Genomic DNA, 55764 nt, shown 5'->3' with positions numbered 1-55764 from the left:
CTCGGGGCTGTCGCCGGTCAGCCCGGGCACGGTCGGCACGCTGTACGGCTGGCTGTCGTTCGTTGTGATCTCGATGTGGATCGAGCCGTCCACGTGGCTCTGGATCATCGCCGGCGGTTTCCTCGTCGGCATCTGGGCGTGCCGGCGTACCGCGCGCGATATGGGCGTGTATGACCATGGCAGTATGGTCTGGGACGAGATCGTGGCGTTCTGGCTGGTGCTGCTGTTCGTCACCCCCACCGGCTTCTGGGGCCAGTTCGCGGCGTTCCTGTGGTTCCGCCTGTTCGACATCGCCAAACCCGCACCCATCGCCTACTACGACCGCACGCTCAAGGGCCCCGGCCTGCTCGGCGCGTTTGGCGTGATGTTCGACGACATCTTCGCGGCCTTCTACACCCTGCTCGTGTTCGCGCTCTGGCGCTCGTTCTGAGCGGGCATCGCATCGTCAAATAAGGATTCGTCGATATGTCCGTCAGTCGCCTGCTTGACCAGCTTGCCATCCAGGCCGGATCCGTCCTTGCGGAACATTCGCTGATGCTTGCCACGGCGGAATCGTGCACCGGCGGCCTCGTCGCCGCCGCGATCACCGATGTGGCCGGGTCGTCGGGCTGGTTCGAGCGCGGCTTCGTCACGTATTCGAACGAAGCCAAGTCCACGATGCTGGGGGTGCCGGCGAAGCTGATCCGCGATCATGGCGCGGTCAGCGAGGAAGTGGCCCATGCCATGGCCGAGGGCGCGCTGCTGAACAGCCGCGCGCAGGTGTCGCTGGCGATTACCGGCGTGGCCGGCCCGGGCGGCGGCACGCCGGAAAAGCCCGTCGGCATGGTCTGTTTCGGCTGGAGCAACCGCGTTACCACGCTGACGCAGACGCAGCGGTTCAAGGGCGATCGCGCCCAGATCCGCCGCCAGGCCGCGGAGCATGCCATGCGCGGCCTCTTCGAATTGATCCGAAACGAGCAGTAAGCTGCCCGCTCCGGCGGCTATCACGCTGATCGTCGCTTAACCGTGACGATAGCGGTTGATGGTCTCGCGCGTCTGCAACGCCACATTCCGGGCGGCCGTGGCGAAATCCTTGTCACGGCTCGCGTACAGGATGGCGCGCGAGGAATTGATCATCATGCCGGTGCCGTCGGCGGTGCGGCCGGCCTTCACCGTGGCTTCGATGTCCCCGCCCTGCGCGCCGATGCCCGGAATCAGCAGCGGCATGTCACCCACGATCTGGCGCACCTTGGCGATTTCATTCGGGAACGTGGCGCCGACCACCAGTCCCATCTGCCCGTTAGTATTCCAGCGCTCGCGCGCGGCCTCGGCCACCACCTGGTAGAGCGGCTTGCCGTCGACCTGCAGGAACTGCACGTCCGAGCCGCCCGGGTTGGAGGTCCGGCACAGCACGATCACCCCCCGCCCCGGATGCGCCAGGTACGGCGACATCGAATCGAACCCCATGTACGGGCTGACCGTGACCGCATCGGCGCGGTAGCGCTCGAACGCCTCCACGGCGTAGTGCTCGGCCGTGGAGCCGATGTCACCGCGCTTGGCATCCAGGATCACCGGAATCCCCGGGTGGGCATCGTGGATGTACTCGATCAGTTGCTCGAGCTGGTCCTCGGCGCGCTGCGAATGGAAATAGGCGATCTGCGGCTTGAAGGCGCAGACCAGGTCGGCCGTGGCGTCGACGATCTCCCGGCAGAACGAGAAAATCGCGCCGCCCGTGCTGGTCAGGGACAGCGGCAGCTTGGCCGGGTCCGGATCGAGGCCGACGCACAGCAGGGAATCGTTACGCTGCCATGCGGCGGACAGCTGCTCGGTGAAAGTCATGGGATGCTCGATGTTGGGTAAGGCCCGGGGGCCGGACGTTATCCAAGGATAACGCGGCGGCGCGCCGGCCGGTTGTCGCGGGGCGCCGGCAGCGCGGTGCGGCGCACGATATATGGCGTTGGCGCAATTTTACCCGTTGCGTGCTATCGTTTTCGGGTTTTGCGCTCCCGCTTAATAAGAGCGACCTCGCTACGTCGCCAAATCCCGTCTCGCCTCCCATGACCCTCGATCGCCGCGGCATCGTCCTGCTCGTCATCCTCACGCTCGCCTGGGGCATCAACTGGCCCATCATGAAGGTGGGCGTCGCCCATTTCCCGGCCATGGGCTTCCGGCTGCTCTGCATGGCCGGCGGGCTGGTGGCGCTGGGACTGGCGCTGAAGCTGCGCGGGGAATCCCTCCACGTACCGCGCGCCAGCTGGCCGATGGTGATCAAGCTAGCCATCCCGAACATGGTGATCTGGCACCTGTTCGCGATCTGCGCGGTCAAGATGCTGTCCTCGGGCCGCGCGGCCATCCTCGGCTACACCATGCCGATCTGGGCCGTGGTCTGGGGGCTGGTGCTGTTCCGGGACCGCATCGCCCTGTCCGCCTGGATCGGCATTGCCTGCGCGCTGGCCGGCACGGTGCTGCTGCTCTCGGGAGAGATCGCCGCGCTCACCGGCAGCCCGGCCGGCACCTTGCTGATGCTGGTGGCGGCGGCCGGCTGGGGCCTCGGCACCCAGTTGATGAAGCGGACCCAGGTGGATATTCCCATCGGCGCGCTCACGTTCTGGATGCTGGCCATCACCCTGCCCTTCCTGGGCCTCGGCACGCTGCTGCTGGAGTCGGGCTGGCGCATGCCCACGGCCGTGGAATGGGGCGCCATCGCCTATAACGCCGTGGTGGTCTTCGCCTACTGCCACCTGGTCTGGTTCGCGCTGGCGCGCAGCCTGCCGCCGGTGGTGTCCAGCCTGTCGATCATGTTCATCCCCGTGGTGGGGGTCTTCTCGGGCATGTGGCTGCTCGGCGAGACGCCGCACTGGCAGGACTACGCGGCCATCGTGCTGATGTTCGCTGCGCTGTCTTCGGTGATGCTGGCCCCGCTGCTGCGCCGCCGCCTGTAAGCCAAACGTAGGGCGGCGTTCGCGGCGCGCAACGGGTGGCGCGCGGGATGAGATTTCGCTTAACAAGCCCCCCTGCGTTGGATTACACTCGCGGCCATCAGAATCCCGGAGAAAGTACGTGGGCAGTAGCATCGGGTGTTCGAGTTGCCGCGGTCGTACCGCGACATCGTCGGATGCCATGTCACTGCGGGCTGCGTAACGACGATCCGCGGGGCCCTGCCCTTGCTTATCGACGTCCTTGCCCGCAGACACCTGCGGGTGAGTGTCTTTCCGTTTCCCCCTGCGGCCGTCGCCCTGACTGCCGTGTCGCGCTTCGGATCTTCCCTCTCCCGGCCAGCCAGCCAAACCCAGGCAAACGCCATCGCCTTGCCCGCGCGCCGCTTTGTTGCGGCCGTCCGCAGCGCGATCACGCTTGCCCGTGGCCGCGCCATGGTCACCCGGCTGGCTTGCCTTGCCTGCGCCTGTCTTCGATGCATCGACAACCGCGCCATCAGTAACAAGGAACCCAGGGATGATCAACCTGTTCGTCCTGCAGAAAGGCCGGCTTGCCCAGGAGCAGGTCGACGAGCGCAATGAGCTGCTGCAGCACAAGCCCATCTGGATCGACGTCGTCAGCCCCGACGACGAGGAGCTGGCATGGATCAAGGAAGCCTATAACGTCGTCCTGCCGGAACTCGAGGACCTCGGTGACCTGGAAGCGTCCGCCCGGTATTTCGAGGGCGAGGACGAGAACATCCACATCCGCACCGATTTCCTGCTGGCCGAGGACGAGGCGTCGCGCAACGTGCGCGTGGCCTTCGTGCTCACGCGCGACGTGCTGTTCTCCATCCACGACGAGGATCTGCCGGTGTTCCGGCTGGTGCGCCTGCGCGCGCGCATGCGGCCGGGTTCGGTGCGCAATGCCAAGGACGTGCTGATGGACCTGTACGCCACCGACGCCGAGTACTCCGCCGACTCCATCGAGGAGATCTACGAGCGGCTGGAGGAAGCCAGCCGCCGGGTGCTGGCCGAGAACGTGACCGATGCCGCCGCCGCCGACGTGCTGGAAACCATCGCCCGCGAGGAAGACTTGAACGGCCGCATTCGCCGCAACGTCATGGATACGCGCCGCGCGGTGTCGTTCCTGATGCGCAGCCAGCTGCTGTCCGCCGAGCAGCAGGACGAGGCCCGCCAGATCCTGCGCGACATCGACTCCATCGAAAACCACACCGCGTTCCTGTTCGACAAGATCAACTTCCTGATGGATGCGACGGTCGGTTTCATCAACATCAACCAGAACAAGATCATCAAGCTGTTCTCGGTGGTGTCGGTAGCGCTGATGCCGCCGACGTTGATCGCGAGCATCTACGGGATGAACTTCAAGCTGATGCCGGAACTGGACTGGGCCGCGGGCTACCCGTGGGCCATCGCGCTGATGGCCGTGTCGGCGGCGATTCCGCTGATCTACTTCCGCCGCAAGGGCTGGCTGAGCTGAAGTCAGTGCCAGCGCCAGCGCCCGTTGCCGGAAGCGCTAGTCCGGCAGCGTGGCCGCGCCCATGCGGCGCGCGATGATCGACGCCTTGACGCGGAAGTTGACGTGCACGTTGGCGCAATATGTCTTCTTGTCGAAGCATTTCGGCGCCGGCAGCGCCGCCGCGAGCCGCGCGGCCTGCCCGACGCCTAGCTTGGCGGCCGAGGTGTGGAAGTAGTGCTGGGCGGCGGCCTCGGCACCGAAGACGCCCTCGCCCCACTCCACCGAATTCAGGTAAATCTCAAAGATCCGCTGCTTGTCGAGCCAGAACTCGAGCATCCACGTGATGGCCAGCTCCTGGCCCTTGCGCAGGTAGTGCTGCTCGGGCGCCAGGAACAGGTTCTTGGCGAGCTGCTGCGTGATGGTCGACCCGCCGCGCACGATGCGCCCGCGCTGCTTGTTGCGCTCCCAGGCGGTCAGCATCGCGTCGAGGTCGTAGCCGGGATGATTGACGAAATCCGCGTCCTCGCTGGCGATGACCGCGCGCTTCAGGTGCCGCGAGATGTCGTCGTAGCGCACCCACTCGCGCTCGACCCCGCAACTCCAGACATTGGCGCCGCAGAGCCGCCAGCGCTCGGCGCGCATGAAGGTCGTGGACGATGGGTTCACGACCTGCCACGCAGCAATCTGGAGGAAGAAGTAGAGCTGCATCGCCAGCACGCCCGCCACCAGGCAGCCGGCGAGATAGCCGAGCCAGCGCAGCGGATTGGCCGCGCTGCCGGCACGCGCCGGCGATCGGGAGGAAGTCCGCTGGCGCGCCAAGCCGGGTGGCCTCAGCGGGCGGCTTCGGCCTGGAGCCCGGCTCGCAATTCCGCGAGAACGGGGACAGTGTTGGGCCGCACGCCGCGCCAGTTGTAGAACGCCTCGGCGGCCTGCTCCACGAGCATGCCCAGGCCGTCGCTGGTGCGCGCGCCCCATTGGGCGGCGTAGGCCAGGAACACGGTCGGACGGGCGCCGTACATCATGTCGTAGGCCAGCACGCCCTCGCCCAGCAGGTAGTCAGGCACGGGCGGCACTTCGCCCTGGAGGCTGCTCGACGAGGCGTTGATCACCACGTCGCAGCGCTCTTCCTCGCTCAGGGCGGACAGCGCGTCCAGCCCACCGCCCCACAGTTCCACGTTGTACTGGTCGGCCGCTTCGACGAATTCCTCGAGCATATCGCTCGCCTTGGAAGCGGTGCGATTGGCCACCACGATCCGCGCCGGACGGCACTCGATCAGCGGCAGCATCGCTCCCATGGCCGCGCCACCGGCGCCGAGCAGCAGGATGCGCTTGTCTTCCAGCAGCACGTCCAGGTTGTCCTGGATGTCGCGGACCAGGCCCACGCCGTCGGTGTTATCGCCATGGATCAGGCCGTCCTCGATCCACATCGTATTGACCGCGCCCGCGGCTTCGGCGCGCGGGGTCAGGCGGTCGGCCAAGTCGTACGCTTCCAGCTTGAACGGGGTGGTCACGTTGAAGCCGTGGCCACCTTCGGCCAGGAAGCGGCGCACCGTGTCGGCAAAGGCGCCGAGCGGTGCTTCGAGGCGGTCGTACTGCACGGCTTCGCCGGTCTGGCGCGCGAAGGCGGCGTGGATGGCCGGCGAGCGGCTGTGCGAAACGGGGTTGCCCACCACCACGTAGCGGTCTTGCTGCACGGGCGGGTTCGGCTGGGAAGTCAGGTCTGTGGTCATCAACGGGGTTGCAGGCGGACGTCGAGCCCGCTCCGCGTGAACTTGAACGTGGAAATGACTTCCAGGATGTCCTGGCGCTGTTGCATTTCCGGGGTAAAGGCGCCGAACGGCGCGGCGGCGCGCACGATGGCCACGGCCTGGCGGTCCAGCGCGGGGTCGCCCGAACTCTTGGCCACGTCGATGGACTCGACGTTGTAGCCGTCGCGGTTATAGCCGAGCTTGCCGAGCCGGTTGACGTTGATCACCAGGATCAGCTGGCCGTACAGCGGCTTGCCATTGCGCTGGGGGAAGTCGCTCGTGCCGCGCGTCTCGATCTTGCGGCGCAGGCGGTCGTAATACTGGGCGTAGTCCACGCCCTGCGCGCTGGTCGCGGTCAGCTGCATGCGCTTGGGCCGCTTGGCGTACTGCTCCAGGTTCCGGCCGATCTCGGCCTCCAGCCGTGCCATCTCGGTCACGGCGGTGCGGTCGTCCTGGCCACGCGTGGGGGCCGGCTGCTGCTGTTCGCCCGGCTTCACGGGCTGGCTGCGCACGCTCGGCGCGGCTTCGCGCGATTGCGTCATCAGCCGGCGCTGGTCTTCTTCCAGTTGCTCGATGCGGCGCTGCGTCAGCCGCATCAGGTCGCCATCCTTGGACTCGGTCTGCGCCGGCAGCGGCGTGGTGGCACGCTGGGCGTCGTGGTCGCCGCCGCCGTCCAGGTTGGCCTGGGCCAGCACGGTCGGGTTGCGGGGGCGTTCGGCGGACTTGGAGTTGACCAGCACCACGTCGAGCTGCGGATCGGACCGCTTGATCTCGAAGACTTCGGGCGCGGCAATCCGCACCATCAGGATCAGCGCGTGAATGGCCACCGACACGGCCAGCGCCTTGGCCAGCGTGCCGCTGGAATGCCACCACTGCAGGGGATGGCGGGGAGCAACAAGAACGGCGTTCACGATGGCGGTGGGCGGGAGCGTCCGGAAAATGCAGACAGTGAATACGAAGGGCGGCCACCCCACCGCAGGCGGGGTTGGCCGGATCAGACTTCGATTGTAAGGGAGCGGATTGCTTTTCCGAAGGGGTCAGGCCGTCGGGCCGGCCCCGGTGTCGCGTGGCGCCGACGCCTCGTCGTCCGAAGCGGGCTCGGCGCCCTCCCCGGCCGGGGTTTCCTGGCCTTCCGGCGCCCCTTCCGAGCCACCCTCGGCAGCCGCTTCCGCCGCATCTTCGGCCGCCGCCTCGGCAGCGGCCTCGGCCGACACTTCCGCCGCCTCCTCGTCGCTCTCCAGCTCTTCCTCGGGGACTTCGCCTTCCCCGGCGAAGACCTCAAGCACGCGGCACGACACTTCCAGCGAAATCTCGTCCGTCGAGGCAATCTCGAGCAGCACCTGGGTGCCCCGGGCCGCCTGCGCCAGTTCCGCCACGCGCGTGACCAGCGGAATCTCGGTAAAGCGCACCGCGCCTTCCTTGAGCACGGTCGCCATCAGCTTCTCGCGGCCTTCCTGGGCCAGCCAGCGCAGGCACCAGTAGCGTTCCATCGTCGACTGGTGCTCGGCATAGGCCGCATAGGTGCCTTCGAAGTCCGCCACAGCGGCCAGCAGGTCGGCATCCTTGGGCTTGAACGGCGCCACCAGCTTGGCCGTGACGCCATGCTGCGCCACCGCCAGGATCTGCCACTGGTTCACCAGATCGACGTAGCGGCGCAGCGGCGAGGTGCTCCACGCGTACTGCGCCACGCCCAACCCCTCGTGCGCCGCCGGGTAGGTCTGCATCCGCGTACGGTGCATGCCCCACGCCTTCTGGGTGCGATAGATGCCCGGCACGCCGTGGTCGGCCAGCAGCTTGCCCCACGTGCTGTTGGCCAGGATCATCAGCTCGGCCACGATCTTGTCCAGCGGGGAGCCCCGGCGGCGCTGCTCGATGCGCACGCGCTCGGCGCCGCCTTCGAGTTGATCGATATAGAAGTTGTAGTCAGCCCGGTTGTGCGACTCCGGCCGCAGCCCGCTGGCGAGGCGCGCGCGCTGGCGCTCGTCATGCAGGTGGTTGGCCAGGTGGAACAGGTGCGTCAGCGCGGACCGGAACGGGTAGTCGCCGGTGCCGTTGGCCAGCGCGGCCTCGGTCACCACGTCCTCGAGCAGGTTGTGGCGCAGGTTGGCGGCAATCGGCACCCGCTCGGCGCGGGTTTCGCTGGCGGTGATGGCGATGCCGTCCGGTGTGTTCGGGTCCACCGTCACATAGAGCGACAGCGCCGGGCAGGTGCGCCCTTCCTGGAGCGTGTAGCGCTCCACGATGGGGTCCGGCAGCATGGTGATCTTGTCGCCCGGGAAGTACACCGTGGACAGACGATGCCGCGCGATGGCGTCGAGCGCATCGCCACGCTTGATGCCCAGCGCCGGCGCAGCAATGTGGATACCCACGCGCAGCTTGCCGCCGTCGAGTTCGGTGACGGACAGCGCGTCGTCGATCTCGGTCGTCGTCACATCGTCGATCGAGAACGCCTGCACGTCGGCCAGCGGCAGGTCGCCGCCCGGCTCCGGCACGTCCACGTCCGGGAAGCCGGTGCCCTTCGGGAAGCATTCGGAGAGGAACTTGGCCTCGTGCAGCGCGCGCGGGCTGGACACGCCGCCCACGGCCACCATCAGCCGCATCGGCGTCATGCCGAGCGCCGTGCAGGCGGCGTCCATCGCCTTGAATTCGAGGCTGTTCTTGTCCGGCTTGAACAGCAGTTGCAGCACCTTGCCCCGGAACGCGTCCGGCAGCGTCCGCGCCTTGAGCTGGTCTTCATAGCCGGCCTGCACCAGCGCCTGCTGCTTCTTGCGTTCGACGGCGGCCAGCGCGGCCTGCAGCTGGTCTTCCGGGGCGCGCAGGTAGCGGCCACGGCCCTTGCGGCGGAAATAGACCGGGTTGCCATGCAGCGCCATGGCCAGCGCGGCCTGCTGCACCGGGCCGGCATCGGCGCCGTAGTATTCGGCGGCCAGCTCGGCAAAGCCGAATTCCTCGGCCGGCGCGCATTCCCAGAGGAAGTCGAGGTCGATGTCGGCGGTCAGGTCGCCGGTCTGCCGCACCATTTCGATTGCCGACGGCTGGGCAAACTGCAGCAGCACGTCGCGCGCCTTCACCTTGGTGCGTTTGCCTGCTGGCAATTCCACCTGGTAGGCCTCGCCCTGCTGGGCGAGCACGGTGCCGGCGCGAATTTCGCCGCCTTCTTCAAACAGCAACTGCATGGATCGGTACTTTCAGAAATGCCGGGCGCCGTCACCGCGTGAGCGTGGGAGCGGGTTCCCGGGCAGAGTCGACGGACCGCCCGTGATGGATGGGCGCCGTGGGCCGCCATATGGCAATGGGTCCGGCAGATGTGGCCGGTCGGACTCCGGATGATACCGCACCGCCGCCGGCGCAGGCCGGCGCAGCAGGTCTGGCAGGAAGACCTCGGTCACCAGCATGGTGCCGCCGCCGCGCCGGAACACCGAGCGCCGCGCGGGCAGCATCGGCACATCCTGCATGGCCGGCACCACGCGGGCCAGGGCCTGCCGCAGCGGATGCTCCGGACGCAGCCGCGCAAACTGGAACGGCTCGCGCCGCACGCGCGGATCGATAAACAGCGCCCCACCGAGCGGGCGCTCACCTAAGCCGCGCAGGAACGGCCAGTCGCGCGGCGCGTGGTGCGGATCGACGATGGTATGGGCGAAGATGGCCGGCACATCGTCGCAGATAAGCAGCACTTCGCGCGTGATGGCCGGCACGGGCCGGATCAGGCCGATGGTCCGCCATTCATCGGCAAACGGCCGTTGGAGCGACTGGGCGAGCCGCTTGACGCGGAACTGCGCGGAGGCGGCCATCAGCCGGGCGGTCAGCGAGCCCTCGCCAATCACCCAGCGGCGCAGGTTGAAGGGGATGTCGGCATCGAACGGCAAATGCGCCCGCCACGCGCCGGTGCGCGGCGTCCGGTACAGCGAATCGCTCATGCCGGGTCCGGGCGGGAGGCGGGCAGCTTGCCGCCGGGGCCGTAGCCGCAGAAAGCGAGCACGTCGTCCACGTAGTCTTCGAACTCGCTGATGCCGTGGTCGCTGCCTTCGATGATGCGGATGTGGGCACCCGGGCAGGCTTCGACCATCTCGCGGTAGTCGAGCACCTCGTCGCCAGTCGCCGCCAGCAGGTAATAGCGCGCTGGTTTTGTGATCTTTTCGACACGCAGATCGAGCAATTCCTGAAGGTGGCTACGCTCCACCACGACCGATCCGCCGCCGTGATACAGCGGCTGCTCGCCCAGGTACTTCTCCAGGTCGGTCCACGGATGGATCGCCGGATTGAGCAGCACCGCACGGCAGCCATGGCGCTCGGCCAGCCAGCGCGCATAGAAGCCGCCCAGCGACGAACCGATGATGGCGATGTCCGTCTCGCCCCCGGCGCGGGCGCCCCGGATGGCGGCCTCGGCCTGGGCGATGGCCTGGGCCGGCGAGACATTGAGCGTGGGGCAGGCGAAATATTTCTCCACGCCCCAGGCGCGCATCCGCTCTTGCACAAGCCGCGACTTGAACGATTGCGGCGAGGAGCGGAAGCCGTGCAGATACAGCAGCATCGTCGGACCCTTGTCGATTCTTGATCAGGCGGCGAGCGCGTCGAGCAGCTTCTGATGCACGCCGCCGAAGCCGCCATTGCTCATCACGAGCACATGGTCGCCGGGGCGGGCGGCTGCCGTGACGGCCGCGACCAGCTCGCCGAGGTCCTGATAGGCGGCGGCCTTGTCGCCAAGTGGTGCCAGCGCCTCACCGAGGTTCCAGCCCAGCGCGTCCTTGCCCGCCGGCGCACCGTAGCCGAACACCCGATCGGCGCCTTCCAGGCTGGCCGGCAGTTGCGCGGCCATGACGCCGAGCTTCATCGTATTGGAGCGCGGCTCCAGCACAGCCAGGATGCGGGCGTTGCCCACCCGGCGGCGCAGGCCGTCGAGCGTGGTCTGGATGGCCGTGGGATGGTGCGCGAAGTCGTCATAGACCGTGATGCCGTTGGCCACGCCGCGCACTTCCATGCGGCGCTTGACGTTGGCGAAGCGACCCAGCGACTCGATGGCCTGCGCCGGCGTCACGCCCACATGGCGGGCGGCGGCGATGGCAGCAATCGCGTTCATGCGGTTGTGGGTGCCTTGCAGGTCCCAGACGACCGTGCCCTGCACCGCATCGCCGAACCAGACATCGAAGGCATCCTTGCCCGCCGGGGCCGGCGCCTGCGCATCGCTCTCTTTCCAGTCGCCCACGCCGAACTGCTCGACCTCGCTCCAGCAGCCGCGCTCCAGCACGCGCGCCAGCGCCGGCTCCACGCCGTTCACGAGGATGCGGCCCTGACCCGGCACGGTGCGCACCAAGTGATGGAATTGCGTCTCGATGGCGGCAAGATCCGGGAAGATGTCGGCGTGATCGAACTCGAGGTTGTTCAGGATGGCCGTGCGCGGGCGATAGTGGACGAACTTGCTGCGCTTGTCGAAGAAGGCTGTGTCGTATTCGTCGGCTTCGATGACGAAGAAGTCCGATGGTGTCAGTCGCGCGGAGATACCGAAGTTTTGTGGCACGCCGCCGACCAGGAAGCCCGGGTTGTAGCCAGCGTCCTCAAGGATCCAGGACAGCATCGACGTGGTGGTCGTCTTGCCATGCGTACCGGCCACCGCCAGCACCCATTTGCCGTTGAGCACGTGCTCGCCCAGCCATTGCGGGCCGGAGACGTACGGCAGATTGCGATCGAGGATGGCTTCCATCAGCGGATTGCCGCGCGACACCACGTTGCCGATCACGAACAGGTCCGGCTCCAGCGAGAGCTGGGACGGGTCGAAGCCTTCGATCAGGTCGATGCCCTGGGCTTCCAGCTGGGTGCTCATGGGCGGGTAGACGTTGGCGTCGCAGCCGGTCACGCGGTGGCCCGCCTGCYKGGCSAGKACSGCAAGGCCGCCCATGAAWGTRCCGCAGATRCCGAGGATGTGAATATGCATGGGATGCGTCGGGGGAAATGGCGTGCGCCCGGGGCGCCGGGCGGGATAGCGGTCGATTGTACCCGAGCCCTCCGCCCGGACTGCGACACCCGGCCGCGGCACCAAGCCCGGCACCACGACCAGGCAAGCGGCGTATCATCGCGGCATGTCCAGACGCAACATCCCCGACCCGACCCGCGTACGCGAGGAAATCGCCCAGGCCGCGGCCCGCATGATCGCCGAGGACGGCGCCGACTACGCCACCGCCAAGCGCAAGGCCGCCAAGCAGCTCCTCGGCGACATGCGCGTTGCCGGCGAATGGCTGCCTGATAACGACATGATCGAGGAAGAAGTCCGCGCGTACCAGGCACTGTTCCATGCCGAGAGCCAGCCGCGCATCCTTGCGCTGCTGCGCCGGCTGGCCGTGCTGGCGATGGAAGACCTGGCCAGTTTCCGGCCTTATCTGGTCGGCGCGGTGCTCAACGGCACGGCCACCGAGCATTCCGATGTCTATCTGCAATGCTTCTGCGACAGTCCCAAGGACGTCGCGCTGCACCTGCTCAACGCCGGCGTGGACTTCGACACCAGCGAAAGCCGGCACTTCGCCGGCCGGGGCGACGTGGAGACGCTGAGCTTCCTGTGGCGCGGCCAATGGCCGGCGGCGCGCGAATGCCGCGCGCTGGCCGGCGAGGTCCGCGCGGAACTTGGCGCGCCGGTCGGCATTCATATTGCGCTGTACGATGCCATCGATGAACGCGGCGCCGTGCGGGCGGATGCCAGCGGGCGCGTCGCGCGTGCCGACCTGGCCGCCGTGCGCGCCCTGAGCACCCCCGAGCCGGCCGAACCGCCCGCGCCCTGATCCTCCGAACCCTCTCTATATAGATAGCGCCCCCAGATGACCGCCTCCGCACCCGGCTCCACCCCCATCCGCCGCTCCCGCCTGGGCCTGTGGCTCGTCGTTGCCATCGTGGCCGCCGCTGGCGGCGCCATCGTCGGTCATTTCGTGTTATCTCCCAAGCCGGTGGCCGACCAGGCCGTCGAGACCTTCTTCCAGACCAAGATGYCGGACCCCGCCGGGGTGGAACTGGATCTGACCAAGCTGCGCGGCAAGACCCTGGTGGTGAACTTCTGGGCGCCCTGGTGCGGCCCGTGCGTGGAAGAAATGCCCGAGTTGACGGCCTTGCATGGCGAATATGCCCAGCGCAACGTCGAATTCGTCGGCATCGGCATCGATTCGGCCAGCAATATCCAGCAGTTCCTCAAGAAGGTGCCGGTGGCCTATCCACTGGCCGTGGCCGGGTTCGCAGGCACCGAGCTGTCGCGCAGTTTCGGCAACGCGCAGGGTGGCCTGCCCTATACCGTGGTCATCAACCCCGACGGCTCGGTGAAATACCGCAAGATGGGCCGCGTGCACGCCGAGGAATTGCGCAAGGTGCTGCCCGGCGCGTGAAATCGGGCTTCTGGGCCGAAACACGGCCCAACTGCCCGGGATCTCCGCTCAATGGCGTGACTACCACCCCATTCTGAGCGCGCGGACACCAAAATCCGTGAGAAGACTCTGAAATGCGCCGACCACGCCACGTGGCCTTGTATCGCGTGCTAGACAAATCCCTCTAAGCTACGGTAATCTCCGCGCAATTTCGTTGATCTGGTCGAGCTACCGTGTCTTCAACTCCCGCCGAAAACGGCGCCGCGCGCTACCGGAAGGTGCTGGTCCTGCATGGACCGAACCTCAATATGCTGGGCACGCGCGAACCGCAGACGTACGGGCACACGACGCTCGCCGACATCAACGATGCGCTGGCAAAACGCGCCGCCACGGCTGGCCTGGATCTTGATACGTTCCAGTCCAACCATGAAGGGGCGCTGGTGGATCGTATCCAGGCAGCACGCGGCGAGGGGGTGGACTTCATCCTCATCAACCCGGCAGCCTATACGCACACCAGCGTAGCCCTGCGCGATGCCCTGGCCGCCGTGGCGATCCCGTTCGTGGAGATACATCTGTCGAACGTGCATCGCCGCGAACCGTTCCGTCATCACTCGTATTTCTCGGATCAGGCCGTGGGCGTGATCTGCGGCCTGGGCTGGCAGGGTTACCTGCTGGCGCTGGAATACGTGCTGGGGCAGACGGCCGCGGCCCCGGGCGATTGAAGGCTGCCCGCGCGTCGGCACAGCATCAGGAATGCCCGGACCCTGCCTCGCGGCCAGCGCGGCAGACCAATCAATGACTCACCGCCGCCGTTTCCTTCCCTCGGGAGGAGACCGGACAACCCGATTCTGGAGGATAAGAAGATGGACCTGCGCAAGCTGAAGACGCTGATCGACCTGGTGGCCGAATCCGGCATCTCGGAACTGGAAGTCACCGAAGGTGACGGCAAGGTACGCATCGTCAAGGCGCCGCCCCAGGTGATCGCCGCCCCGATGGCCATGCCCCAGATGCAGGCCCTGCCGGGCGCTGCCCCCGTCGCCCCGATGGCGCCGGCCGCCGCACCGGAAGCCGCCCAGGTTCCGTCGGGCCACGTCGTCACCTCGCCGATGGTCGGCACGTTCTACCGCGCACCGTCGCCGGGCGCCGCCCCGTTCGTGAACGTGGGCGACACCGTCAAGGAAGGCCAGACCGTCTGCATCATCGAGGCCATGAAGCTGCTCAACGAAATCGAGTGCGACAAGGCCGGCGTGATCAAGGAAATCCTAGTCGAGAACGGCCAGGCCGTCGAATACGGCCAACCGCTGTTCGTGATCGGCTGATGCGAGCCTGCCCGCCGCGCCCCCGTCGCCCGCGCCCAATCGGCCCCGGCACGGGGATCGGGGCGGGCCTGCATCGCCCCTGCTCCCCCATGCTTGGCACGCTTCAGGCCGCCGCGTGGCGCCCTGCTTTGCAACACCGGCCCCGCGCCGGGGCCCGACTTGCCGGGCCGGCACCCGTTCTCGCAGAGAGAGACCATGTTTGAAAAAATTCTGATCGCGAACCGGGGCGAAATCGCCCTTCGCATCCAGCGCGCCTGCCGCGAGCTGGGTATCAAGACCGTGGTGGTGTACTCGGAAGCCGACAAGGAAGCCAAGTACGTCAAGCTGGCCGACGAGGCCGTCTGTATCGGCCCGGCGCCGTCCCCGCTGTCGTACCTGAACATGCCGGCCATCATCTCGGCCGCCGAGGTCACCGACGCCCAGGCCATCCACCCGGGCTACGGCTTCCTGTCGGAGAACGCCGACTTCGCCGAGCGCGTGGAGAAGTCCGGCTTCGTCTTCATCGGCCCGACCTCGGACAGCATTCGCCTGATGGGCGACAAGGTGTCCGCCAAGCAGTCCATGATCAAGTCCGGCGTGCCGTGCGTGCCGGGCTCCGAAGGCGCCCTGCCCGACGACCCCAAGGAAATCCTGGCCACCGCGCGCCGCGTGGGCTATCCGGTCATCATCAAGGCCGCTGGCGGCGGTGGTGGCCGTGGCATGCGCGTGGTGCACACCGAGGCCGCGCTGATCAACGCCGTCAACATGACGCGCGAGGAAGCCGGCCGCGCCTTCGGCAACCCCGAGGTCTACATGGAGAAGTTCCTGGAGAATCCGCGCCACGTGGAAATCCAGATCCTGGCAGACCAGCACCGGCAAGCCATCTGGCTGGGCGAGCGTGACTGCTCGATGCAGCGCCGCCACCAGAAGGTGATCGAGGAAGCACCGGCCCCGCACATCCCGCGCCGCCTGATCGAGCGCATCGGCGACCGCTGCGCCGAGGCCTGCAAGAAGATCGGCTACCGGGGCGCCGGCACGTTCGAGTTCCTGTACGAGAACAACGAGTTCTACTTCATCGAGATGAACACGCGCGTGCAGGTGGAGCACCCGGTCACCGAGATGATCACGGGCATCGACATCGTGCAGGAACAGATCCGCATCGCCTACGGCGAGAAGCTGCGCTTCCGCCAGAAGGACGTGCAGATCCAGGGCCACGCCCTCGAGTGCCGGATCAACGCCGAGGACCCGTTCAAGTTCACGCCGTCGCCGGGCCGCATCACCGCCTGGCACATGCCGGGCGGCCCCGGCGTGCGGGTGGACTCGCACGCGTATGATGGCTACTTCGTGCCGCCTAACTACGATTCGATGATCGGCAAGATCATCACGTACGGCGCCACGCGTGACCAGGCCATCGCCCGCATGCGCATCGCGCTGTCGGAGATGGTGGTGGACGGCATCCTGACCAATGTGCCGCTGCACCGCGAACTGATGCTCGATGCCAACTTCGTCGAAGGCGGCACCAGCATCCATTATCTTGAACACCGCCTGGCCCAGAAGGCCGTGGCCAAGGGCGAGAAGGCCTGAGGCCCCGCCTCGGCCGGCATCGTCGCAGCAAGGAATCACGTGGCTTTCCAGGAATGTGTGATCGAAATTGCGCAGGAGCAGGCCGAGGCCTGGTCCGACGCATTGTTCGACCTCGGCGCGCTGTCGGTCTCGGTGGAAGACGCCGATGCCGACACGCCCGATGAGCAGCCACTGTTCGGCGAGCCCGGGCTCGAGCCGACGCGGCTGGCCTGGAACCGCTCGCGCGTGGTGGCCCTGTTCGATGACGAGACCGACCCGGCGCTCGTGGTGGCTGCGGCCGCCAACGCGCTGAATGTCGATCCGGTGCCGGACTTCGCGTTGCGCGCGGTGGAAGACCAGGACTGGGTGCGCCTGACCCAGTCGCAGTTCGCGCCGATCCGCATCGGCGAACGGCTCTGGGTGGTGCCGTCGTGGCACGACGCCCCGGAGCCGGACGCCGTGGTGCTGGAGCTGGACCCCGGCCTGGCCTTCGGCACGGGCAGCCATCCGACCACGCGGCTGTGCATGCAGTGGCTCGAGCAGAACGTGCGGGCCGGCGAGACCGTGCTCGATTACGGCTGCGGCTCGGGCATCCTGGCCATCGTCGCCAAGAAACTCGGTGCGGGCGATACGCTCGGCATCGACATCGATCCGAATGCCGTGGAGGCGTCGCGCTACAACGCGGAACGCAACCAGGTGGCGGCCACTTTCGCGCTGCCGGATTCCGTATCAGACGCCACCTACGACCTCGTGGTGGCCAATATCCTCTCCAATCCGCTCAAGCTGATGGCGGCCATGCTCAGTGCGCGCGTGCGCCCGGGCGGCCGGCTGATCCTCTCGGGCGTGCTGGAACGGCAGGCGGACGAAGTGGCCGCCGCCTATGCGCCCTGGCTGGCCATGTCGGTCTGGCGCAGCGAGGAAGGCTGGGTCTGCCTGCACGGCACCCGCGCCGACGCCGCCAGCTCCTCCGCCAACCCTTCCTGATTCGACACCATGGCTGCCGCCAAGCTTGTCACGCGTTGTCCGGCCTGCCGCACCGCGTTCCGGCTTGTGGCGGACCAGTTGCGCCTGCGCCAGGGCCTGGTCCGTTGCGGACAGTGCGATACCGTCTTCGACGCGCGCGAACACCTGATTGAAGTGCCGGTACCGGCCGCCTCGGCTGCCGCGCCGACGCCTGCGCCGGTGCCGACGACGGTGTCAACGACTGCCGGCCCGAGCGTGGCCGCTGCGCTGGCCCATGCCGAGCAGGCCCAGGCCAACGCGCGTGCCCATGCGCAGGAAACGCCGTTCGATCCGGGCTTCGATCCCGGCTATGACGTGCCGGCGCTCGATTCGCCGACCATGATGATGCCGGAGGCCGAGCAGCCGCCGGTACGGCAAGAGCCAGCACCCGAGGCGCCACCGGCGCCGCAGCCGGAAGTGGAACTGGGTCTGGCGCCGGAACATGAGAACGAAGTCGAGCCGGAACCGGTGGTTGTGCCAGAACCGGAACCGGCGCCCGTGGCGGAAGTTGCGCCCGAGCCGGAACCCGAACCCGAGCCCGAGCCCATAGAGGAAGCCGCAGCGCCCGCGCCTGTCGCGCCGTCGGCACCCTGGCCGACCCTCGATCATTCGGCCTTTGGCGAACCTCCCCCTGCCCCGGCGGCACCCGCCCCGGCCGTGCCGGCGCACTCGTCACTCGACCCCGCTGCGGCATTCGCCCCGGCGTCGGCCAGCCCGCCGCCGTCCGGCGCGTACAGCGCCAGGGCCGCGTGGCCGCCGGTGCCGTCCTCGAGTCCATCCCCCAGCCCCACGCCGGAGGCGGCCGAGTCGCTGCCGCCGACCAACCCCTTCCCGCATACCGAGCCGGTACGCAGCGCGAGCGAATACCTGCGTGCCGCCGATCCCACCGTGGCGCCGGCCGAGGAATTCGCGCGTGAAGGGGAGGACGATGTCGCGTCGGCCAGCCCCAATGCGCTCGATACGTCGCGCGAGGGCACGCCCGATGCCATCGCACGCGAATCCACCACGCGCCACTGGATCCGCCGCGAGGTATCGCCGGGCCCGGTCTTCGCCCCCGATTTCCTGCGCCACGCGCGTGACCGCGAACGCGCGCGCCCGGCACGCGCCAAGGTGGTCGTGCCTGTCAGCAAGCGCGTCTGGGTGCGCATCGCCGTGGTGCTGCTGGCCATCGGCGCGCTGCTGCAGGGCGCCTACCTCGGCCGCAGCCAGCTGGCCGGCCGCGTGCCGGTGCTGCGTCCGCTGCTCGAGGCCGCCTGTGCGCCACTTGGCTGCGAGGTGCCGCCCTGGCGCGACCTCGAAGCGCTGCGCATCGACAGCTCCCAGCTTCAGAAACAGGACGAGGCGACCGATGTTTACCAGCTCGCCGTCACCATGCGTAACCAGGGCCGCGCCACTACCGCGCTGCCCGCGATCGAACTGGTGATGACCGACCTGCAAGACCAGTTGCTGCTGCGCCGCGTGCTGCAACCGACCGAATACCTCGAGCCCGCGCAGCGTGCCTTCGCAACGCTGGGCCTGCGCGCGGGCAGCGAGCTGCCGGTTCGGGTACGATTCCGGACAGACCAGACGGCGGCCAACTACCGCGTGCTGATCTTCTACCCCTGATATCCAGCGCCCCGCCGCGCCGCCGGTTCGCACCGGGCAGCGCGGACGAACATCCCATCCCAGTACAGGAGTGACCATGAGCAATGTGACCCTCGGCGGCAACGCCATCGAAGTTGGCGGCAAGTTTCCCCAGGCAGGCGACAAGGCCCCCGACTTTTCCCTCGTGGGCAAGGACCTGAAGGATGTGAAGCTGGCCGACTTCGCCGGCAAGCGCAAGGTGCTGAACATCGTGCCGAGCCTGGATACGCCGGTGTGCCAGGCATCCGCCCGCAAGTTCAATGAAGCTGCCAGCACGCTGGACAACACCGTGGTGCTGACCATCTCGGCCGACCTGCCGTTCGCCATGGGCCGCTTCTGCACGGCCGAAGGCCTGGCCAACGTGGTGCCGCTCTCGACCATGCGTGGCGCCGAGTTCAAGAACGCCTATGGCGTGGACATCAAGACCGGCCCGCTGGCCGGCGTGGCCGCACGCGCCGTGGTCGTGCTCGACGAAAACAACGCTGTGAAGTACAGCGAACTCGTGCCCGAGATCAAGCAAGAACCGAACTACGACGCCGCCCTGGCCGCGTTGAAGTAAGCTGCCGGAGGCCTTCGGCATCACCGGTATCTGACAAGTACGAACGCCGCCCGTCTCCGCACGGGCGGCGTCTTTTTCAACCGTATCATCCGTATTCGATTGCGAGGAAGAATGGCCAGCTTGATCTGTGGCTCCGTTGCCTACGACACCATCATGACGTTCGACGGGCGCTTCCGCGAACACATCCTGCCCGACCAGATCCACATGCTGAACGTGTCGTTCCTGGTGCCGGGCATGCGGCGAGAGTTTGGCGGCTGCGCCGGCAACATCGCCTACACGCTCAAGATGCTCGGCGGCGAGCCAGTGGTGATGGGCACCGTGGGCGAGGACGCCGGCCCGTACCTGGACTACCTGCGCAAACTCGACATCGTCACGGATCACATCCGCACGCTGCCGGGCACCTTCACCGCGCAGGCGATGATCACGACCGATCTCGACAACAACCAGATCACCGCCTTCCACCCGGGCGCGATGAGCCAGTCGCAGCTGAACAGCGTGCAGGATGCGCTGACGGCCGGCCGCCAGCCCGCCCTGGGCATCGTGGCGCCGGACAGCCGCGAGGGCATGCTGCACCACGCGCAGCAGTTCGCCGAAGCCGGCATTCCGTTCATCTTTGATCTGGGTCAGGCCATGCCGCTGTTCAACGGCGAAGACCTGCGCCAGTTCATTGAACTCGCCAGCTACGTGACGGTCAATGACTACGAAGCGCAGGTCCTGCTGTCCCGCACGGCCTGGACCAGCGCCGAGGTTGCCGCCAAGGTTCGCGCGTTCATCGTGACGCACGGCGAGCGCGGCGCCAGCATCTTTGCCGATGGCCAGCAGTACGCCATTCCGGCCGTGCCCGCCGAACAGGTCGTCGACCCCACCGGTTGCGGCGACGCCTTCCGCGGCGGCCTGCTCTACGGCATCGAAAACGGGTTGGACTGGGAAACCACCGGCCGCCTCGCCTCGCTCATGGGCGCGCTCAAGATCGCCCGCCAGGGGCCGCAGAACCACTGGCTCTCGCGCGAGGACATTGGCAACCGGTTCCAGTCCGCATTCGGTTACCGCTACGCGTAACCCGGACGCTGCCCGGCGCCGTGCCCACAAGGCGGCGGCGCCCGGCCGGCATCCGCCGACATCGCGGAGCGCGGGTCTTTACGGGAAGGAAGTCAATCATGAGAAACATCGTGCCGAACATCGTCCGCACCGGCGGCGTGGCCGTCCTGGTGGCGGCAAGCCTGGTCTCGGGCTGCGCCAGCTGGTCGAACTCCAACAGCGTCTACACCTCGGGCCAGGCCCAGCGTGAGCAGACCGTGCGCTACGGCGTGGTGGAGGGCGTACGCGAGGTGCTGATCCAGGGCGGGCAGACCGGCGCGGGCACGCTGGCCGGTGGCGCCATCGGCGGCATCGCGGCGGGCAGCACCATCGGCGGCGGCAACGGCGCGATTGCGGCGGGCCTGCTGGGCGCAGTGATCGGCGGCCTGGCCGGCAGCGCGGCGGAGAACAAGATCCAGCAGCGTCGCGGCCTGGAGATCACGGTGAAGCTCGACAACGGCGAGATGCGCGCCATCACCCAGGAAGCCGACGAGGCGTTCCGACCCGGCGAGCGCGTGCGCCTGCTGTCCTCGGGCGGCGTGACGCGCGTGACCCACTGATCGCACCACGCACCCGGACCGGGCACACCGTGCCCGACCCCAACGCCGCGCGCCTCCGGGCCGCGGCGTTTTTCTTTGGGCGATAAAAAACCCGCCGGGCGAATGCCATCGGCGGGTCGGCAAGACAGCTGTCTTGCGGACCGGATACGAGGTATCCGGTCAGTGCGGCACGCGATGCGTGCCCTGGCGCTTCCCAGTTGTGATCGTTCGCACGAGGCGAAGCGATTACGGACGGGTACCCGTCGGGAACGGCCAGGCCGCAGCCGGGTTCAGCGCGGTCTTTGCAGCAGCAGCGGGTGCAACGGCAGGAGCCGCGGCAGGCTTGGCAGCAGGCGCCTTCTTGGCAGCCGGCTTCTTCGCAGCAGCCTTCTTGGCAGCCGGCTTCTTCGCAGCAGCCGGCTTCTTGGCAGCAGCAGGCTTCTTGGCAGCAGCAGGCTTCTTCGCAGCAGCCGGCTTCTTCGCAGCAGCAGCCTTCTTGGCCGGTGCAGCCTTCTTGGCCGGAGCGGCCTTCTTGGCTACAGCCTTCTTGGCGGCCGGCTTCTTGGCGGCAACGGCCTTCTTGGCCGGGGCCTTCTTGGCGGCTACCTTCTTGACCGCGGCCTTCTTGGCCGGGGCTGCCTTCTTGGCGACTACCTTCTTGGCTGCAACCTTCTTCGTTGCAACCTTCTTGGCGGCTACCTTCTTCACAGCGGCCTTCTTTGCCGGTGCCTTCTTGGCGGCTACCTTCTTGGCAGCAACCTTCTTCGTTGCAACCTTCTTGGCAGCAGCCTTCTTGGCGGCCGGAGCAGCCTTCTTGGCGGCGACCTTCTTCACGACGGCCTTCTTGGCGGCCGGCTTGGCGGCTTTCTTAGCCGCCGGCTTTTTCTTTGCAGCAGTTGCCATGGATAACTCCTTCACTAGCGTGAAATATCGAATGACCTAGGATGGCGACCCGACCGACCCGAAGCGCGATACCGCGTGACTCCAGTCGAGCGAGCGATTCATCGGCGCACGGCACAGCTTCGGTCGCACGCTAATGAATTCGGTGACAGGGATGCCGCGACACGCGGCGTTCAAGCGGCAGCGCAACGGACCCCCGCGGGCGGCAAAGCCAGCCTGCAGGCGGGTGTCCGGGGCATGCCGCGCCCTGGAATATTCGATTGGCCCGCGCCGCCCGTTACGTCGGCGCACGACCAGGAAAGAGGAGATATCGGTCAGCAGGCCTGCGGTGCGGGCATGGCCTCGCGCACGGCAGACGGCAATCATTCGGGGGTAGCTCGCCCATCCCGTCACTGGGCTACAGGAGACTGCACGCGTTTTGAGAAGCCGGTTCGGCTTGGTCTGCGTCAAAGTTCTGGTGCTCCTCGGCTACCCGCATTCACTGCATCGAGTCATCGCCATCATCGTTGCTTCTGCTTGTTGCTTGTCGCTGCGATACGTCGATGCAATGAACTGAGACTCTTGTCAAGGCGAATCATAATTCGTTTGTTCGATGATGTTAAGAAAAAAGTGCAAAAAAACTTGCGTGCGCGAGCGAGTCGATCTACTTCGCTCACGCATCGCGATGACAGCATCATCGACACGCTTGTTCATCTCGACTTCCACACGCCTTCCGAAGTTCCTCCGCGAGGTCGATGCGCGTCGATTCGATGGCGTCGCRCACTGCGTCGCACAGCCTCGCGTGACACCTCGCCGCCCTCGATCGCACACTGTCGAAGGCTGCCGAACGCGCCGTCAACACGCACGGCGGCGCGCCGCGCGATCCACCGGAAAGCCGCATGGATGTTGGCTTTCACGGCGATGGCATGTAATGCGCACGGTGCCTCGCCACGGCATGCTGGCCACGCACGCGCACGCCGCGATGGCCTCGCACGGCGACGCTCCGGCACTCGCTCGGCACGCTTCACGCGCATCGATGCGCGAGGGTTCGATGTCATCGCGTCGGACATGCGCCGACACCGCCGTGCGTCGATCCGACAGTTGCGCGAGTACGACGAAAGAGTGATGCGTCAACGCAACGGTTTGTCACCGTGCGCGATGCGATGACGATGTTTGGACACGCTTCGACACGTCATCGACACGCGCCGGCATCGCTTCGACAGCGCGCGACACCACCCGCGACACACCCGATGCAGCGTCGCACCGCGTGCGTGCGACACAGCGCTGCGTGGTCAGAGAACACAGCGTGCCGATGGGGTGTCGATGAGGTACCGGCCGAGCGTCCGCAGGCGCCCGGACGACCCCGGAGTTCCCCTTAGAGGAATGCTTCGGCCCCGCCGCGCGGCGTCGCATGCTGCACGGCATAATCCCGCAAACCCCCGTACGGCGGTCGATTGCGGGGGACGGCGGCGCACCGCTGGTGCGTACGCAAACGCGCAGTGGTGATTGCGGTGCGGCGCGCGCGCCAGTAGATTGGCGTCGCGACACCTTCGCACCATCCCGACACACTGAACCAGGAGACCCTCATGCGCATTTCCCTCCCACGCACGCTGCTGCGCGCCACCGTGTTCGCGGCCGCCTTCGCCGCCAGCGCCGTGGCGCTCGCGCAGGCCACGCCGGCCGGCACGTGGAAGACCATCGACGACGCCACCGGCAAGCCGCGCGGCGTGATCGAGATCACCGAGAAGGACGGCGTCTACAGCGGGCGCCTCGTGAAGAGCCTGGTGGAGACCGCCGAGAGCAAACCCAAGGTCTGCGACAAGTGCACCGACGCCCGCAAGGACCAGCCGGTCATCGGCATGACGCTGCTGACGGGCCTGCGCAAGACGGGCGACAACGAGTACACCGGCGGCGAGATCCTCGACCCCGAGACCGGCAAGCTTTACAAGTGCAAGATGGCGCTGGCGGACGACGGTAAGAAGCTCAACGTGCGCGGCTTCATCGGCATCAGCCTGATCGGCCGCACCCAGACCTGGGAACGCGATCATTGACCGGTCATCGGTTCCCGTACGCCGTCCTCGCCCTCCTCTCCCTCCTTGCCGTCACACTGTGCACAGCATGAATAGCGCCGCCGCCCGCCCCGGGCGCCGGCCGCCCTCCCCGCTGCGCTGATCCGCCGTCAGGCAATTGACAGCCGCATTCGGTACCATCGACGTCGGTACACACCACAACAGATACCGGAGACAAGCATGCGTATCCCCATCCATGGCGGGGCGATGGCCCTCGCCCTCGCCACCGCCGCGCTGTGCTGCACCGCCCCAGCCCATGCCGCCGACGCCTGGCCCAACCACGTGATCAAGTTCGTCGTGCCGTTCACGGCAGGCGGCGCCAACGACCTCGTCGCTCGCGCGGGGGCCGAGGCGGTGAGCAAGCGGATCGGCCAGCCCGTGGTGATCGAGAACCGGCCGGGCGCCGGCGGCGTGGTCGGCGCGGACTACGTCGCCAAGAGCAAGCCGGACGGCTACACCTTCCTGGTGGGCGCCGTGGGCACGGTCACCAACAGCCTGATTCGCACGAAGATGCCGTATGCGCCCGATGACCTCGTGCCGGTTGGGCTGATCGCGGTCAGCCCGTCGGTCATCGTCGCGTCGCCGTCGCTGCCGGTGAACAACCTCAAGGATCTGATCGAGTACTCGAAGAAGCAGGGTGGCGCGCCGTTCGCCACCGCCGGCAGCGGCAGCACGCCCCACTTCGTCGAGGAGATGCTCAAGGAGAAGGGCGCGCAGCTGACCGTGGTGCCGTACAAGAGCGGCTCGGAGAGCATCACGGCGGTGATCGGCGGCCAGGTGGCGGCGACTTCGGAGGCCAGCGTGGTGGTATTGCCACAGATCAAGGCCGGCAAGCTCAAGGCGCTGGGCGCAACCTGGGACAAGCGCATGGCTGCCGCACCCAACATCCCCACCACGGCCGAGCAGGGCCTGCCCGAGGTGCGGATCGGCCATTGGGCCGGCATCTTCGCGCCGAAGGGCACGGATCCGGCGATCATCAAGCGGCTGAATGCGGAGCTGACCGCCGGCATGCAGACGCCGGAGATCCGCGAGCGGCTGCTGCCAAACGGCATCGAGCCGGCGGGCGGCTCGGTGGAGAGCTTCGTCGCGTTCATCCATGCCGAGCGCGAGCGGCTCGGTCGCCTGGCGAAGAACGCGCACATGACCGCCGAGTAACGATTACAACGCTGTGACGACGCTGTGACGAGATAACGGCCCGCATCGACGGGCCGTTTTCGTTTTTCTGCTATGCCAGCGAGGCCGGCACCGCTTACATCCGGTACCGCAGCGTGGCCACCACGCTACGCGGCGCGCCGGGCATGTTCAGGTTCGGACTCGAACCGTGCGCGGAGACGATGTAGCCCTGGTTGAAGAGGTTGTAGACATTGAGCTGGGCCTCGAACGGGCCCCGGCGGTACCAGGCCATCATGTCGGCCGTGACATAGCCGGGCAGCGTGACCGTGTTGGCCGGATCGGCCATGCGCGCGCCGACGAGGTTCAGGCCGCCACCCACGCCAAAGCCATGTCCGAGCGACTTGGTCAGCCATAGGTTGCCCGAGTGGCGCGGCGTCAGCGTGGCGCGCTTGCCTTCCAGCGCGGCGGTCGACTTCGTCACCGTGGCATCCAGGTAGGCATAGCCGGCCAGCACCTTCCAGCCCTGCCCCAGCTCGGCGGCGCCGCTCAGCTCCACGCCGTCGGTGCGCTGCTCGCCAATCGGCATCAGGGCCGTGCCGGTGGCATTCGCCACCTTGATATTGCTGCGCTCGAGCCGGAACACCGACACCGTGGTGCTGGCCTTGCCGTCCAGGAAGTCGTACTTGGCGCCCAACTCGGTATTGTTGGTGGTCTCCGGTGCCAGTTCGGCGTTGTTGGCGGCCAACGAGAAGTTCTCGCCCGACGGCTGGAACGACTTGCTCCACGACAGGTAGTAGGACTGCACCTTCGACGGCTGCCACACCAGCCCCGCGCGCGGGCTCCAGTTGTTGTCGGTGCGCGCCAGGTTGGGCTGGCCCGGCCGGCGCTCGATGGTCTCCTGCTCGAAGCGGTCGTAGCGCACGCCCACCAGCGCCTTCCAGTGCTCGGTCAGCGTCATCATGTCCTGCGTGTACAGGCCGAGCGTCTTGAAGATGCCGAGGTTGTTGGCCGATGGCGTGCCGCCCACCAGCAGCGGCAGCACGGGCAGCACCGGGTTGAACAGGTTCACCGTGGCCACGTTGTTGCGCGAGTAGTTGACCAGGTCCTTGTTCTGCTGGCCGACTTCCACCCCGTAGAGCAGTTCGTGCTGCATCCCGAAGAGTGTGGACTTCTGCGTCAGGTCGGTCTGGTTGAACCAGCCGTGTTCTTCGCGATACACATTGGAACGATTGAACGACACGGTCTGGGCCACCTCGTTGACCGTGCCGGACAGCGTGTTGTTACGGTCGAGCGAGTAATGGTAGTAGCGCGTGGCGTTGCGGATCGACCAGTTCTCATTGAAGCGATGGTTGATCGTGGCCGTGCCCGAGTACACGCGCGACTCCGAGGTATCCACATCGCGCGCGTTGGCCGCGCCGTAGTAGGTGGAGGGCCGCACGTTCACCGGACGGCCCCGGTACGCCGGAATGCCGAAGTCGGTAACGCGCTTGTCCTCGAGGTAATCGGCCTGCAGCAACACCGTGGTCTGGGGCGCGAGGCGCAGCTCCAGCGACGGCGCGATCGCCGAGCGGCGCAGGAATTGCTGCGAGCGGTAGCTGTCGGCATCCTCCAGCGCGCCGGTCAGGCGGAACGCCGCGGCGCCGTTGCCGAACACCTTGCCGACGTCGACTTCGGCCCGCTTGTCGGCCCACGAGCCGTAGCTGAAGCTGAAGTCGGCCACGTCGATGCCCGGCTTCTTGGTCACGCGGTTGATCAGGCCGCCGGACGAGCCCCGGCCATACAGCACGGCGGCCGGGCCCTTGATGACTTCCACGCGGTCGACGTTGGAGAGGTCGCGGAAGTACAGCGCGTCGTCACGGATGCCGTCCACGAACTGGTCGGCGATGGCCGAGAAGCCACGGATCGACACTTGGTCACGCTGGCCGTCGCCGGTGGAAAAGCTCACGCCCGGCACGTTCTTGAGGACGTCCTGCATCGAGTTGGCATGCTGGTCCTGCATGACCTCGCTGGTGACCACGTTGACGGTCTGCGGAATGTCGCGCAGCGGCGCCTCGGTACGCGTGGCGCTGACCGCGTTGGGCGGGTTGTAGCCGGCGCCAAGCTCCCGGCTGACGTCCGCCTTGACGGTGACCGCAGGCAGCTCCTGCGGCGCGGGCGCGGGGGTTTCCGACTGTGCGTGGGCGATGCCGGCAGGCAAGGCGTGGGCAGCGAACAGTGCGAGGACGGCAGTCCGCACCGCATGTGGCTTTTGACTCATATTTCCCTGTAATGCGTTGTAATATTTTTACGAAAATGCGACGCATTATCATTTGCTGGGGGACGCGAGGTCAACGCATCACGCGAAGAATATGCAAAGTCAGACATATTTGCGCCGCTTGCGGCGCATTTACGTCGAACGATAACAGCCGTCAGCCGAGCTGCTCGCTCAGCGCGAGGCGCGCTTCGCCGATGAATTCGCTCTCGCCGCGCCGGGCGGGCAGCAGGTAGAACTCGGCATCGGGCAGTGCCGGCAGGCGCCAGCGCGAGACGGCGGCGGTATCGAGCGGCGTCACGCCCGGCCCGATGGCCGACGCATTGAGGCAGGACACGCCAAGCCCCGCCGCCAGCGCCAGGTGCAGCCCTGCCACGCCGGACGCCGAGTGGGCGATGTCGAACGCGCGCTTCCGGCGCATGAGCAGTTGCACCACGAACTGGTGCATCGAGCAGGTGTCGGGCAGTAGTACCAGCGGCAGCGTGGGCTGCGGCGACTCCGCGATCTCCGGCGCGGCCACCCAGGCCAGCCCTTCACGCCGCAGCAGCGTGCCGGCACGATCGCCGCGCTCTGACCGTTCGGCGCGCGTTGCGCGGATCAGCCGCATGCTGAGGCCGATGTCGAAGGTGTCCAAGTCAGCGGCGGCCTCGATCGCGGCGCTCTTCATCACCGTGACGTGCAGTTTCAGATACGGATAGCGGTCTCGCAGACGGCGCAGCATGCCGGCAATCTCGCCCGGCCGGAAGTAATCGGTCACGGCAAGCCGCAGTTCGCCGTCGAGCGTGCGGCCGCGCAGTTCCTGCATCGCCATGTCGTTCAGCGAGAGGATGCGGCGCGCGTATTCCAACAGCCGCGCACCGGCCGGCGTGACCGCCGCGCCCTTCTTGCCGCGCGTGAGCAGCGGCACGCCGGCGCGCTCCTCCAGCTTGCGCAACTGCTCGCTGACCGACGACTGCGACAGGAACAGGCGCGGCGCCGCCGCAGACAGGCTGCCGCTGTCGGYCACCGTCACGAAAGTCTTCAACTGATCGGTCTCGAATCCCCGCATGGCGCCTGCTCCCGTCCCTGGTCACACCCCACTATCTCGCATTTTTACGATTCGGTGCTACCGATGGATGGTATCGCATATTCCTGCTTTTCCGATGTAACGGCGACCACTACGATAGTTTCCACGACACCGATTTCCGGTTCGCACCATCCAGAACAAGGAGCCAGCCATGCCCCACATCAACCTCCAGATCTCCGGCCAGCCCGACGCCGAACTGACCCGCCGCGCCGCAGCCACCGTGGCCGAGCTGACCCAGCGCATCCTGCGCAAGGAAGAGAACGTCATCGCCGTCACGGTGGGCTACCTGCCGCGCGAGCAATGGATCATCGGCGGCAAGGCGCTGTCCGACCGCAGCGACGGCCGCAACGCCTTCCAGCTCGACATCAGCGTGACCGACGAAACCAACACCAAGGCCGAGAAGGCGCTGTACCTGAAGGAGACGTTCGCCGCGCTCTCCGAGGTGATTGGCGATGTGAACAAGGTGTCGTATATCCACGTCATCGACGCCCGCGCGGCCGCCTACGGCTATGGCGGACTGAGCCAGGAATACCGGCACCAGCACGGTTGAGTGGCTCCGCCGCGCCGGCCACCTTGTGCCGGCCGGCAATGTTAACTAGTGTGATGGAGCGCGGCGTGGCCGGCACGCCGCCTCATGACACCGGAGCCAATCGATGAAGACCGTCACGCTGCCCGGCGGCGAGCGCGTGCCCGCGCTGGGCATGGGTACCTGGAATATCGGCGATCACCGCAACACGCGGGCCGAGGAAATCGCCACGCTGCGGCTCGGGCTGGACCTCGGGCTGCGGCTGATCGACACCGCTGAAATGTATGGCGAGGGGTTGTCCGAATCGCTGATCGGCGAGGCCATCGCGGGCCGGCGCGACGAGGTGTTCCTCGTCAGCAAGGTCTACCCGCACAACGCCAGCCACGAGGGCGTGGTGGCCGCGTGCGAGCGCAGCCTGCGCCGGCTGGGTACCGACCGGCTCGACCTCTACCTGCTGCACTGGCGCGGCGGCGTGCCGCTCGAGGAGACCATGGCGGCGTTCCTGGCGCTGCGCGAGGCCGGCAAGATCCGACATTTCGGCGTCAGCAACCTGGACCTGTCCGATATGGAAGAGCTGTGGGAGGTGCCGGGCGGCGACGAGGTGGCGGCGAACCAGCTGCTCTACAACCTGAGCCGGCGCGGCATCGAATTCGATTTGTTGCCATGGCAGCGTGCACGCGGCGTGCCGGTCATGGCCTATTCCCCGATCGAGCAGGCCCGGCTGCTGCGCCATGCAGGGCTCCAGCGCTTTGCCAAGGCGCACGGCATGACGCCGGCCCAGGCGGCGCTGGCCTGGCTGCTGGCCTCGGACGACATCATCGCCATTCCCAAGACCGGCAGCCGCGACCGCCTGCGCGAGAACCTCGGCGCGCTGGAGCACCCCCTGAGAGCAGAACAGCTTGCCGAACTCGACAAGCTGTTTCCGCCGCCACGCCGGGCCGAGCCGCTGGCGATGCTCTGACTATATATATATAGGGGATGGGAGCGTCCGACCCGGCGATCAGCGCTGGCCGGACTTGTAGCGCTCCACCTCCACGTAGCGCGTCAGGTAGGTGCGCGCCTTCTCGCGGGTGTCGGTGGTCACGCGGTCAGCCGCCTGCCGGGCGCTGGTCTGGCCGTGCGCCGAACTCATCTGGGCCGAGAGATAGGACTGGAAGGCGTCGTGCATCACGCCGAGCTGCGCCTTGCAGGCGTCGAGGGCGCCGGCGGCCACATCCTTCGAGGTGCCCTTGCCCTTCGCGCCGTCGTCGGCCTTGTCCTGCACGCATTCCATGTACTTGGCGCGCTCGGCCTGCCAGCCTGAGTTCAGCGTGGCGACTTCTTGCTTCTGGCTCGGGGTCTCCACGGAGGCCGGGGACGCGCACGCCGCCAGCAGCACCACGGGCACGATCGCGCCGAAGGAAATCAAGGGAGAGAGGGGGGCGAATGTCTTTTTCATGGTCGACAGACCGTCCGCACGGGCGGGCGGTTCCTAAAGTGCGCTGGCGCATTTGCAAGAAAGTATGTCAGCCCGCGTGTCAGAGTCTCTCCTGCCCAGTGTCAGACAAAATCGCATTTAACAATGTGCGCTTGACGCCTATGCTTTAGAGGCGGTTGCAACACACCACCCTCCTGGAGGAAATAATGAAACGTCGAACCTTCCTGTCCGCTGGCGGTGCCGGTCTTGTCACGGTTTCCGGTCTGTCCCTTGGCGCGCTTTCGCTCGCCGGCTGTACTACCACGGGCCCGGGCGATTCGGGCGACAAGACCGCCAAACGGCGCGAGATTGACGCCGGCGCCACGGACACGCTGAATCGGCTGTATTCCACGGTCAAGGGGTCGCAGGACCTTGGCAACAAGGCACGCGGCATCCTGGTTTTCCCGAAACTGCTGTCGGCAGGCTTCGTGGTGGGCGGCGAGTATGGCGATGGGGTGCTGCGCTCCGGCGGCGCCAATCGCGGCTACTACCGCGCCATCTCGGGGTCCATCGGCTGGCAGATCGGCGCGCAATCCAAGGCGTTCGTGCTGATGTTCCTGACGCAGGATTCGTACGACAAGTTCGTGCGCAGCAATGGATGGCAGGTCGGCGCCGACGCCACCGTGGCACTGGCCACCATCGGCGCCAACGGGCAGCTGGACACCAATACGGCCCAGCATCCGATTGTCGGCTTCGCCATGACCAACGCGGGTCTGATGGCCGGCCTGAGCCTCGAAGGCACCAAGATCTCGAAGCTCGATATTTGAGATCGCTTTGCATTCGCATTGCGATCCGCACCGGCACCGCCGGCTTGGCCCGGCGGCATGGCGCGCACTGACGCGGAGAGCGTGACCTCCGCGCCGTGCGCGCCTTTTTCTTGCCGCCCCATTTCCCGCCCCATTTCCCGCCCCATTTCCCGCCCCATTTCCCGCCATTTCTCGGCACCGCCCGCTCAACCAGATAGAATTCGACCCTTTCCGTTCTCGTGGCCGAATACTCATGTGGTTTAAGAATCTCCAGATTCATCGCTTCACCGCCCCGTGGACCCTCAGCGCCGAAGACGTAGAGGCCAGCCTGGCGAAACACGCCTTCTTCCCCGGCACCAGCCTGGAACCGCAAACCCAGGGCTGGGCATCTCCGCGCGACAACGGCCAGCTTGTGCACTGCGTCAACAAGCAGATGCTGCTGGTGCTCCGTACCGAAAAGAAGCTGCTGCCGGCCACCGTGGTCAATCAGGTGACCAAGGCGCGCGCCACCGAGCTGGAAGAGCAGCAGGGCTTCAAGCCGGGCCGCAAGCAGATCAAGGAACTGAAGGAACAGATCACCGAGGAACTGCTGCCGCGCGCCTTCAGCATCCGCCGCGACACCCGCGTCTGGATCGATCCCGTGAACGGCTGGCTGGCCATCGACGCCGCCGCCACGGCCAAGGCCGATGAAGTGCGCGGCATGCTGTTCAAAGCCATCGATCCGCTGCCGGTGGCGGGCCTGCACGTGAACCAGTCGCCGGTGGCGGCCATGACCGAATGGCTGTCCACTGACACCGCGCCCGCCGGGTTCACCGTCGACCAGGAAATCGAGCTGCAATCGAGCGCCGAATCCAAGGCCACGGTGCGTTACGTGCGCCATCCGCTCGACCCCGAGGACCTGCGCCGCCATATCGCCGCCGGCAAGCGCTGCACGCGGCTGGCCATGACCTGGAACGACCGCGTGTCCTTCGTGCTGACCGAGAACCTGGCGGTCAAGCGCGTGGCGCCGCTGGACGTGATCAAGGAACAGGCCGACGGCACGCTGCATGACGAAGCCGAGCGCTTCGACGCCGATTTCGCGCTGATGGCGGGCGAACTGGCCGGCCTGCTGCGCGACCTGACCGACGCGCTCGGCGGCGAGCGCAAGGCCGACGGCAGCGCCGCCAGCCAGCCCGAGGTCCGCAAGGCCGCCTGACGGCCCGGAAGGACCGGAAGGCCCCCGCCCGCCCCGGGCGGCGGCGCTGGCCCTCATGCCTCGCGCTCGTCCAGCGTGAGCACGATGCGCCGGTCCTGCCGCCCCGCCCGCTCCCATGCCTCGGCCACCTCGGCCATCGGCAGGGTCTCCACGTCGAGGCGCAGGTCGCCATCCAGCGCGTACATGAGGATGTCCTCCACGTACGCCTGCACATAGTCCAGCGGCGGGTAGCTGGACGGCCCGTAGCCCATCAGCCGGAGCCGCGACTCGCGCAGCGACTGGGCGGGCAGCACGATGTCGCCCCCGGGCCGCTCGGCCACCGAGACCAGCCGCACGCCGCGGTCGTCGGGAGACGGCACGACGTGGTCCGAGCGGGCCAGCGCGGCCGCCAACAGCTCCACCGGCTCCCCCCAGATGTAGTCCAGGATCACGTCGATCCCCTCCTCCGCATAGGCCGAGAACGTGTGTTCGAGCGCGTTGCGTGACAGGCGCAGGTCGATCATCGCATCCACCTCCAGGGTGGCCAGCGCCTCCTGGCGGTGCCCGGCGGCGATGACCCGCCTGGCGCCGAGCAGCCGCGCCGCCTGAACCGCCATGCGCCCGGCCGCCGTGGTGGCGCCAAGCACCATCACCGTCTCGCCGGGCTCCAGTTCGGCGCGGTGCGCCAGCGGCAGCCACGCCATCAGCGCCGGCCGCACCAGCGCCGCCGCGAACTCGCCCGGCAGGCCGTCCGGCAGCGGCACGACCCAGTCCGCCGGCGCGAACTCGGCCATCGCGCCGAACGGCCGCCGCGTGGCGCTGAAATAGACGCGCTCGCCGCCGGCCGTATGACCGACGCCATCCACCCCGCACACCACCGGCAGCGTGAGCGGGCTGCTGGCGTGCATCCCGGCGGCGGCCTGCCGGTCGATCGCATGGATGGCGGCGGCGCTCACCCCCACCAGCCGCTCGCAGTACGTGGTGTCGGGGTCGGGGAAGGACTCGAAGCGCGGAATATCGCCCAGGTGGTGCAGAACCACGGCTTGCATCGGAAAACTCCTAGTTGGAACGTCCATCGGACAGGGAAAGCGAACCTCTCTGTCGACGATGGTAGGGAGCATTCCGGCCCGGGTATGTGAGCCGATTCTGAAAAATGCGGCGGGTGGCCACAAAACAAAACAGGCGACGCTCAATCGCGTCGCCTGCCTGTTTGTCTCGCCGGGATGTCAGCGCACCATCACTTCAATCCCAGGACAGCGCCCCGCCGGTCTGGTACTCGATCACGCGCGTCTCGAAGAAGTTGCGCTCCTTCTTCAGGTCGATCATCTCGCTCATCCACGGGAACGGGTTTTCCTCGTTCGGGAACAGCTGCTCCAGGCCGATCTGCTGGCAGCGGCGGTTGCAGATGAAGCGCAGGTAGGACTTGAACATCGGCGCGTTCAGGCCCAGCACGCCACGCGGCATGGTGTCTTCGGCGTACTTGTATTCCAGGTCCACGGCCTGCTTGAACAGCTCCGCGATCTCGGCCTTGAAGTCGGCCGTCCACAGGTGCGGGTTCTCGAGCTTGATCTGGTTGATCAGGTCGATGCCGAAATTGCAGTGCAGCGACTCGTCGCGCAGGATGTACTGGTACTGCTCGGCGGCACCGGTCATCTTGTTCTGGCGGCCCATCGCCAGGATCTGCGTGAAGCCCACGTAGAAGAACAGGCCTTCCATGATGCAGGCGAACACGATCAGGCTCTTGAGCAGCTTCTGGTCGTTCTCGGGCGTGCCGGTCTTGAACGACGGATCGGTCAGCGTGTCGATGAACGGGATCAGGAACTCGTCCTTGTCGCGGATCGACTTCACCTCGTGGTACGCGTTGAAGATCTCGGCCTCGTTCAGGCCCAGCGACTCCACGATGTACTGGTAGGCGTGCGTGTGGATGGCCTCCTCGAAGGCCTGGCGCAGCAGGTACTGGCGGCATTCCGGCGCCGTGATCTGGCGGTAGGTGCCCAGCACGATGTTGTTCGCGGCCAGCGAGTCGGCCGTGACGAAGAAGCCCAGGTTGCGCTTGATGACGCGGCGCTCGTCCTCGGTCAGACCATTGGGGTCCTTCCACAGGGCGATGTCGCGCGACATGTTGATTTCCTGCGGCATCCAGTGGTTGGCGCAGCCGGCCAGGTACTTCTCCCACGCCCACTTGTACTTGAACGGCACGAGCTGGTTCACGTCGGTGGAGCCGTTGATCACGCGCTTGTCGGCGGCGTTCACGCGGCGCTCGCTCTGCACGGCGGCGGCGTTCGGGTTGTTGCCCAGGATGCCCGGCTGCGTGGCGGCCGGCGGCAGTGCGCCCTGCTCGTCAGCGGCGGCCAGGGTGGCAGGTTGCAGCGCGGGCTGCGGGGCAGCCTGCGGCTTGGCTTGAACGTCGTCGTCCCAGCTCAGCATGTTATTTCTCCGTTATTCGTAGATGGCTGGCGGTGGCCAGCACTGGCGCCCGCGTCATGGGGGCGCCGGCCCTCTCCCCCGGCCCCTCTCCCGCAAGCGGGCGAGGGGTGCAAACCGTTGGGGGGCTTGTTACGTCTTGCTTACTGGCAGGCTTCGCACTCGTCGAAGCCGGCGTCGCCCGGGCGCATGGTGCAGACCGCGCCTTCGGCTTCCGGCATGGCCGGGGCCGAGGCGGCGGCGGCTTCCAACGCCGACACGCCACCGTCGCTGCCCGACGACACCGCGTTCAGCGAGCCGCGCGACACCGTGGACTTCTCCACGTGCGTGGCCGCCATCGTGCGCAGGTAGTACGTGGTCTTCAGGCCACGCAGCCAGGCTTGCTTGTAGGTATCGTCCAGCTTCTTGCCCGACGCGCCAGCCATGTAGATGTTCAGCGACTGGGCCTGGTCGATCCACTTCTGGCGGCGGCTCGCGGCCTCCACCAGCCAGCTCGGCTCCACCTCGAAGGCCGTGGCGTAGATGTCGCGCAGGTCTTGCGGAATGCGGTCGATGCGGGCCAGCGAACCATCGAAGTACTTCAGGTCCGCCACCATCACTTCGTCCCACAGGCCGCGTGCCTTGAGGTCGCGCACCAGGTAGTCGTTGACCACCGTGAACTCGCCCGAGAGGTTCGACTTCACGTACAGGTTCTGGAAGGTCGGCTCGATGCAGGCCGACACGCCGATGATGTTCGAAATGGTCGCGGTCGGGGCGATCGCGATGCAGTTCGAGTTACGCATGCCGTGCTGCTTGATGCTGGCGCGCAGGCTGTCCCAGTCCATCGACGAGGACATGTCCACTTCCAGGTAGCCGCCGCGCTCGTCGGCCAGCAGCTTGAGCGAGTCCTGCGGCAGGATGCCACGGTCCCACAGCGAACCCTCGTAGGTGCTGTAGCGGCCACGTTCCTGCGCCAGCTCGTTCGATGCCTCGTAGGCGTAGTAGCAGACCGCTTCCATCGACGTATCGGCGAACTTCACGGCGGCGTCGCTGGAGTACGGCGTGCGCAGCACGTGCAGGCAGTCCTGGAAGCCCATGATGCCCATGCCCACCGGGCGGTGGCGCAGGTTCGAATTGCGCGCCTTGTCCACCGCGTAGTAGTTGATGTCGATSACGTTGTCGAGCATGCGCATCGCGGTGCGGATGGTCTTCTGGAGCTTGGCGTGGTCGAGCACGTGGGTGCCGTCGGCCTCCTGCTTCAGGTGGGCCACCAGGTTCACCGAACCCAGGTTGCACACGGCGATTTCGCTCTCGTTCGTGTTCAGCGTGATTTCCGTGCACAGGTTGGAGCTGTGCACCACGCCCACGTGCTGCTGCGGGCTACGGATGTTGCACGGATCCTTGAACGTGATCCACGGATGGCCGGTCTCGAACAGCATGCCCAGCATCTTGCGCCAGAGCTGGATGGCCGGCACCTTCTTGAACAGCTTCAGTTCGCCGCTGGCAGCCTTGGCTTCATAGGCGACGTAGGCCTGCTCGAACGCCTTGCCGACCTTGTCATGCAGGTCCGGGCAGGTGGCGGGCGAGAACAGCGTCCATTCGGCGTTTTCCATCACGCGCTTCATGAACAGGTCCGGAATCCAGTTGGCCGTGTTCATGTCGTGGGTGCGGCGGCGGTCGTCGCCGGTGTTCTTGCGCAGCTCGAGGAATTCYTCGATGTCCAGGTGCCACGTCTCCAGGTAGGCGCAGACGGCGCCCTTGCGCTTGCCGCCCTGGTTCACGGCCACGGCCGTGTCGTTCACCACCTTCAGGAACGGCACCACGCCCTGGCTCTTGCCGTTGGTGCCCTTGATGTGGGAGCCCAGCGCGCGCACGTTGGTCCAGTCGTTGCCCAGGCCGCCGGCGAACTTCGACAGCAGCGCGTTTTCCTTGAGGGCTTCGTAGATGCCTTCCAGGTCGTCCGACACCGTGGTCAGGTAGCACGACGAGAGCTGCGAGCGGCGCGTGCCCGAGTTGAACAGCGTGGGCGTGGACGACATGAAGTCGAACGACGACAGCAGCTGGTAGAACTCGATGGCGCGGGCTTCGCGGTCGCGCTCTTCCAGCGCCAGGCCCATGGCCACGCGCATGAAGAAGGCCTGCGGCATTTCGATGCGCTGCTCTTCCACGTGCAGGAAGTAGCGGTCGTACAGCGTCTGCAGGCCGAGGTAGTTGAACTGGAAGTCGCGCGAGGCGTCCAGCGCCGCGCCCAGGCGGGCCAGGTCATACGTGGCCAGCTTTTCGTCCAGCAGTTCGGCCTGAATGCCGCGGGCGATGAACTTCGGGAAGTACTCGGCGTAGCGCGAGCCCATCTCGGCCTGCGTCACTTCGCCGCCGAGGATTTCCTTGCGGATCGTGTGCAGCAGGATGCGGGCGGTGACCTGGCTGTAGTCCGGGTCCTTCTCGATCAGGGTACGCGCGGCCAGGATGGCGGAGTCGTACACCTGGCTCAGCGGCACGCCGTCGTACAGGTTCTTGAGCGTTTCCTTGAGGATCGGCTCGGCGCTCACGCCGTTGCCCAGGCCGCTGCAGGCGGTGTCGATCAACTCGTGCAGCGCGGCCAGATCCAGCACGCGGCTCACGCCGTTGTCGTTCACGTTGAAGGCCACGCCCTGTTGCACACGCGCCACGGTCTGCGCATTGGCCTGCGCGCGCTCCTGGGTGCGCTTCTCGCGATACAGCACGTAGGCACGGGCCACTTCATGCTCGCCCGAGCGCATCAGCGCCAGTTCCACGTGGTCCTGCACGTCCTCGATATGGAAGGTGCCGCCGTTCGGCCGGCTGCGCAGCAGCGCGCGCACCACGTTCTGGGTGACCTGTTCCACGATCTCGCGCACGCGCGCGGAGGCAGCGCCCTGGCCGCCGTTCACGGCCAGGAAGGCCTTGGTCACGGCGACGGCAATCTTGTTCGGCTCGAACGCCACCACGGCCCCATTGCGGCGGATGAGCTTGTAGTCCTGATAGTTGGCGCCGGCAGCGGCGGGGGTCTGCTGCGACGTTCCGGCGGCGCCGACAACGCCCGCCGATCCCGTGTTTTGTTGTTCGTTCTGGGCCGTTTGCATGAGGTAACTCCTGTTTTAACCCTTGTAATGAAGTGACAAAGTCCCTAGCAAAATGCGCTTCAGAAGACACTCGACACCGGCCTTGCCGGGGCGAGAACCAAACTGCACAGGCGTTCATTCTGCTAGGGACTCTTGCGATACCGCCGGCCGCGTCACTACTGTGGCGCCTGCGTCGCAATCCATTGCGGCGCAGGCTTCACACCTCGGCCGGTTCCCCGGTAGTACCACTAGATATAGTGGTCACTGCGAAAAACTGGGCTAAGTATAGTGAAACGAATCGGAAAGACCAGTCTTGACAAGTCAGATGCCGGTCTGGGGACGGGGTGTGCGGCGGCGCCACATTCCCGCAAGCCGCGCTACGCCAAGGGATGGCGGCGGCCCGTGCGCCACCGCACAAATTTTCTAAAATTTTTTAATCGTGGCGAGTCGCCGATAGGCGGCCCAAGTGTGGGGATTTCACATCGCTGTCACGCGGGCGAATGCCTGAATATGAGGCATCGTGCACAAGGGGGCGGCGGGTCAGGAACCACCCCGTCGATAAGGCAGCAGCGCTGGCGTCACATCGGCCAGTCTGGCGAATCGGTCCCAGTCGAAGTGCGGGCCGGGGTCGGTTTTGCGGCCGGGGGCGATGTCGCTGTGGCCGGCGATGCCGGTGATCGGGTAGGTCGTGCGCAGGGCGGCGACGATGCGGGCGGCGGTGTCGTATTGGCCCAGGGTAAAGGGCTGGTCGTCGGCGCCTTCGATCTCGATGCCGATGGAGAAGTCGTTGCAGCGCTGGCGGCCGCAGTAGGCTGACTGGCCCGCATGCCAGGCACGTTGCGTACACGCCACAAACTGCACCAACTCGCCCTCGCGGGTGATCAGGAAGTGGGCGGAGACGCGGACGTCGCGGATCGTTTCGAAGAACGGGTGGCGGGCGGTGTCGAGCCGGTTCTGGAAGAACGCCTCGATGTCGCCCGTGCCGAACTGGCCCGGCGGCAGGCTGATGTTGTGCAGCACCACCACGTCGACGGGCATGCCCTCGGGGCGGGTGTCGAAGTTGGGCGATGGCACGCGGCGCGCGGCCGGCACCCAGCCGTCGGCGTCTGGCAGCCAGTCTGCGGCCACGTCAGCCATCGCGGCCCTCGCCTTCCGCCATCGATTCGCTGTCGTCGCGCCCTTCCCGGCCATCGCGCCCTTCGCGTTCGTCGCGGATCTCGAGTTGCTGGATGCGGTAGCGCAGCTGGCGGAAATTCAAACCCAGCAGCGGCGCGGCCGTGGTGCGATTAAAGCCGGTCTGGCGCAGCGCGCGCAGGATCAATTCGCGCTCAAGGGCCTCGAGCCGGGCCGGCAGGTCGATGGGGAACGTGACGTCGCGCAACGCATCGACCATCGGATCGATGGATGGCTGGGGCGGCGGCGCCTCGGCCACGGCACCCCCCGCCTCCGGCGCCGTCAGGCTGGCCGCCGACCAGGCCGGGCTGCCCCAGGTCTCATAACCGGTCGGCGCGGTCTCCGGCACCGGCACGGGCGCGCCTTGCAGCAGGCTGGCGCGATCCACGCCGGCTTCGAGCGGCCCGAGGTCCGCCACCGCGATCTCGTCCGATTCGGCGAAGGCGTAAGCGCGTTCCAGCAGGTTTTCGAGTTCCCGCACGTTGCCGGGGAAGCGGTACGCCGCCAGCCGCGCCAGCGCCGGGCCGGACAGCCGGCGCGGGCGCGCATCGCCGTAGCGCACGGCCAGGTGTTCGAGGATGACCTGCGCCAGCACCGGAATGTCCTCGCCCCGCTCGCGCAGCGTCGGCATGCGCAGCTCCAGCACGTTCAGGCGGTAGTACAAGTCCTGGCGGAACGATCCGGCGGCGACCATCGCGGCCAGATCCTTGTGGCTCGCGCACATCACGCGCACGTCCACGGTGTCTTCCCGACTGGCGCCGATCTTGCGCACGCGTCGCTCCTGCAACGCGCGCAGCAGCTTTACCTGCATGGTCAGCGGCAGGTCCGCCACCTCGTCCAGCAGCAGCGTGCCGCCGTGCGCGGCGTGGAAGAAGCCGCCGCGCTCGGCGTCGGCGCCCGTGAACGCGCCCTTCACGTAGCCGAAGAATTCCGACTCCATCAGCGTCTCGGGAATCGCCCCGCAGTTCACGGCCACGAACGGATGCGCGGCGCGCGCGCTCACGGCGTGGATGGCGCGCGCCGCGCGCTCCTTGCCGCTGCCCGATTCGCCACTGATCACCACCGGCGCCATGCTGCGCGCCAGCCGCGACAGCGAGCGGCGCACGTCCTGCATGGCCGGGGACAGCCCCGGCAGCAGGCCGGCGGCGCGGTCGGCGGCTTCAGCGGTCTCGGCAGCCTCGGCGCTGCGCGCGCCGCCCTCCGCCGCGCCACGCTGCTGGCGGCCCAGCGCGTTCAGGATCAGGGTGCGTAGCTGGTCGAGCGACACCGGCTTGGCGATATAGTCGAACGCCCCGGCCTTGAGGGCATCGACGGCATTGTCGGCGCTGCCGTAGGCGGTGATCACGGCCACCGGCGTGCGCTCGGGCGAGGCCGACAGTTGCCGCACGATGTCGATGCCCAGCCCGTCGCCGAGCCGCATATCGGTCAGCACCAGGCTGTAGCGGCGCTCCGCCAGTCGCAGCCGCGCCTCGGCCAGCGAGCCGGCCATCACCACGTCGTGCCCCATGCGGCGCAGCGAGATGTCCAGCAGCTCGCGCAGGTCGGCCTCATCGTCGATGACGAGAATCGGATCGGGAACGGGCGGTCTGGCGGACATGGCGTGGGGGTTGGGTTGCGGGGGGCGGCGGATCAGGCCTGGGCGGCCGTTACAACGTCGGGCGTCTCGATCCGCATCGTCAGCACGAACGCCTTGGCCGGCAGTGTATCGCGAGCGCCGGGCCCGAGCAGCCCTGTGCGATCCAGCAACGGTTCCAGCGCGATGGTGCCGTAGCGCACCTGGGCGTCATTGGCGCCGCACAGCTCGCGCGCCATGAACAGGCCCAGCCCGGTGCCCTGGGCGTTGCTGGTGAAGAACGGCTCGAACAGGCTGCGCTGCTGCTCGCGCGTGACCTCGGCGCCATCGTTCCAGACGATCAGTTCGGCATGGTGCTGATCCAGCGCATGGGCCAGCAGACGGATGGCGCCCGGCAGCCGGCTGCAATAGCGCCAGGCGTTATCGAGCAGGTTGCCGAGCACCTGCTGCAGTTGCGCGGCATCGAAGATCACCGGGCGTTGCAGGTCCACGGCGAGGCGGATGGCATTGGCGTTGATATCGGCGCGCGGGCCGCCGCGCGAGCGCATCTCCAGCCGCCAGCGTTCCACGATCTCGGGCAGCGCCTGGCCCAGCTCCACCGCGCTGTGGCCGGTGCGGGGGCGGCGCGAGAGTTGCAGCACATCGGACACCACCTGATCGAGCCGGCGCACGTTGTCGCTGATGATGCGCAGCAGCCGGGCGTCGATATTGCCCTCGCCCGCCCCGGAATCGGCCAGCAGCTCGTTGGCCTGGCTGATGGCCGCGAGCGGGTTGCGGATCTGGTGCGCCACGCTGGCCACCAGTCGGCCCATGCCGGCAAGTTTCTCCTGCTGCACCTGCTCGGCAATCCGTTCCCAGCTTTCGATGTGGACCAGCACCGTGTCGCGCATCTCGCTGCGCAGCAGCGTCTCGTCCTCGGGGCTCCAGGCCATGGCCTCGTTCTGGGCGATGGCCAGACGCAGCCGGGCCGCGCCTTCGGGCGACATGTCGTTCCAGCCGACGGTATCGAGCGCGCTCGGCGCGGTCAGCGCCCCGCCCAGCGTGGAGCGCAGCCCGGCCAGCCCCGGCAGCACGAAGCGCAGCCGCAGGCGGGTATGCAGCATCGGCCCACCCAGCGCCGACGGGCGCGACGGCAGCGGCAGTAGCTGCAGGATGCGCGGCACATCGTCATTGGTCTGGATCCAGTCGCGCAGCATTTCCATCAGCGGCTGCAGGCGCGGGATGCGGCGCAGGTCGAACAGCACCTTGTCGCGCTCGCCGGCGCGCACCTGCCCTTCCCGGATCCGCTCGTGCGGCTGCACGCCCAGCAGCACCACGGCCGCGGGGTTGGCGGCCACCACCACGCCGTTGGCGCGCACCAGCATCACGCCGTCCTGCATGTCGTTGACCATGAGCCGGTTCACCAGTTGCTGCAGGCGCAGTTCCTGCTCGCGCGCCAGCGCAATCTGCTCCTGGGCGATCTGCCGGTTGGCGAGCATGTACATCACCAGCGCGGCGATCATGAACACCAGGCCGAACAGGCCGGAACCGAGCAGGTTGGCATCGGCCTGGCGCACCAGCAGCGTCTGCACGAAGGGCTGGCCCATTACCACCAGCGCCGACACCGCCGCCGTGAACAGCGCGAACATCAGGCTGGTCAACGCCCCGGCCTCGAGCGCCGGCAGCAGGAAGATCATGGCGAGACCTTCGGCGTGGCTGCCCAGCCGGCCCACCACCGCGAAGATCCCGGCCAGCAGCGCCAGGTCGACCATCACCTGTACGCGCACGCGCACATGGAAATGGCGGCGCCACAGCGTGCCCACCAGCGTGACCATGGCGATGCAGAGGTAGGGGAGCACCACCGGCAGCGCGGCGGCCATGCGCGGATTGGCGGCGAGGGTGGCCGCGGCACCGGCGGCCACGCCAGGATCCGGCGCGGCGCGTTCCAGCGGCAGCCACACGTAGCCCACCAGCAGCAGCGCCACGGCCGCGCGGGTCCAGCAGAAATAGCGCAGCAGGCGCCAGTGGAATTCAGGCGGCTCGGGTTGGCGCCACAGCTCGACCAGCACGCGCCAGCCGTTGAGGCGGGACCAGGCCGAGCGGCGCGAGGTCATGGGCGCGCGTCGGTGTCGCCATGGCCGGACATCTCCGAGCCATCGGGCAGATGACTGCGCCGGCAGTAGTGCAGGCCGTTCCAGCCGATGGCCTCGCCACGCGGCAGGTGCACGCCGCACTGGGCGCACTGGACCATCGGCTCGGACGATGCCGCGCCTTCGGTCTTGCGCTGCGCCGGGCCAGGGCGGGCGGTCGGCTGCTCGTGCGCGTCGCGGGCGGCCGCGCGCTGGCGCAGCCACCAGATGATCGCCAGCACAACGGCCAGCAGGAGGAAGATTCTTGCCATGGGGGCGATGACGATCAGGAGATCACTAGATCAGGAGAGGCGGTGCAGCACCACTTCGATCACGAAGCGGCTGCCCACGTAGGCCAGCAGCAGGATGCCGAACGAGGCGATGACCCAGCGCAGGGCGGTGCGCCCGCGCCAGCCCCGGAAATGCCGGCCGACCAGGATGCCGCCGAACATCGCCCAGGACAGGATCGCGAACACGGTCTTGTGGTCCACGCGGAAGGCCCGGGCGAACAGCTGCTCGGAGAACAGGAAGCCGGACAGGATGGTCAGCGTCAGCAGCACGAAGCCCGCCGCGATCAGCCGGAACAGCAGCTTTTCCAGCGTCAGCAGCGGCGGCAGCAGGTCCAGCCAACGGCCCAGCCATTGCCCGGACGATGCTTCGGCGCTGGTCGGCCGGTTGAAGCCATGGAGCCGGCGCTCGGCCAGCAGCATCAGGAAGGCGTGGAACGCCGCCAGCGTGAACAGCCCATAGGCCACGTTGGCGATGACGAAATGGAGCTTGAACAGCGGCCGCGCGGCGTAGCCGAGGATCTGCGCGCCCGGGAAGGCCAGCGGCATCAGGCCGGCCAGCATCGCCACCGGAAAGACGATCAGGCCGAGCCCGGCCAGCGAGAAGAAGAAGCTTTCGATCCAGTAGATGCCCACGCCCAGCCACAGCATGGCGGAGAGCGCGAAGGCGAAGCCGAACATCATGCGGTCTGCCGGGAAGATGGTTTCGTGCAGCAGCATGCCGTGGCTGACCAGCGCGCCGAGCACCACGGCGTGCCACCATGCGGGCTGGCCGTCCGCGCGGCCATCGCCGGGCGGCGCCATCAACACGGCCGTGGCGGCGCCAGGGCGCCCGCCGGGGCCCGGATGGCCCGGATGACCGACAGCTCCCCCGCCAGCGGCCGCCAGCCGGGGGTTGCGCGTTGCCCAGCCGTGAAAGGCCAGGCCGCAATAGAGAAGTGCCGTCAAGGCATACAGTACAATGGCCATTTGCGCAGTTTACCCTAGGGCCTGTCCCTCGTGCCCTTGTCCGTGATGCCTCACGACAACGCCACGCGCGCGCCCCATCCACGCCGAATCACGAGCCGAACCTCTCCCCACTGCCATGCTGGATAACCTCACACAACGCCTGGCGCGGGTCGTCAAGACCATGCGCGGCGAGGCCCGACTGACCGAGGCCAACACCGCCGAGATGCTGCGCGAAGTGCGCCTTGCCATGCTCGAAGCCGACGTGGCGCTACCCGTGGTGCGCGAGTTCGTCGCCCGCGTCAAGGAAAAGGCGCTCGGCGAGGAAGTCGTCAGCAGCCTCACCCCGGGCCAGGCCCTCGTCGGCGTGGTCCAGCGCGAGCTGACCGCGGTCATCGGCGGCGACGAAGCCGTCGACCCCAAGCCGGGCGAGCAGAAATCGGGCGAACTGAACCTGAACGTCCAGCCGCCAGCGATCATCCTGATGGCCGGCCTGCAGGGCGCGGGCAAGACCACCACCTCCGGCAAGCTCGCCAAGTGGCTTAAGGAGAACAAGAAGAAGAAGGTGCTGACGGTGTCGTGCGACGTGTATCGCCCCGCCGCCATCGCCCAGCTGCGCACGGTGTCCGAGCAGGTTGGCGCCGACTTCTTCCCGTCCGAGCCGGACCAGAAGCCCGTGGACATCGCCCGCGCGGCGCTGGACTGGGCCCGCAAGCACTACCACGACGTGCTGATCGTCGATACGGCCGGCCGGCTCGGTATCGACGAGGCGATGATGGCGGAAATCGCCGCGCTGCACGCCGAGCTGAAACCGGTGGAAACGCTGTTCGTGGTCGACGCCATGCTCGGCCAGGATGCCGTGAACACCGCCAAGGCGTTCAACGACGCGCTGCCGCTGACCGGCGTGGTCCTGACCAAGCTCGATGGCGACGCACGCGGCGGTGCCGCGTTGTCTGTACGTCACATTACGGGCCGTCCGATCAAGTTCGTGGGGGTGGGCGAGAAGCTCGACGGCCTGGAGCCGTTCTACCCCGACCGCATGGCCCAGCGCATTCTGGGCATGGGCGACATCCTCGCACTGGTGGAGGAAGCCCAGCGCGGCGTGGACATGGACGCCGCCGAGAAGCTCGCCAAGAAGATCAAGAAGACCGGCGGGTTCGATCTCGAGGACTTCAAGGCGCAGATCGGCCAGATGAAGAAGATGGGCGGCATCGGCAGCCTGGTGGACAAGCTGCCGGCCCAGTTCGCCCAGCAGGCGCAGGGCGCCAATATGGATCAGGCCGAGAAGTCGGTGCGCCGCATGGAGGGCATCATCAACAGCATGACCGCCGCCGAGCGCGCCAAGCCGGAGCTGATCAAGGCCAGCCGCAAGCGCCGCATCGCGGCCGGCGCCGGCGTGCCGGTGCAGGAAGTGAACCGCCTGCTGAACCAGTTCGAGCAGATGCAGGGCATGATGAAGAAGCTCAAGGGCGGCGGCATGATGAAGATGATGCGCCAGATGGGCGGGATGAAGGGCGGCATGAAGGGCCTGTTCAACCGCTAAGCATCGCCCAGACCCACAGATATAAGGACAGAGACATGATGATGACCGCAGACCAGGCCCGCGAACTCTGGGCCAGCTCCGAGGAAATCGTTAGCGCCGCGGAAGTGCAGGATTCGCTGGACCGCATGGCCGATGACATCACCGCGCGCATGGGCGATGCCTTCCCGCTCGTGCTGTCGGTGATGGGCGGCGCGGTGGTCTTCACCGGCATGCTGCTGCCGAAGCTGCAGTTTCCGCTGGAATTCGACTACATCCACCTGTCGCGCTACAACAACAAGACGGTGGGCGGCGAGATGCAATGGCGCGTGGCGCCGCGCGAGTCGGTCAAGGACCGGGTGGTGCTGGTGTTGGACGACATCCTCGACGAAGGCGAGACCATGGCGGCCATCCGCGAGCGCATTCTCGACATGGGCGCCAAGGAATTCCACGCCGCCGTGCTGTGCGAGAAGACCCTGCTCAAGGCCAAGCCGATGCACCCGGACTTCTGCGGCTTCAAGGTGCCAGACCGCTACGTCTTCGGCTGCGGCATGGATGTGAAGGGCTACTGGCGCAACCTCGGCGCCATCCGCGCGCTGGTCTGACTCCCGGACTGGCCTGATTTACGGCGCGCGGCCGTCCGTCGGACTCAGCTTCCGACCCGGTACGGCCGCTCGCGCAGCCACTTGGTGGCAATCCACTTCTCCCCTGACACCACCGGCATGCCGCCGTGCAGCGTGCGGTCGTCCAGCGTGCCGTCCGGCAGCTTGTAGCTGAAAAACACAGCATTGCCCTTGACCGGGGCCACATCCAGCCCGATTCGCGGGAAGGTGGTGGCGCCGCCGGCCGGCGTGCTGTTCAGGTAGATCACCAGCGTGGCCACGCGCTGGCCGCCCACGGCCATCTGGCGCGCCTCGCCCGGATTCTTCGGATTGAAATAGTCGTAGTGCGGCTGGTATTCGGCGCCAGGCTTGTAGTTGAGCACCTGGAAGCCCTCGCCGTGCTCCATCGGCACGCCGGTCACGGCGGCGATGCGTGCCTCCAGCACTTCGAGCAGCGGGTGCTCGCCGACCTGGAACATCGCGCCGGTGCTGGTACGGGCCTCGTGGACGTTCTCGTCACCCGTGGCGGGATTGACCACGGACGAGCGCTGCATGCGGTCACGCGAGAGCGCCACCAGGGCGTCGCACTCGGCCTCGCTGAACAGGCCCTGGAGCAGCATCACGCGCGGCGCCTCGATGCGGAACAGCACCGGGATGTCCCGGCCCGCGTCGCGGATGGCGTTGCCGGCGGGGTCCGGGCCCACCATGTCGGACTTCGGCCGTACCCGGGCGGCGGGCGCCTTGGTGGCGTCGGTGGTGGCCGGGTGCGGCTGGCCCAGCGCATCGGCCACCATGGCCCGGGCGAAGGTCGCGTCGTAGCCGGCGCGCTGCATCGACAGCACCAGCGCATCGGCGTTGAATCCCTGCTTGATATGGCGGGCCAGCCAGCGCTCCAGTTCCGGCGAGGAGGCGTGGTAGCCCTGCCCGGCGGCCCCGGCAGCGTCGGTGCGGGAGTCGAATGTCATGACGGATTGGCCAGTCGCTGCGGCGAAAACGGGTTGCGCGCGGGGGACTCCGGCGGCAGGCGGCGCGAGGTGGCCGGCGGCGGCACGGCGGCTGCGCCCGGGTCGCCGGCGATCGTCACCGTCGATTCCGAATACTGCCAGCGCTTCCACGCGCCCAGCACGGCGTTCGGGTACTCCGGCCGGCCCCGGCTGCCGTTGTAGCGGCCGAGCGCCAGGAACAGGTCGCCGTTCTCGCGGTCCAGGTAGTGGCGCAGGATGGTGCAGCCGTAGCGCAGGTTGCTCTGGAGGTGGAACAGCTTGCGCACGTCGCTGTCGCCGATGGTACGCACCCAGAACGGCATGACCTGCATCAGCCCACGTGCATCGGCCGAGCTGATCGCATATTTCCGGAAGCCGCTTTCCACCTGGACCAGCCCGAGCACCAGCGACGGCTCCAGCCCGGCCCGCTTGGCCTCGTAGTAGACCGTCTCGATCAGTTCCACGCGGATCTGCGGCTCGGGAATCCGGGATTCGAGCCGGCGCGACATCTCGCCCAGCCATTTCAGGTAGCCGAGCCGCTCGCCGCCCGAGGCGAACGCCGGGCGGACGGGCCTGCCATCGGCAATGGCCGCCGCCAGCGCGCCGCGCACGGAGTCGGCCAGCGCCTCCTCCTTCTGCGCCCCCGCATGGGCCGTGGCCGCCGCGACGGCCAGCAGCAGGCCGCCGGCCAGCACGGACCAGCGGCGGGGGGTGAACAGGCGTGACGCGTGCATCGGCTTCCTTTTCCTTACTTCAACAGCGGATTTCAGCTGGCCAGCTGGGTGCGCACATGGCCCACCACGTCAGCCACGGCCACCGGGGTGGCCTGGGCGTCGCGGCGGCCCTGGTATTCGACCTTGCCTTCCTTCAGGCCACGGTCGCCCACCACCACGCGGTGCGGCACGCCGATCAGTTCCCAGTCGGCAAACATCACGCCGGGGCGCTCGCCACGGTCGTCCAGGATCACATCGACACCGGCCGCCAGCAGCTCGGCATGGATGCGGTCGGCTTCCGCGCGCACAGCTTCGTTGCGGTCGTAGCCGACCGGGCAGACCACCACCGCGAACGGGGCGATGGCGGCCGGCCAGATGATGCCGCGCTCATCGTAGTTCTGTTCGATGGCAGCGCCAAGAATCCGCGTCACGCCAATGCCGTAGCAGCCCATCTGCATCGGCTGGGTCTTGCCGTTCTCGTCGAGGTAGGTGGCGCTCATCGACTCGGAATACCGGGTGCCGAGCATGAACACGTGGCCCACCTCGATGCCCCGGCAGATCTCCAGCGTGCCCTTGCCGTCCGGCGAGGCGTCGCCGGCCACCACGTTGCGCAGGTCCGCCACGATCGGCTCGGGCAGGTCGCGGCCCCAGTTCACGCCGGTGTAGTGGTAGTCGCGGTCATTGGCGCCACAGCAGAAATCGGCCATGTTGGCCACCGTGCGGTCCGCCACCAGCTTCACCGGCTTCTTCGTGCCGATCGGGCCGAGGTAGCCGGGGGGCGAACCGAAGGTGTCGACGATCTCGTTCTCGGTCGCGAAGCGGAAATCTAGCAGGCCCGGCACCTTCGACGCCTTGACCTCGTTCAGTTCGTGGTCGCCACGCAACAGCAGCAGCCAGATCTCGGCGCCGGCGTCGGTGTCCTTGGCCAGCACGATCGACTTCACCGTGCGCACCAGCGGCATGTTCAGGAATTCGGCGACGTGCTCGCACTTGGCCTTGCCCGGGGTGTGGGTCTTGGCCATGGCCTCGGCCGGCGCGGGACGGGCGGCGTCCAGCGGCAGCGCCTCGGCGGCTTCCATGTTGGCGGCGTATTCCGAGGTGGGGCAGTAGACGATGGCGTCCTCGCCGGTATCGGCGATCACGTGGAACTCGTGCGAGCCCGAGCCGCCGATGGCGCCGTTATCGGCCGCCACAGCGCGGAATTCCAGGCCGAAACGCTGGAAGATGCGCGTGTAGGTGTCGTACATGTTGCGGTACGAGCCCTTCAGGCCGTCCAGGTCCCGGTCGAAGGAATAGGCGTCCTTCATGGTGAACTCGCGGCCACGCATGATGCCGAAGCGGGGCCGGCGCTCGTCGCGGAACTTGGTCTGAATCTGATAGAAGTTCACCGGGAGCTGCTTGTAGCTGCGGATGTCGCTGCGGGCGATGTCCGTAACCACTTCCTCGGAAGTCGGCTGCATGACGAAATCGCGCTCGTGGCGGTCTTTCAGGCGCAGCAGCTCGGGGCCCATCTTGTCCCAGCGGCCGGTCTCCTGCCAGAGTTCGGCCGGCTGGATCACGGGCATCGACAGTTCCAGGGCGCCGGCGCGGTTCATTTCCTCGCGGACGATGTTCTCCACCTTGCGGATCACGCGCAGCCCCACCGGCATGTAGCTGTAGATGCCGGCGCCGACCTTTTTGATCATGCCAGCCCGCATCATGAGTTTGTGCGACACGATTTCCGCGTCGGCGGGGGCTTCCTTGAGGGTGGAAATGAAGAATTGCGAGGCTTTCATCCGTTGCTTTCTCGTGAGTCGGGCAGTGCCCGGCAGCGCCGGCCTGGCCAGGCGCGRCATTTCATTTGGCGGGACGCGCCGGAAACTGCCCTTCCCGCTCGGGGAAAACCAGCATTCCCGGCGTCAGGCCGACCCGCGCGCTTCCTTTATAATCGACGTAATTCTAAAGGATTCGAGGTGCAGTCATGCTCGATCGTGAAGGCTTTCGCCCGAACGTCGGCATCATCCTCATCAACGCACGCAACGAGGTTTTCTGGGGCAAGCGAATCGGCGAACACTCCTGGCAGTTTCCGCAGGGCGGCATCAAGTACGGCGAAACGCCGGAACAGGCCATGTACCGCGAGCTGCAGGAAGAAGTCGGCCTGCTTCCGGAGCACGTCAGGATCGTCGGTCGCACGCGCGACTGGTTGCGTTATGAGGTGCCGGACAAGTTCATCCGCCGCGAAATCCGCGGCCACTATAAGGGCCAGAAGCAGATCTGGTTCCTGTTGCGCATGGTCTGCCGCGATTGCGACATCCACCTGCGTGCCACGGACCATCCCGAATTCGACGCCTGGCGCTGGAGCCAGTACTGGGTGCCGCTGGACGCGGTCATCGAATTCAAGCGCGATGTCTACCAGATGGCGCTGACCGAGTTGTCGCGCTTCCTGAATCGTGGCCGCGCGCCGCTGAGTCCCTATGGCACCCATGGTCACCATGGTTTCCACGGGAATCACGGCCATCCTGGCCACAACGGGCACCATGGCGGCGAGGGCCGGCATGGGGACGACGCACGCCCGGAAGAGCCAATGGCTGTGTCCGGCGTCGTGCCTGAGACCGCCGCCACGGCGATCCAGGAAGCCGTGCCCGCTTCGCCGGCCAGCCCGGCACCTACCCAACGGAGTTCCGATGACTAGTTTCACCGGCCGGCGCGTGCGCGCCGGTCTGTTGCTCGCCGCCGCCTGCCTGGCGCTGGCCGGCTGCAAGACCACCAGCAAGGGCCTGCCCGAGGAAGAGTCCACCTGGGTCAACCCGTTCGAGGAAAAGGTATTCAAGGAGGCCGACACCGGCCTGCCGGCGCTGCCCCAGGAAGCGGACCTGATTCCGTTCTCGGTCAACGGCAGCGGGGATTTCCGCTTCGCAGTGGACAGCAAGTCCATCAGCGTGGGCCCGGACAAGGTGGTGCGCTTCACCGTGGTCATCACCAGCCCCGGCGGCGGACGCAATGTGAACTACGAAGGCATGCGCTGCGACGCGTTCGAGCGCAAGCTCTACGCCACCCTGCCGCAGGGCGCCACGGCCTGGATTCCGAACCGGGCCGACGACCGCGACACCTGGTATCGGATGGAAACCCGCGCCCGCAACGCCTACCCGGCCGCGCTGGCCACCGACTTCTTCTGCGAAGGCCGCACCGTGGCCGGCAGCCCGGAGAAGATGATCAAGGACCTGCGCGCCTACGCGCCGCGCCGCTAACCCGGCGCTTCGGCAAGGCTGGAATGCAAAACGGCGAGGCCCTGGGGCCTCGCCGTTTTGCTTCATCTTGCCTCGGTTTGTCGTCAGAAATCAGACGAGTACGAGGTTGTCCCGGTGAATCAGCTCCGGCTCGTTCAGGTGGCCCAGCACCGATTCGATCTCGGACGAAGGCTTGCGGGCAATCAGCCGCGCCTCGGCGCTCGAATAGTTGGTGATGCCGCGCGCCACCTCGTGGCCAGCCGGGCTCACGCAGGCGATCACCTCGCCACGCGCAAATTCGCCCTGCACCTCCACCACGCCAATCGGCAGCAGCGACTTGCCGCCGCTGGTCAGCTTCTCCACCGCACCGTTATCGATGACCACCCGGCCGCGCAGCTGCAAGTGATCTGCCATCCACTGCTTGCGCGCGGTCAGGCGGCCGGTCGGCGCCAGCAACTGGGTGCCGATGGCCTCGCCTTCGGCCAGCCGGCCCAGCACGTCGGCCTCACGGCCCGAGGCGATGGTGGTGTGGGCGCCGGACTTCGCCGCGCGCTTGGCCGCCAGGATCTTGGTCAGCATGCCGCCCCGCCCGATCGACGTCCCGGCACCGCCCGCCATGGCTTCCAGTTCCGGCGTGCCGGCCAGCGCCTCGTCCACGAACCTGGCGTTCGGGTCCTTGCGCGGATCGGCCGTGTACAGCCCGCGCTGGTCGGTCAGGATGACCAGTGCGTCGCCTTCGATCAGGTTGGTGACGAGCGCGCCCAGCGTGTCGTTGTCGCCGAACTTGATTTCGTCGGTCACGACCGTATCGTTCTCGTTGATGATCGGCACCACGCCGAGCGAGAGCAGCGTCAGCAGCGTGGAGCGCGCGTTCAGGTAGCGTTCCCGGTCGGCCAGGTCGGCGTGGGTCAGCAGCACCTGCGCGGTGCGGATGCCGTAGCGCCCGAACTGGCTTTCGTAGACCTGGGCCAGCCCCATCTGCCCGACGGCGGCAGCGGCCTGCAATTCGTGGATTTCCTTGGGCCGGCGCACCCAGCCCAGGCGCTGCATGCCTTCGGCGATGGCGCCGGAACTGACCAGCACCACTTCCTTGCCGGCGCCGCGCAGCTTGGCGATCTGGGCTGCCCAGCGCGCGATGGCGTCGTGGTCCAGCCCCTTCCCATCATTGGTGACCAGGCTCGAGCCTACCTTGACGACAATGCGTTTTGCCTGGGCGATGACCGATTGCATGGCGAGGATCCTGTCTCCGGGTGCCGGGGTGTTCTGGTTATTCTGCGGTACTGGCTAGCCCTCGCCGCAAGGCGTCAGGCCTGGTTGCCCTGATCACCCTGATCGCCAGCGCCGGCATCGGGCGCCACGTTGTGCAGGCGGTCGTCCAGACGGATATCGGGCTCGGCCAGCGCGGCGGCCTCTTCGGCCTTGATCGCGGCCAGATGGTCCTTGATCGCGTAGATCAACTCACGGCAGCCCTCGCCAGTCAGCGCCGAAATGTGGAACACGGGCCCCTTCCACTTGTAGCGCTTGACGAAGTCCTTCATGCGCGTGGCGCGCTCTTCATCCGGCACCACATCGAGCTTGTTCAGCACCAGCCAGCGCGGCTTCTCGTACAGCGTTTCGTCGTACTTCTTCAATTCGTTGACGATGGCACGCGCCTCGGCCACCGGATCGACGTTCTCGTCGAACGGGGCGATGTCCACAATGTGCAGCAAGAGGCCCGTGCGCTGCAGGTGGCGCAGGAACTGGTGACCCAGCCCGGCACCTTCGGCGGCGCCTTCGATCAGGCCGGGAATGTCCGCCACCACGAACGATTGCTCGTGGTCCACACGGACCACGCCGAGGTTCGGATGCAGCGTCGTGAACGGATAGTCGGCCACTTTGGGACGCGCGTTCGAGATATGCGAGATGAACGTCGACTTGCCCGCGTTCGGCATGCCGAGCAGGCCCACGTCGGCCAGCACCTTGAGTTCGAGCCGCAGCATTCGGCGCTCGCCGGGCTTGCCGTCGACCTGCTGGCGCGGCGCGCGGTTGGTACTCGACTTGAAGTGGAGGTTGCCCCAGCCGCCCATGCCGCCTTCGGCCAGGCACACGGTCTGGCCGTGCTCGGTCAGGTCGGCGATGACCTCGCCGGTGTCCATGTCCATGATCAGCGTACCGACCGGCATGCGCAGCGTGACGTCCTCGCCGGCAGCGCCGTAGCAATCCGCGCCACGGCCGTTCTCGCCGTTACGGGCCACGTGCTTCTTGGAGTAGCGGTAGTCGATCAGGGTGTTGATATTGCGGTCGGCCTGCGCGAACACGCTGCCGCCCCGCCCGCCGTCACCGCCATCGGGGCCACCGAAGGGCACAAACTTCTCGCGCCGGAACGACGCACTCCCGTTGCCGCCATTGCCGGCAATCGCCTCGATTCGGGCTTCGTCGATGAACTTCATATTGGTCTTCCCAGATGGATCGGGCCGGCTTTATTCATGCCAGAAATGAAAAGGCCCCGCAAGTGTTGCGGGGCCTTCGGGCTGCAAAGGCTGTTATCAGGCCGCCGGAACGACGCTGACTTGCTGCTTCTTGGCAGCGCCCTTGACGGCGAACTGCACGTGACCGTCCACCAGTGCGAACAGGGTGTGGTCCTTGCCGATACCCACGTTATCACCAGCGTGCACGCGAGTGCCGCGTTGGCGAACGATGATGCCGCCGGCGTTGATGGCCTGGCCACCGTACACCTTCACGCCCAGACGCTTCGATTCCGAATCACGGCCGTTCCGCGTGGAACCGCCGCCTTTTTTCTGTGCCATGTCTTAACTCCTGTTTACCTGATTGCGTTGAATACCTGTTGTCCGAGCAATGCTCAGGCAACGATGGCTTCGATGCGCAGTTCGGTGTAATTCTGACGATGGCCCTGGCGCTTCTGGTAGTGCTTGCGACGGCGCATCTTGAAGATCTTCACCTTGTCGTGACGACCCTGGGAGATCACGGTAGCCTTGACGGAAGCCCCGCTCACCAGCGGCGTACCAAACTTGATTTGGTCGCCGGCGCCCACTGCGAGCACCTGGTCCAGCGTGATTTCTGCGCCAATGTCTGCCGGTATCTGTTCTACTTTAAGTTTTTCGCCAGCAGCAACCTTGTATTGCTTGCCGCCGGTTTTTACGACCGCGTACATTGTCGAACCTCTCGATGTGAATGAAACGTTGAATGCTGCCCCGGTATCTCACGGGACCGGCGCCGTTTCGTGCGCCGACTTGCTGCTTTGCCGTCCGGCGGCTCGCCGTATACAGCGCAAACCAACCGAAGGAACCGGCGATTGTAGACCAGTTTTCCAGAAAGCGCAAAGGGCGCGATACGGAAAGGTCAAAGAAAAGCCAACGGAAACAAATACATAGCCTGCCGGAGCGTTGCGCAGCGGCGACTGGCGCACTTCGCGCCGGAATGCGGATCAGATCAGGTCGGCGAGCAGGAACCCGGCAAGGGCGGCAAACGCCACCCACCAGGCGGTGCGGCGGACCTGCCTGCGGGAGGCAGGGGCCTTGTTCATGCCGTCATTATAGATAGGCGCCGCCCCTTCCGGGCCGTTCTGGCCGCATGCAAGCGGCCATGGCGACACCGCGATCGCATATAATCCACCGGTTTTGCGAACCGGTGATTCCATCTTGTCCCAGTCTTCCGCCACTGCCTTGCTTGCCCCGGTCGCTGCCGACATGCGCGCCGTYGAYGCCGTCATCCGKCGSCGCCTGTCKTCKGAAGTGCCSCTGATCGAGCAGATCGGCGARTACATCATCGGSGCKGGCGGMAAGCGSCTGCGYCCGGTCATCCTGCTGCTTTCGGCGCGCGCGTTCGGCTACGAGGGCCATCGCCATCACGAACTCGCCGCTGTGGTGGAGTTCATCCACACCGCCACGCTGCTCCACGACGACGTGGTGGACGAATCCGAGTTGCGCCGTGGCCGCCAGACCGCCAACGCGGTGTTCGGCAACGCAGCCAGCGTACTGGTGGGCGACTTCCTCTATTCGCGCGCCTTCCAGATGATGGTCGAGGCCGGCAGCATGCGCATCATGGAGATCCTCTCCAATGCGACCAACGTGATTGCCGAGGGCGAGGTCCTGCAGTTGCTGAACATGCACGACCCGGACGTGACCGTGGAGCGCTACCTCCAGGTGATCCGCTACAAGACCGCCAAGCTGTTCGAAGCCTCGGCCGAACTGGGCGCGGTGCTGGCCGGCGCGGACCCCGCCATGGAAGAAGCCGCGGCCGAGTACGGCCGCCGCATCGGCACGGCATTCCAGCTGATCGACGACATGCTCGACTACACGGCCAGCGCCGAGCAGATGGGCAAGAACGCCGGCGACGACCTGCGCGAGGGCAAGCCCACGCTGCCGCTGCTCCACCTGCTCGAGCACGGCACCGCGGAACAGCGCGAACTCGCGCGCGAGGCCATCGTCCAGGGCGGCACGGAACACTTTGATGCAGTCTTCTCGGCCATCCATGCCAGCGGCGCGCTGGAGGTGACGTTTGCCGCCGCGCAGCGCGAAGCAGAAGCCGCGGAAAAGGCGGCAATGCAATTTCCCCCTTCCCAACTGAAGGAAACGCTGATACACTTGTGTGCTTTCTCGCTGCAACGTCAGTCGTAACAACGCACCGACAAGTCAGCGCGAAAAAACCCTAGCAGTAACAAGAAATCGGGGTGTAGCTTAGCCTGGTAGAGCGCTACGTTCGGGACGTAGAGGCCGGAGGTTCGAATCCTCTCACCCCGACCAGATTTCGATGTCATGCGCCAGCGTGATGTC

The 55764-nt window shown here is 67.0% G+C and carries 52 protein-coding genes, 1 tRNA gene and 1 pseudogene (1 of these 54 only partly in view); 26 read left to right on the top strand and 28 right to left on the bottom strand.

The annotated features are described in order from the left end of the window. Together AC1DEL_RS24270 and AC1DEL_RS24265 are read left to right on the top strand one after the other, a co-directional pair. On the top strand, positions 1-430 hold the 3' portion of the coding sequence (locus AC1DEL_RS24270) for a phosphatidylglycerophosphatase A family protein (RefSeq protein ID WP_092298728.1). Its footprint begins 143 nt before the window's first position; 430 of the gene's 573 nt are visible here — the last part of the coding sequence; the start codon falls outside the window, past its left edge; the stop codon is at positions 428-430. 35 nt (positions 431-465) lie between these two features. Further along, on the top strand, positions 466-963 hold the full coding sequence (locus AC1DEL_RS24265; protein ID WP_092298726.1) for a CinA family protein: 498 nt from the start codon (positions 466-468) through the stop codon (positions 961-963). 36 nt (positions 964-999) lie between these two features. Here the strand turns inward: AC1DEL_RS24265 and pyrF are convergent, their stop codons facing one another. After that, on the bottom strand, positions 1000-1818 hold the full coding sequence (gene pyrF / locus AC1DEL_RS24260) for an orotidine-5'-phosphate decarboxylase (RefSeq protein ID WP_092298723.1): 819 nt from the start codon (positions 1816-1818) through the stop codon (positions 1000-1002). Positions 1819-2036: 218 nt separating this feature from the next. On the opposite strand from pyrF, the gene AC1DEL_RS24255 reads away from it, so the two are divergent. Next, positions 2037-2921, top strand: a complete 885-nt coding sequence (locus tag AC1DEL_RS24255; protein ID WP_092298720.1) for a DMT family transporter — start codon at positions 2037-2039, stop codon at positions 2919-2921. 511 nt (positions 2922-3432) lie between these two features. Next, on the top strand, positions 3433-4395 hold the full coding sequence (gene corA, locus AC1DEL_RS24250; RefSeq protein ID WP_092298717.1) for a magnesium/cobalt transporter CorA: 963 nt from the start codon (positions 3433-3435) through the stop codon (positions 4393-4395). Between the two features lie 36 nt (positions 4396-4431). On the opposite strand, the gene mtgA is transcribed toward corA, so the two are convergent. The 7 genes and pseudogenes from mtgA to mpl form a co-directional block, all read right to left on the bottom strand. Next, entirely contained in the window at positions 4432-5133 is a 702-nt protein-coding gene (mtgA, locus tag AC1DEL_RS24245) for a monofunctional biosynthetic peptidoglycan transglycosylase (protein ID WP_441592375.1), read from the bottom strand. A 71-nt stretch (positions 5134-5204) separates the two neighbouring features. Continuing rightward, on the bottom strand, positions 5205-6104 hold the full coding sequence (gene aroE, locus AC1DEL_RS24240; protein WP_092298714.1) for a shikimate dehydrogenase: 900 nt from the start codon (positions 6102-6104) through the stop codon (positions 5205-5207). After that, entirely contained in the window at positions 6104-7033 is a 930-nt protein-coding gene (locus AC1DEL_RS24235) for an energy transducer TonB family protein (protein WP_454757342.1), read from the bottom strand. Before AC1DEL_RS24235 ends, aroE begins: the two co-directional genes overlap by 1 nt. A 126-nt stretch (positions 7034-7159) precedes the next feature. Next, positions 7160-9298, bottom strand: a complete 2139-nt coding sequence (locus AC1DEL_RS24230) for a ribonuclease catalytic domain-containing protein (RefSeq protein WP_477126280.1) — start codon at positions 9296-9298, stop codon at positions 7160-7162. Between the two features lie 168 nt (positions 9299-9466). Next, a pseudogene (locus AC1DEL_RS24225) lies at positions 9467-10039 on the bottom strand (chorismate--pyruvate lyase family protein); the annotation flags it as partial. Next, a complete protein-coding gene (locus AC1DEL_RS24220; protein ID WP_092298705.1) occupies positions 10036-10653 on the bottom strand; it encodes a YqiA/YcfP family alpha/beta fold hydrolase in 618 nt (205 codons plus the stop codon). The pseudogene AC1DEL_RS24225 and the gene AC1DEL_RS24220, both read right to left, overlap by 4 nt. Before the next feature lie 24 nt (positions 10654-10677). After that, entirely contained in the window at positions 10678-12051 is a 1374-nt protein-coding gene (mpl, locus tag AC1DEL_RS24215) for a UDP-N-acetylmuramate:L-alanyl-gamma-D-glutamyl-meso-diaminopimelate ligase (RefSeq protein ID WP_477159201.1), read from the bottom strand. A gap of 145 nt (positions 12052-12196) precedes the next feature. Here mpl and AC1DEL_RS24210 point away from each other — a divergent pair, with 145 nt between their 5' ends. The 10 genes from AC1DEL_RS24210 to AC1DEL_RS24165 all read left to right on the top strand — a co-directional run bounded on the left by AC1DEL_RS24210 (position 12197) and on the right by AC1DEL_RS24165 (position 21141). After that, a complete protein-coding gene (locus tag AC1DEL_RS24210; RefSeq protein WP_477126281.1) occupies positions 12197-12889 on the top strand; it encodes a UDP-N-acetylmuramate--alanine ligase in 693 nt (230 codons plus the stop codon). A gap of 36 nt (positions 12890-12925) precedes the next feature. Then, positions 12926-13480, top strand: a complete 555-nt coding sequence (locus AC1DEL_RS24205; protein ID WP_477159200.1) for a TlpA family protein disulfide reductase — start codon at positions 12926-12928, stop codon at positions 13478-13480. Between the two features lie 212 nt (positions 13481-13692). Continuing rightward, positions 13693-14181, top strand: coding sequence for a type II 3-dehydroquinate dehydratase (gene aroQ / locus AC1DEL_RS24200; RefSeq protein ID WP_441592237.1), 489 nt, complete (start codon positions 13693-13695; stop codon positions 14179-14181). 141 nt (positions 14182-14322) lie between these two features. After that, positions 14323-14778, top strand: a complete 456-nt coding sequence (gene accB, locus AC1DEL_RS24195) for an acetyl-CoA carboxylase biotin carboxyl carrier protein (RefSeq protein ID WP_092298693.1) — start codon at positions 14323-14325, stop codon at positions 14776-14778. A 195-nt stretch (positions 14779-14973) separates the two neighbouring features. Beyond that, positions 14974-16341 carry an acetyl-CoA carboxylase biotin carboxylase subunit gene (gene accC / locus AC1DEL_RS24190; protein WP_092298690.1) on the top strand — a complete coding sequence of 456 codons (1368 nt, stop codon included), beginning with the start codon at positions 14974-14976 and terminating at the stop codon, positions 16339-16341. A gap of 39 nt (positions 16342-16380) precedes the next feature. Beyond that, positions 16381-17304, top strand: a complete 924-nt coding sequence (prmA, locus tag AC1DEL_RS24185; RefSeq protein ID WP_092298687.1) for a 50S ribosomal protein L11 methyltransferase — start codon at positions 16381-16383, stop codon at positions 17302-17304. A 9-nt stretch (positions 17305-17313) separates the two neighbouring features. After that, a complete protein-coding gene (locus tag AC1DEL_RS24180) occupies positions 17314-18927 on the top strand; it encodes a DUF3426 domain-containing protein (protein WP_477126282.1) in 1614 nt (537 codons plus the stop codon). Positions 18928-19003: 76 nt separating this feature from the next. Next, a complete protein-coding gene (tpx, locus tag AC1DEL_RS24175; protein WP_092298681.1) occupies positions 19004-19504 on the top strand; it encodes a thiol peroxidase in 501 nt (166 codons plus the stop codon). A 111-nt stretch (positions 19505-19615) separates the two neighbouring features. After that, complete coding sequence (locus AC1DEL_RS24170; RefSeq protein ID WP_092298678.1) at positions 19616-20563, top strand: carbohydrate kinase family protein; 948 nt, start codon at positions 19616-19618, stop codon at positions 20561-20563. Between the two features lie 98 nt (positions 20564-20661). Next, entirely contained in the window at positions 20662-21141 is a 480-nt protein-coding gene (locus tag AC1DEL_RS24165; RefSeq protein ID WP_369823518.1) for an outer membrane lipoprotein, read from the top strand. 225 nt (positions 21142-21366) lie between these two features. On the opposite strand, the gene AC1DEL_RS24160 is transcribed toward AC1DEL_RS24165, so the two are convergent. After that, the gene (locus AC1DEL_RS24160) at positions 21367-22023 is read right to left on the bottom strand and encodes a histone H1-like DNA-binding protein (RefSeq protein WP_477106059.1); all 657 of its coding nucleotides are present in this window, start codon (positions 22021-22023) and stop codon (positions 21367-21369) included. A 1562-nt stretch (positions 22024-23585) separates the two neighbouring features. On the opposite strand from AC1DEL_RS24160, the gene AC1DEL_RS24155 reads away from it, so the two are divergent. Both AC1DEL_RS24155 and AC1DEL_RS24150 read left to right on the top strand, forming a co-directional pair. Then, complete coding sequence (locus tag AC1DEL_RS24155) at positions 23586-24050, top strand: DUF2147 domain-containing protein (RefSeq protein WP_092298671.1); 465 nt, start codon at positions 23586-23588, stop codon at positions 24048-24050. Between the two features lie 198 nt (positions 24051-24248). Next, positions 24249-25223 carry a Bug family tripartite tricarboxylate transporter substrate binding protein gene (locus tag AC1DEL_RS24150; RefSeq protein ID WP_477126283.1) on the top strand — a complete coding sequence of 325 codons (975 nt, stop codon included), beginning with the start codon at positions 24249-24251 and terminating at the stop codon, positions 25221-25223. Positions 25224-25317: 94 nt separating this feature from the next. Here AC1DEL_RS24150 and AC1DEL_RS24145 read toward each other — a convergent pair whose 3' ends face one another. Both AC1DEL_RS24145 and AC1DEL_RS24140 read right to left on the bottom strand, forming a co-directional pair. After that, complete coding sequence (locus AC1DEL_RS24145) at positions 25318-27438, bottom strand: TonB-dependent receptor (protein WP_477126284.1); 2121 nt, start codon at positions 27436-27438, stop codon at positions 25318-25320. A 151-nt stretch (positions 27439-27589) separates the two neighbouring features. Continuing rightward, positions 27590-28480, bottom strand: coding sequence for a LysR family transcriptional regulator (locus AC1DEL_RS24140; RefSeq protein WP_477159199.1), 891 nt, complete (start codon positions 28478-28480; stop codon positions 27590-27592). 169 nt (positions 28481-28649) lie between these two features. On the opposite strand from AC1DEL_RS24140, the gene AC1DEL_RS24135 reads away from it, so the two are divergent. Both AC1DEL_RS24135 and AC1DEL_RS24130 read left to right on the top strand, forming a co-directional pair. Beyond that, positions 28650-29048 (top strand): tautomerase family protein, encoded by a 399-nt coding sequence (locus AC1DEL_RS24135; RefSeq protein ID WP_092298663.1) that lies wholly within the window; start codon positions 28650-28652, stop codon positions 29046-29048. 103 nt (positions 29049-29151) lie between these two features. Further along, a complete protein-coding gene (locus tag AC1DEL_RS24130) occupies positions 29152-29985 on the top strand; it encodes an aldo/keto reductase (protein ID WP_454757347.1) in 834 nt (277 codons plus the stop codon). A 39-nt stretch (positions 29986-30024) separates the two neighbouring features. Here AC1DEL_RS24130 and AC1DEL_RS24125 read toward each other — a convergent pair whose 3' ends face one another. Then, positions 30025-30462, bottom strand: a complete 438-nt coding sequence (locus tag AC1DEL_RS24125) for a hypothetical protein (protein WP_255370931.1) — start codon at positions 30460-30462, stop codon at positions 30025-30027. A gap of 185 nt (positions 30463-30647) precedes the next feature. On the opposite strand from AC1DEL_RS24125, the gene AC1DEL_RS24120 reads away from it, so the two are divergent. Together AC1DEL_RS24120 and AC1DEL_RS24115 are read left to right on the top strand one after the other, a co-directional pair. Continuing rightward, on the top strand, positions 30648-31247 hold the full coding sequence (locus AC1DEL_RS24120; protein WP_092298659.1) for a BPSL1445 family SYLF domain-containing lipoprotein: 600 nt from the start codon (positions 30648-30650) through the stop codon (positions 31245-31247). Between the two features lie 232 nt (positions 31248-31479). Beyond that, the gene (locus AC1DEL_RS24115; protein ID WP_441592228.1) at positions 31480-32421 is read left to right on the top strand and encodes a recombination-associated protein RdgC; all 942 of its coding nucleotides are present in this window, start codon (positions 31480-31482) and stop codon (positions 32419-32421) included. Positions 32422-32474: 53 nt separating this feature from the next. Here AC1DEL_RS24115 and AC1DEL_RS24110 read toward each other — a convergent pair whose 3' ends face one another. From AC1DEL_RS24110 to AC1DEL_RS24075, 8 genes are all read right to left on the bottom strand, one after another. Continuing rightward, positions 32475-33449 carry a quinone oxidoreductase family protein gene (locus AC1DEL_RS24110; protein ID WP_477126285.1) on the bottom strand — a complete coding sequence of 325 codons (975 nt, stop codon included), beginning with the start codon at positions 33447-33449 and terminating at the stop codon, positions 32475-32477. Between the two features lie 193 nt (positions 33450-33642). Beyond that, complete coding sequence (locus AC1DEL_RS24105; protein ID WP_092298654.1) at positions 33643-34827, bottom strand: ribonucleotide-diphosphate reductase subunit beta; 1185 nt, start codon at positions 34825-34827, stop codon at positions 33643-33645. 140 nt (positions 34828-34967) lie between these two features. Further along, on the bottom strand, positions 34968-37904 hold the full coding sequence (locus AC1DEL_RS24100; RefSeq protein ID WP_092298652.1) for a ribonucleoside-diphosphate reductase subunit alpha: 2937 nt from the start codon (positions 37902-37904) through the stop codon (positions 34968-34970). A 519-nt stretch (positions 37905-38423) separates the two neighbouring features. Next, on the bottom strand, positions 38424-39020 hold the full coding sequence (ampD, locus tag AC1DEL_RS24095; protein WP_441592224.1) for a 1,6-anhydro-N-acetylmuramyl-L-alanine amidase AmpD: 597 nt from the start codon (positions 39018-39020) through the stop codon (positions 38424-38426). Beyond that, the gene (locus AC1DEL_RS24090) at positions 39013-40653 is read right to left on the bottom strand and encodes a sigma-54-dependent transcriptional regulator (protein ID WP_477126286.1); all 1641 of its coding nucleotides are present in this window, start codon (positions 40651-40653) and stop codon (positions 39013-39015) included. Before AC1DEL_RS24090 ends, ampD begins: the two co-directional genes overlap by 8 nt. Before the next feature lie 32 nt (positions 40654-40685). Next, a complete protein-coding gene (locus AC1DEL_RS24085) occupies positions 40686-42722 on the bottom strand; it encodes a sensor histidine kinase (protein ID WP_092298647.1) in 2037 nt (678 codons plus the stop codon). After that, positions 42719-43009, bottom strand: coding sequence for a PP0621 family protein (locus AC1DEL_RS24080; RefSeq protein ID WP_092298645.1), 291 nt, complete (start codon positions 43007-43009; stop codon positions 42719-42721). The genes AC1DEL_RS24085 and AC1DEL_RS24080 overlap by 4 nt, the downstream gene beginning before the upstream one ends. A 30-nt stretch (positions 43010-43039) precedes the next feature. Further along, a complete protein-coding gene (locus AC1DEL_RS24075) occupies positions 43040-43993 on the bottom strand; it encodes a cytochrome C assembly family protein (protein ID WP_092298643.1) in 954 nt (317 codons plus the stop codon). A gap of 115 nt (positions 43994-44108) precedes the next feature. Between AC1DEL_RS24075 and ffh the strand changes: the two genes are divergently transcribed. Together ffh and AC1DEL_RS24065 are read left to right on the top strand one after the other, a co-directional pair. Further along, positions 44109-45512: a signal recognition particle protein gene (gene ffh, locus AC1DEL_RS24070; RefSeq protein ID WP_092298641.1), complete on the top strand. Its 1404-nt coding sequence runs from the start codon at positions 44109-44111 to the stop codon at positions 45510-45512. 38 nt (positions 45513-45550) lie between these two features. Then, positions 45551-46093, top strand: a complete 543-nt coding sequence (locus tag AC1DEL_RS24065) for a hypoxanthine-guanine phosphoribosyltransferase (protein ID WP_092298972.1) — start codon at positions 45551-45553, stop codon at positions 46091-46093. A gap of 44 nt (positions 46094-46137) precedes the next feature. On the opposite strand, the gene AC1DEL_RS24060 is transcribed toward AC1DEL_RS24065, so the two are convergent. From AC1DEL_RS24060 to AC1DEL_RS24050, 3 genes are read right to left on the bottom strand one after another with little or no spacing between them, the layout of a single operon-like run. Beyond that, positions 46138-47055: a 2OG-Fe(II) oxygenase gene (locus tag AC1DEL_RS24060; protein ID WP_441592221.1), complete on the bottom strand. Its 918-nt coding sequence runs from the start codon at positions 47053-47055 to the stop codon at positions 46138-46140. Next, positions 47052-47807, bottom strand: a complete 756-nt coding sequence (locus AC1DEL_RS24055; protein WP_092298635.1) for a lytic transglycosylase domain-containing protein — start codon at positions 47805-47807, stop codon at positions 47052-47054. The genes AC1DEL_RS24060 and AC1DEL_RS24055 overlap by 4 nt, the downstream gene beginning before the upstream one ends. A 32-nt stretch (positions 47808-47839) precedes the next feature. Continuing rightward, on the bottom strand, positions 47840-49561 hold the full coding sequence (locus AC1DEL_RS24050; protein WP_441643920.1) for a proline--tRNA ligase: 1722 nt from the start codon (positions 49559-49561) through the stop codon (positions 47840-47842). A 185-nt stretch (positions 49562-49746) separates the two neighbouring features. Between AC1DEL_RS24050 and AC1DEL_RS24045 the strand changes: the two genes are divergently transcribed. Then, positions 49747-50457 (top strand): RNA pyrophosphohydrolase, encoded by a 711-nt coding sequence (locus tag AC1DEL_RS24045; protein WP_092298629.1) that lies wholly within the window; start codon positions 49747-49749, stop codon positions 50455-50457. Further along, complete coding sequence (locus tag AC1DEL_RS24040) at positions 50450-51013, top strand: CNP1-like family protein (protein WP_092298626.1); 564 nt, start codon at positions 50450-50452, stop codon at positions 51011-51013. The genes AC1DEL_RS24045 and AC1DEL_RS24040 overlap by 8 nt, the downstream gene beginning before the upstream one ends. Before the next feature lie 90 nt (positions 51014-51103). Here AC1DEL_RS24040 and proB read toward each other — a convergent pair whose 3' ends face one another. The 5 genes from proB to AC1DEL_RS24015 all read right to left on the bottom strand — a co-directional run bounded on the left by proB (position 51104) and on the right by AC1DEL_RS24015 (position 54680). Next, the gene (proB, locus tag AC1DEL_RS24035) at positions 51104-52222 is read right to left on the bottom strand and encodes a glutamate 5-kinase (protein ID WP_092298623.1); all 1119 of its coding nucleotides are present in this window, start codon (positions 52220-52222) and stop codon (positions 51104-51106) included. A gap of 74 nt (positions 52223-52296) precedes the next feature. Further along, the gene (cgtA, locus tag AC1DEL_RS24030) at positions 52297-53421 is read right to left on the bottom strand and encodes an Obg family GTPase CgtA (protein WP_441592217.1); all 1125 of its coding nucleotides are present in this window, start codon (positions 53419-53421) and stop codon (positions 52297-52299) included. A 96-nt stretch (positions 53422-53517) separates the two neighbouring features. Then, complete coding sequence (gene rpmA, locus AC1DEL_RS24025; protein ID WP_061955320.1) at positions 53518-53778, bottom strand: 50S ribosomal protein L27; 261 nt, start codon at positions 53776-53778, stop codon at positions 53518-53520. A 53-nt stretch (positions 53779-53831) separates the two neighbouring features. Further along, positions 53832-54143: a 50S ribosomal protein L21 gene (gene rplU, locus AC1DEL_RS24020; protein WP_006576525.1), complete on the bottom strand. Its 312-nt coding sequence runs from the start codon at positions 54141-54143 to the stop codon at positions 53832-53834. 273 nt (positions 54144-54416) lie between these two features. Then, a complete protein-coding gene (locus AC1DEL_RS24015; protein WP_441592213.1) occupies positions 54417-54680 on the bottom strand; it encodes a hypothetical protein in 264 nt (87 codons plus the stop codon). Between AC1DEL_RS24015 and ispB the strand changes: the two genes are divergently transcribed. Then, positions 54679-55608 (top strand): octaprenyl diphosphate synthase, encoded by a 930-nt coding sequence (ispB, locus tag AC1DEL_RS24010; RefSeq protein WP_092298617.1) that lies wholly within the window; start codon positions 54679-54681, stop codon positions 55606-55608. The genes AC1DEL_RS24015 and ispB overlap by 2 nt on opposite strands. 49 nt (positions 55609-55657) lie before the next feature. Then, a tRNA-Pro gene (locus AC1DEL_RS24005) sits at positions 55658-55734 on the top strand. Positions 55735-55764: the final 30 nt, after the last annotated feature.

It is taken from the genome of Cupriavidus sp. 10L43_2 (assembly GCF_056395265.1).
Note: the sequence above shows the minus strand (reverse complement) of the source record. Positions and strands in the feature narration are given on the sequence as shown.

Excerpts from the sequence above, each read along its gene's own strand:
- AC1DEL_RS24115 (WP_441592228.1), top strand. The coding sequence starts at position 31,480 with ATGTGGTTTAAGAATCTCCAGATTCATCGCTTCACCGCCCCGTGGACC.
- AC1DEL_RS24155 (WP_092298671.1), top strand. The coding sequence starts at position 23,586 with ATGCGCATTTCCCTCCCACGCACGCTGCTGCGCGCCACCGTGTTCGCG.
- AC1DEL_RS24120 (WP_092298659.1), top strand. The coding sequence starts at position 30,648 with ATGAAACGTCGAACCTTCCTGTCCGCTGGCGGTGCCGGTCTTGTCACG.
- AC1DEL_RS24230 (WP_477126280.1), bottom strand. The coding sequence starts at position 9,298 with ATGCAGTTGCTGTTTGAAGAAGGCGGCGAAATTCGCGCCGGCACCGTG.
- AC1DEL_RS24075 (WP_092298643.1), bottom strand. The coding sequence starts at position 43,993 with ATGGCCATTGTACTGTATGCCTTGACGGCACTTCTCTATTGCGGCCTG.
- AC1DEL_RS24085 (WP_092298647.1), bottom strand. The coding sequence starts at position 42,722 with ATGACCTCGCGCCGCTCGGCCTGGTCCCGCCTCAACGGCTGGCGCGTG.
- accC (WP_092298690.1), top strand. The coding sequence starts at position 14,974 with ATGTTTGAAAAAATTCTGATCGCGAACCGGGGCGAAATCGCCCTTCGC.
- AC1DEL_RS24015 (WP_441592213.1), bottom strand. The coding sequence starts at position 54,680 with ATGTCGGCAGCGACCGGGGCAAGCAAGGCAGTGGCGGAAGACTGGGAC.
- AC1DEL_RS24055 (WP_092298635.1), bottom strand. The coding sequence starts at position 47,807 with ATGCACGCGTCACGCCTGTTCACCCCCCGCCGCTGGTCCGTGCTGGCC.
- tpx (WP_092298681.1), top strand. The coding sequence starts at position 19,004 with ATGAGCAATGTGACCCTCGGCGGCAACGCCATCGAAGTTGGCGGCAAG.
- AC1DEL_RS24110 (WP_477126285.1), bottom strand. The coding sequence starts at position 33,449 with ATGCAAGCCGTGGTTCTGCACCACCTGGGCGATATTCCGCGCTTCGAG.
- proB (WP_092298623.1), bottom strand. The coding sequence starts at position 52,222 with ATGCAATCGGTCATCGCCCAGGCAAAACGCATTGTCGTCAAGGTAGGC.
- AC1DEL_RS24130 (WP_454757347.1), top strand. The coding sequence starts at position 29,152 with ATGAAGACCGTCACGCTGCCCGGCGGCGAGCGCGTGCCCGCGCTGGGC.
- AC1DEL_RS24165 (WP_369823518.1), top strand. The coding sequence starts at position 20,662 with ATGAGAAACATCGTGCCGAACATCGTCCGCACCGGCGGCGTGGCCGTC.
- AC1DEL_RS24050 (WP_441643920.1), bottom strand. The coding sequence starts at position 49,561 with ATGAAAGCCTCGCAATTCTTCATTTCCACCCTCAAGGAAGCCCCCGCC.
- AC1DEL_RS24265 (WP_092298726.1), top strand. The coding sequence starts at position 466 with ATGTCCGTCAGTCGCCTGCTTGACCAGCTTGCCATCCAGGCCGGATCC.
- AC1DEL_RS24125 (WP_255370931.1), bottom strand. The coding sequence starts at position 30,462 with ATGAAAAAGACATTCGCCCCCCTCTCTCCCTTGATTTCCTTCGGCGCG.
- AC1DEL_RS24180 (WP_477126282.1), top strand. The coding sequence starts at position 17,314 with ATGGCTGCCGCCAAGCTTGTCACGCGTTGTCCGGCCTGCCGCACCGCG.
- AC1DEL_RS24220 (WP_092298705.1), bottom strand. The coding sequence starts at position 10,653 with ATGCTGCTGTATCTGCACGGCTTCCGCTCCTCGCCGCAATCGTTCAAG.
- AC1DEL_RS24060 (WP_441592221.1), bottom strand. The coding sequence starts at position 47,055 with ATGACATTCGACTCCCGCACCGACGCTGCCGGGGCCGCCGGGCAGGGC.
- corA (WP_092298717.1), top strand. The coding sequence starts at position 3,433 with ATGATCAACCTGTTCGTCCTGCAGAAAGGCCGGCTTGCCCAGGAGCAG.
- AC1DEL_RS24040 (WP_092298626.1), top strand. The coding sequence starts at position 50,450 with ATGACTAGTTTCACCGGCCGGCGCGTGCGCGCCGGTCTGTTGCTCGCC.
- AC1DEL_RS24255 (WP_092298720.1), top strand. The coding sequence starts at position 2,037 with ATGACCCTCGATCGCCGCGGCATCGTCCTGCTCGTCATCCTCACGCTC.
- AC1DEL_RS24150 (WP_477126283.1), top strand. The coding sequence starts at position 24,249 with ATGCGTATCCCCATCCATGGCGGGGCGATGGCCCTCGCCCTCGCCACC.
- AC1DEL_RS24210 (WP_477126281.1), top strand. The coding sequence starts at position 12,197 with ATGTCCAGACGCAACATCCCCGACCCGACCCGCGTACGCGAGGAAATC.
- cgtA (WP_441592217.1), bottom strand. The coding sequence starts at position 53,421 with ATGAAGTTCATCGACGAAGCCCGAATCGAGGCGATTGCCGGCAATGGC.
- AC1DEL_RS24080 (WP_092298645.1), bottom strand. The coding sequence starts at position 43,009 with ATGGCAAGAATCTTCCTCCTGCTGGCCGTTGTGCTGGCGATCATCTGG.
- AC1DEL_RS24170 (WP_092298678.1), top strand. The coding sequence starts at position 19,616 with ATGGCCAGCTTGATCTGTGGCTCCGTTGCCTACGACACCATCATGACG.
- accB (WP_092298693.1), top strand. The coding sequence starts at position 14,323 with ATGGACCTGCGCAAGCTGAAGACGCTGATCGACCTGGTGGCCGAATCC.
- AC1DEL_RS24160 (WP_477106059.1), bottom strand. The coding sequence starts at position 22,023 with ATGGCAACTGCTGCAAAGAAAAAGCCGGCGGCTAAGAAAGCCGCCAAG.
- rpmA (WP_061955320.1), bottom strand. The coding sequence starts at position 53,778 with ATGGCACAGAAAAAAGGCGGCGGTTCCACGCGGAACGGCCGTGATTCG.
- ffh (WP_092298641.1), top strand. The coding sequence starts at position 44,109 with ATGCTGGATAACCTCACACAACGCCTGGCGCGGGTCGTCAAGACCATG.
- AC1DEL_RS24065 (WP_092298972.1), top strand. The coding sequence starts at position 45,551 with ATGATGACCGCAGACCAGGCCCGCGAACTCTGGGCCAGCTCCGAGGAA.
- aroE (WP_092298714.1), bottom strand. The coding sequence starts at position 6,104 with ATGACCACAGACCTGACTTCCCAGCCGAACCCGCCCGTGCAGCAAGAC.
- pyrF (WP_092298723.1), bottom strand. The coding sequence starts at position 1,818 with ATGACTTTCACCGAGCAGCTGTCCGCCGCATGGCAGCGTAACGATTCC.
- AC1DEL_RS24145 (WP_477126284.1), bottom strand. The coding sequence starts at position 27,438 with ATGAGTCAAAAGCCACATGCGGTGCGGACTGCCGTCCTCGCACTGTTC.
- AC1DEL_RS24135 (WP_092298663.1), top strand. The coding sequence starts at position 28,650 with ATGCCCCACATCAACCTCCAGATCTCCGGCCAGCCCGACGCCGAACTG.
- AC1DEL_RS24090 (WP_477126286.1), bottom strand. The coding sequence starts at position 40,653 with ATGTCCGCCAGACCGCCCGTTCCCGATCCGATTCTCGTCATCGACGAT.
- rplU (WP_006576525.1), bottom strand. The coding sequence starts at position 54,143 with ATGTACGCGGTCGTAAAAACCGGCGGCAAGCAATACAAGGTTGCTGCT.
- AC1DEL_RS24045 (WP_092298629.1), top strand. The coding sequence starts at position 49,747 with ATGCTCGATCGTGAAGGCTTTCGCCCGAACGTCGGCATCATCCTCATC.
- ampD (WP_441592224.1), bottom strand. The coding sequence starts at position 39,020 with ATGGCTGACGTGGCCGCAGACTGGCTGCCAGACGCCGACGGCTGGGTG.
- AC1DEL_RS24105 (WP_092298654.1), bottom strand. The coding sequence starts at position 34,827 with ATGCTGAGCTGGGACGACGACGTTCAAGCCAAGCCGCAGGCTGCCCCG.